The 49,609-nt window shown below is 47.3% G+C and carries 38 protein-coding genes, 1 tRNA gene, 1 pseudogene and 1 riboswitch; of the genes and pseudogenes, 17 read left to right on the forward strand and 23 right to left on the reverse strand.

Annotated elements, in window-relative coordinates:
• Positions 1–130: 130 nt before the first annotated feature.
• On the reverse strand, positions 131–667 hold the full coding sequence (locus BWI93_RS19320) for a hypothetical protein (protein ID WP_094814308.1): 537 nt from the start codon (positions 665–667) through the stop codon (positions 131–133).
• Positions 668–797: 130 nt separating this feature from the next.
• A riboswitch (TPP riboswitch) is annotated at positions 798–894 on the forward strand.
• A gap of 143 nt (positions 895–1,037) precedes the next feature.
• Here BWI93_RS19320 and BWI93_RS19325 point away from each other — a divergent pair.
• The gene (locus BWI93_RS19325; protein WP_094814310.1) at positions 1,038–3,401 is read left to right on the forward strand and encodes a TonB-dependent receptor; all 2,364 of its coding nucleotides are present in this window, start codon (positions 1,038–1,040) and stop codon (positions 3,399–3,401) included.
• Between the two features lie 93 nt (positions 3,402–3,494).
• On the opposite strand, the gene BWI93_RS19330 is transcribed toward BWI93_RS19325, so the two are convergent.
• The 8 genes from BWI93_RS19330 to BWI93_RS19365 all read right to left on the reverse strand — a co-directional run bounded on the left by BWI93_RS19330 (position 3,495) and on the right by BWI93_RS19365 (position 11,784).
• Positions 3,495–3,857 (reverse strand): YtxH domain-containing protein, encoded by a 363-nt coding sequence (locus BWI93_RS19330; RefSeq protein WP_094814312.1) that lies wholly within the window; start codon positions 3,855–3,857, stop codon positions 3,495–3,497.
• A 46-nt stretch (positions 3,858–3,903) separates the two neighbouring features.
• Positions 3,904–4,380 (reverse strand): hypothetical protein, encoded by a 477-nt coding sequence (locus BWI93_RS19335; protein ID WP_094814314.1) that lies wholly within the window; start codon positions 4,378–4,380, stop codon positions 3,904–3,906.
• A 354-nt stretch (positions 4,381–4,734) separates the two neighbouring features.
• Positions 4,735–6,033: a threonine synthase gene (gene thrC / locus BWI93_RS19340; RefSeq protein WP_094814316.1), complete on the reverse strand. Its 1,299-nt coding sequence runs from the start codon at positions 6,031–6,033 to the stop codon at positions 4,735–4,737.
• Positions 6,034–6,178: 145 nt separating this feature from the next.
• Positions 6,179–7,873 carry an AAA family ATPase gene (locus BWI93_RS27930; protein ID WP_176454281.1) on the reverse strand — a complete coding sequence of 565 codons (1,695 nt, stop codon included), beginning with the start codon at positions 7,871–7,873 and terminating at the stop codon, positions 6,179–6,181.
• 3 nt (positions 7,874–7,876) lie between these two features.
• A complete protein-coding gene (locus tag BWI93_RS19350) occupies positions 7,877–9,130 on the reverse strand; it encodes a DUF4350 domain-containing protein (protein WP_094814318.1) in 1,254 nt (417 codons plus the stop codon).
• A 100-nt stretch (positions 9,131–9,230) separates the two neighbouring features.
• Positions 9,231–9,959 (reverse strand): DUF4129 domain-containing protein, encoded by a 729-nt coding sequence (locus tag BWI93_RS19355; RefSeq protein WP_094814320.1) that lies wholly within the window; start codon positions 9,957–9,959, stop codon positions 9,231–9,233.
• Entirely contained in the window at positions 9,949–10,809 is an 861-nt protein-coding gene (locus BWI93_RS19360) for a hypothetical protein (protein WP_094814322.1), read from the reverse strand. Before BWI93_RS19360 ends, BWI93_RS19355 begins: the two co-directional genes overlap by 11 nt.
• Before the next feature lie 15 nt (positions 10,810–10,824).
• Positions 10,825–11,784 carry a stage II sporulation protein M gene (locus tag BWI93_RS19365; protein ID WP_094814324.1) on the reverse strand — a complete coding sequence of 320 codons (960 nt, stop codon included), beginning with the start codon at positions 11,782–11,784 and terminating at the stop codon, positions 10,825–10,827.
• Positions 11,785–11,917: 133 nt separating this feature from the next.
• Here BWI93_RS19365 and BWI93_RS19370 point away from each other — a divergent pair, with 133 nt between their 5' ends.
• Positions 11,918–12,691 carry an RDD family protein gene (locus tag BWI93_RS19370; protein ID WP_094814326.1) on the forward strand — a complete coding sequence of 258 codons (774 nt, stop codon included), beginning with the start codon at positions 11,918–11,920 and terminating at the stop codon, positions 12,689–12,691.
• Positions 12,692–12,706: 15 nt separating this feature from the next.
• Here BWI93_RS19370 and BWI93_RS19375 read toward each other — a convergent pair whose 3' ends face one another.
• The 5 genes from BWI93_RS19375 to BWI93_RS19400 form a co-directional block, all read right to left on the reverse strand.
• Complete coding sequence (locus BWI93_RS19375) at positions 12,707–13,012, reverse strand: hypothetical protein (protein WP_094814328.1); 306 nt, start codon at positions 13,010–13,012, stop codon at positions 12,707–12,709.
• Between the two features lie 481 nt (positions 13,013–13,493).
• Complete coding sequence (locus BWI93_RS19385) at positions 13,494–16,142, reverse strand: carboxypeptidase-like regulatory domain-containing protein (protein ID WP_094814332.1); 2,649 nt, start codon at positions 16,140–16,142, stop codon at positions 13,494–13,496.
• Positions 16,143–16,148: 6 nt separating this feature from the next.
• Positions 16,149–16,898, reverse strand: coding sequence for a GLPGLI family protein (locus tag BWI93_RS19390; RefSeq protein ID WP_094814334.1), 750 nt, complete (start codon positions 16,896–16,898; stop codon positions 16,149–16,151).
• A 332-nt stretch (positions 16,899–17,230) separates the two neighbouring features.
• Positions 17,231–19,528 (reverse strand): TonB-dependent receptor, encoded by a 2,298-nt coding sequence (locus BWI93_RS19395; RefSeq protein WP_094814336.1) that lies wholly within the window; start codon positions 19,526–19,528, stop codon positions 17,231–17,233.
• Positions 19,525–20,574 carry a carboxypeptidase regulatory-like domain-containing protein gene (locus BWI93_RS19400; protein WP_094814338.1) on the reverse strand — a complete coding sequence of 350 codons (1,050 nt, stop codon included), beginning with the start codon at positions 20,572–20,574 and terminating at the stop codon, positions 19,525–19,527. The genes BWI93_RS19395 and BWI93_RS19400 overlap by 4 nt, the downstream gene beginning before the upstream one ends.
• A gap of 354 nt (positions 20,575–20,928) precedes the next feature.
• On the opposite strand from BWI93_RS19400, the gene BWI93_RS19405 reads away from it, so the two are divergent.
• The 6 genes from BWI93_RS19405 to BWI93_RS19430 all read left to right on the forward strand — a co-directional run bounded on the left by BWI93_RS19405 (position 20,929) and on the right by BWI93_RS19430 (position 28,103).
• Positions 20,929–23,019, forward strand: a complete 2,091-nt coding sequence (locus tag BWI93_RS19405) for a HEPN domain-containing protein (protein WP_094814340.1) — start codon at positions 20,929–20,931, stop codon at positions 23,017–23,019.
• Positions 23,020–23,035: 16 nt separating this feature from the next.
• Positions 23,036–23,824 carry a uroporphyrinogen-III C-methyltransferase gene (cobA, locus tag BWI93_RS19410; RefSeq protein WP_094814342.1) on the forward strand — a complete coding sequence of 263 codons (789 nt, stop codon included), beginning with the start codon at positions 23,036–23,038 and terminating at the stop codon, positions 23,822–23,824.
• A 248-nt stretch (positions 23,825–24,072) separates the two neighbouring features.
• Positions 24,073–24,804 (forward strand): lipoyl(octanoyl) transferase LipB, encoded by a 732-nt coding sequence (gene lipB, locus BWI93_RS19415; protein ID WP_094814344.1) that lies wholly within the window; start codon positions 24,073–24,075, stop codon positions 24,802–24,804.
• A gap of 25 nt (positions 24,805–24,829) precedes the next feature.
• Positions 24,830–25,243, forward strand: coding sequence for a hypothetical protein (locus BWI93_RS19420; protein WP_094814346.1), 414 nt, complete (start codon positions 24,830–24,832; stop codon positions 25,241–25,243).
• 161 nt (positions 25,244–25,404) lie between these two features.
• Complete coding sequence (locus BWI93_RS19425; protein WP_094814392.1) at positions 25,405–26,136, forward strand: 3'-5' exonuclease; 732 nt, start codon at positions 25,405–25,407, stop codon at positions 26,134–26,136.
• Between the two features lie 947 nt (positions 26,137–27,083).
• Positions 27,084–28,103 carry a hypothetical protein gene (locus tag BWI93_RS19430; RefSeq protein ID WP_094814349.1) on the forward strand — a complete coding sequence of 340 codons (1,020 nt, stop codon included), beginning with the start codon at positions 27,084–27,086 and terminating at the stop codon, positions 28,101–28,103.
• A 27-nt stretch (positions 28,104–28,130) separates the two neighbouring features.
• Here the strand turns inward: BWI93_RS19430 and BWI93_RS19435 are convergent, their stop codons facing one another.
• Positions 28,131–28,535, reverse strand: a complete 405-nt coding sequence (locus tag BWI93_RS19435) for a hypothetical protein (protein ID WP_094814351.1) — start codon at positions 28,533–28,535, stop codon at positions 28,131–28,133.
• A gap of 667 nt (positions 28,536–29,202) precedes the next feature.
• Between BWI93_RS19435 and BWI93_RS19445 the strand changes: the two genes are divergently transcribed.
• Entirely contained in the window at positions 29,203–30,129 is a 927-nt protein-coding gene (locus BWI93_RS19445; protein ID WP_094814356.1) for an AraC family transcriptional regulator, read from the forward strand.
• A 380-nt stretch (positions 30,130–30,509) separates the two neighbouring features.
• Here the strand turns inward: BWI93_RS19445 and BWI93_RS19450 are convergent, their stop codons facing one another.
• The 4 genes from BWI93_RS19450 to BWI93_RS19465 all read right to left on the reverse strand — a co-directional run bounded on the left by BWI93_RS19450 (position 30,510) and on the right by BWI93_RS19465 (position 35,744).
• A complete protein-coding gene (locus BWI93_RS19450; protein WP_094814358.1) occupies positions 30,510–30,746 on the reverse strand; it encodes a hypothetical protein in 237 nt (78 codons plus the stop codon).
• Between the two features lie 71 nt (positions 30,747–30,817).
• The gene (locus tag BWI93_RS19455) at positions 30,818–31,837 is read right to left on the reverse strand and encodes a sugar transferase (protein ID WP_094814361.1); all 1,020 of its coding nucleotides are present in this window, start codon (positions 31,835–31,837) and stop codon (positions 30,818–30,820) included.
• 1,022 nt (positions 31,838–32,859) lie between these two features.
• Positions 32,860–32,932, reverse strand: a tRNA-Lys gene (locus BWI93_RS19460).
• A gap of 13 nt (positions 32,933–32,945) precedes the next feature.
• Positions 32,946–35,744: a putative LPS assembly protein LptD gene (locus tag BWI93_RS19465; RefSeq protein ID WP_141217535.1), complete on the reverse strand. Its 2,799-nt coding sequence runs from the start codon at positions 35,742–35,744 to the stop codon at positions 32,946–32,948.
• A gap of 260 nt (positions 35,745–36,004) precedes the next feature.
• Here BWI93_RS19465 and BWI93_RS19470 point away from each other — a divergent pair, with 260 nt between their 5' ends.
• Positions 36,005–36,832 carry an N-acetylmuramoyl-L-alanine amidase gene (locus BWI93_RS19470; RefSeq protein ID WP_094814365.1) on the forward strand — a complete coding sequence of 276 codons (828 nt, stop codon included), beginning with the start codon at positions 36,005–36,007 and terminating at the stop codon, positions 36,830–36,832.
• Between the two features lie 150 nt (positions 36,833–36,982).
• Positions 36,983–37,651, forward strand: a complete 669-nt coding sequence (locus BWI93_RS19475; RefSeq protein ID WP_094814368.1) for a phosphatase PAP2 family protein — start codon at positions 36,983–36,985, stop codon at positions 37,649–37,651.
• Positions 37,652–37,715: 64 nt separating this feature from the next.
• Here BWI93_RS19475 and BWI93_RS19480 read toward each other — a convergent pair whose 3' ends face one another.
• Both BWI93_RS19480 and BWI93_RS19485 read right to left on the reverse strand, forming a co-directional pair.
• Positions 37,716–39,107 (reverse strand): alpha-L-fucosidase, encoded by a 1,392-nt coding sequence (locus BWI93_RS19480; protein WP_094814370.1) that lies wholly within the window; start codon positions 39,105–39,107, stop codon positions 37,716–37,718.
• Between the two features lie 66 nt (positions 39,108–39,173).
• The gene (locus BWI93_RS19485; protein ID WP_094814372.1) at positions 39,174–39,524 is read right to left on the reverse strand and encodes a YraN family protein; all 351 of its coding nucleotides are present in this window, start codon (positions 39,522–39,524) and stop codon (positions 39,174–39,176) included.
• Positions 39,525–39,627: 103 nt separating this feature from the next.
• Here BWI93_RS19485 and BWI93_RS19490 point away from each other — a divergent pair, with 103 nt between their 5' ends.
• Positions 39,628–39,912: a SelT/SelW/SelH family protein gene (locus BWI93_RS19490; protein WP_094814374.1), complete on the forward strand. Its 285-nt coding sequence runs from the start codon at positions 39,628–39,630 to the stop codon at positions 39,910–39,912.
• A 181-nt stretch (positions 39,913–40,093) separates the two neighbouring features.
• On the forward strand, positions 40,094–40,861 hold the full coding sequence (locus BWI93_RS19495) for an SdiA-regulated domain-containing protein (protein WP_176454282.1): 768 nt from the start codon (positions 40,094–40,096) through the stop codon (positions 40,859–40,861).
• A gap of 75 nt (positions 40,862–40,936) precedes the next feature.
• On the opposite strand, the gene BWI93_RS19500 is transcribed toward BWI93_RS19495, so the two are convergent.
• The gene (locus BWI93_RS19500; protein ID WP_094814378.1) at positions 40,937–41,182 is read right to left on the reverse strand and encodes a type B 50S ribosomal protein L31; all 246 of its coding nucleotides are present in this window, start codon (positions 41,180–41,182) and stop codon (positions 40,937–40,939) included.
• Between the two features lie 395 nt (positions 41,183–41,577).
• Here BWI93_RS19500 and BWI93_RS19505 point away from each other — a divergent pair.
• The 3 genes and pseudogenes from BWI93_RS19505 (at position 41,578) to BWI93_RS19515 (ending at position 46,615) form a co-directional block, all read left to right on the forward strand.
• Positions 41,578–44,048: pseudogene (locus BWI93_RS19505) on the forward strand (ribonucleoside-diphosphate reductase subunit alpha).
• 104 nt (positions 44,049–44,152) lie between these two features.
• A complete protein-coding gene (locus tag BWI93_RS19510) occupies positions 44,153–44,392 on the forward strand; it encodes a hypothetical protein (protein ID WP_094814380.1) in 240 nt (79 codons plus the stop codon).
• A gap of 123 nt (positions 44,393–44,515) precedes the next feature.
• The gene (locus BWI93_RS19515; RefSeq protein ID WP_094814382.1) at positions 44,516–46,615 is read left to right on the forward strand and encodes a hypothetical protein; all 2,100 of its coding nucleotides are present in this window, start codon (positions 44,516–44,518) and stop codon (positions 46,613–46,615) included.
• A 65-nt stretch (positions 46,616–46,680) separates the two neighbouring features.
• Here BWI93_RS19515 and BWI93_RS19520 read toward each other — a convergent pair whose 3' ends face one another.
• Positions 46,681–47,901, reverse strand: coding sequence for a S9 family peptidase (locus tag BWI93_RS19520; protein WP_094814384.1), 1,221 nt, complete (start codon positions 47,899–47,901; stop codon positions 46,681–46,683).
• Positions 47,902–48,441: 540 nt separating this feature from the next.
• Between BWI93_RS19520 and BWI93_RS19530 the strand changes: the two genes are divergently transcribed.
• On the forward strand, positions 48,442–49,029 hold the full coding sequence (locus BWI93_RS19530; RefSeq protein WP_141217536.1) for a hypothetical protein: 588 nt from the start codon (positions 48,442–48,444) through the stop codon (positions 49,027–49,029).
• Positions 49,030–49,609: the final 580 nt, after the last annotated feature.

Genomic DNA, 49,609 nt, shown 5'->3' on the forward strand with positions numbered 1-49,609 from the left:
CCGTCTGGATGAGTTCTTCCAACTCCTGACTCCTCAGCAAGGCCAAGCTAAGTAAGCACTGGATTTGTCTATACTAAAAAAGCCCACTTTCAACAAGTGGGCTTTTTTTATTCCGTTACTAAATCTGATCCTAATGACTGGTCTGAATCATTTCATATTCCTCTTCAGTTAGCCCCGAGCTTTCTATCCATTCCTGTACTTCGGGCATATTCATGTCCTGAATATAGTCGTACGGATGCCGGGCGTTGATACGTTCGGCGATCGCTCTTCCTTCCGTCTGCTCGATCAGGTAGCCTACCGCACAAATAGTACCGTTCTTATCCATAAAACAGGGTTTGTATTGACTTACGTTTGGCTCGCTTTGGGGAAAGTTACCCGCCTCCCGGTACTGCTGTAACAGGTCTAACAACCGTTGGCGTTTTTGTTGGAGATGAGCGGGCAGATGGGTTACAGAGCTTTGTCGCAACTTATCTTCTACGTACGCTAAATGCGTTTCAATACGAAGCGACTGCGGCGTTCTCAAATCAGGTTTACGGCCATAGGTGGCAATAAAGCTTTCATCGCCCAGGACAGTGTTAATGGGTTGTAGTTGCTGTTGCGTGGATGCTAACGTGATGCCTAGAAAAGCGGCCATCACCATAAAGCCCAACATGGTGAGAACTTTCATGATAGATAAAGGTATGGAGGACGTTCAAAAGACCCGATTCCAGCTCAAAGGGTTGGATTGCCATCCCTTCTTTTGACAAAAATTGTTTTTTATATCAAAACCCTTCGCAAAAGCCTACCTTTGTCGAACTGATCGCATAAAGGGGTGCCCTACCTGACGGGCTGAGATCATACCCATTGAACCTGCCACGGATAATGCCGTCGAAGGGAAGCGTAGATAGTCTGAAAACCTGTATTTCTTCGGATTATCCCAGCATCAATACTTTTATCCATTTACGTACTGAACCCGGACGGGCTTCAGCCCCTTAGCCTGTCGTAGCTATACGACCATGCATACAAGCTTTACTCACGCAGCAAAACCAACTCCTTTTTTGGGTAAAGGTTTTCTACTTTTCTTCCTGTTACTCTCTTCGCTGTATACGTTTGCTCAGAAAAATGCCTCGGGTACGGTAACAGATGCGTCGGACGGTCAGCCCCTGCCCGGAGCCAGTGTCCAGGCGGTGGGTACCCGAAGAGGCGTAACCACGAAAACGGATGGGAGCTTCTCCTTAAGCAATCTGCCCGATCAGGTTACGACGCTTGAAGTCAGTTACGTAGGTTATGAAAAACAGCGTATTGACCTTAGTACTACGCAACCCCTGCGTATTGCTCTGGTACGTAGTTCGTTTACTGCGGATGAAGTGGTAGTGTCCGCGACCCGGGCCAACCAGCGTACCGGAATGGCGTACACGAACGTGGGTAGCGAGGAAATTCAGAAACAGAACCTCGGCCAGGATTTACCCGTGCTTCTTAATTTCCAACCTTCTTTGGTAACTACCAGTGAGGCCGGAGCGGGCATTGGGTATACCGGCTTTCGGATTCGTGGCTCTGATGCTACCCGGATCAACGTGACGCTGAATGGTATTCCTTATAATGATGCCGAAAGTCAGGGGCTGTTTTGGGTCAACATGCCCGATTTTGCGAGCAGTACAACCAGCATTCAGATTCAACGTGGCGTGGGTACATCGACCAATGGAGCCGGAGCTTTTGGGGCAACCGTAAACGTACAGACAAATGAATTTCGGAAAGATGCCTATGCTGAAACGAATCACAGCGTGGGTTCTTTCAATACACTCAAAAATAACGTATTGGCCGGAACAGGTCTGATTGATGGCAAGTTTACCGTAGACGCCCGTCTGTCCAGACTTACCACGGATGGGTACATTGATCGGGCCTCGTCCAACCTCAAATCGTTCTACTTGTCAGGGGCGTATTTTGGCAAGAAATCCTTCGTACGGGTGAACATTTTTTCCGGCATTGAGAAAACGTACCAGGCCTGGAATGGTGTGCCGGAATATCTGTTAAAGACCAATCGTACCTATAATGGTTTTACGTACGACAACCAGACCGATAACTACCAGCAGGATAATTACCAGTTGCTGAGTTCGCACCAGCTTTCCCGCAACTGGACCTTCAACTTTAACCTCCACTATACGAAAGGGCGTGGCTATTTTGAAGAATACAAACCTGGTGCAAATTTGAAGGATTACGGTTTGGCTCCAGTCGTCATTGGTGGAGTCACGATTGACACCACTACAATCATTCGACGGAAGTGGCTTGACAATGATTTTTATGGAACGGTATTCTCGCTTGATTATGATTCATTCAAAAAGCTAAAAGTGAATATCGGTGGGGGCTGGAATCGTTATACCGGCAAGCACTTCGGTGAAGTCATCTGGTCTCGGTTTGCCAGCAACTCCAACATTCGTACCCGGTACTACGAGGATGATGCGACCAAAACAGACTTCAACCTGTACGCCAAAGCCTATTACCAGTTGACGGAAGGCTTGAACGTTTTCGCAGACGCTCAGATTCGGCGGGTTCACTATGATTTTCTGGGAATCAATAGTCAATTGCAGAATGTTCAGCAACAGGCTAATCTGAATTTCTTTAACCCTAAACTGGGTTTGAATTACCAGATCAGCGAACAGCACTCGGCGTACGCTTCATTCAGCGTAGCTAACCGGGAACCGAACCGTGACGATTTTACGCAATCAACGGCTCAAAGCCGTCCCAGAGCCGAACAGCTTCAGGACTGGGAAGCAGGTTACCGTTTACAGGCAGGCAACCTGGCTTTCACAGTCAACGGCTATTACATGAACTACAAGGACCAGCTGGTATTAACGGGTAAACTCAATGACGTGGGTAGTCCCACCCGTACCAATGCGGGTAAGAGCTACCGAATGGGTCTGGAAGTAGAGGGTGGTTACCAGATCGCCAAGTCGCTAACCTTGAACGCCAATGCTACCTTTAGCCGGAATAAGATCAAGGAGTTTCGTTCGTACTACGACAATTATGATAATGAGACGCAACAGGAGCAAATTTCCAGTAATACCGACATCTCCTTTTCACCAAATGTAATTTTCGGCGGACAACTCCTCTGGAAACCAATCAAAAATCTGGAGTTGGGCTGGCTGGCCAAGTATGTAGGAAAGCAGTATCTGGACAATACCCAGGACGAAGGACGAAAACTCAATGCTTATTTTACGAACGACATTCGGACCATTTATACCATCAAGCCTAAATTTGTCAAGGAGATTAACGTGAGCCTATTACTGAATAACGTTTTCAATCGACTCTACGAATCCAATGGTTACACCTTCAGTTATGTTTCTGAAGGACAGTTCACTACTGAAAATTACTATTATCCCCAGGCGGGTTTTAACTTTCTGCTGGGTGTAGGGGTTAAATTCTAACTGACTATTTATAAACAAAAAACCCGGTAAGAAATCTTACCGGGTTTTTTATGAGGTGTTTATGCACCCCTATTCGGGTTGGATAAATAAGTCTTAAGAGAATGATCTCTTGGCTTCGCTCTGAACGTCTGAGTAGGTTTGTTTTACATCGTCAGCGAAATTTTCCGCTTTAGCCGCTGCTTCACCTTTCAACTCGTAAGCACTGTCTTTAAAGTCTTCTACTTTCGACTGAGCTTTACCTTTCAGTTCGTAAGCTTTTTCTTCGGCTTCATCTGCGAATTCACCCAGAGAGCTTTTACCAGCTTCGATTTCGTCGAGCATTTTGCTAGCCCAATCATTAACGAAGCGTTTGATTTTCTTAACATTTTTGTTGCCACTTTCAGGAGCAACGATGATTCCGATTAGTACGCCTACAGCTCCGGCAGCGGCGAATCCTAAAAGACTTTTACTAGCCATGGTTGAATAGATTTTGTGATTATAGAACCCAATTAGGGCCTGATAATTAGTTTTTCAAATCTTTCTTAATGTCGTCAAACGTTTTTTCAACGTCCGACTTAAAGCTTTTCCAATCGCGTTTCAGACCACCTTTAAGTTCGGTCATGTTTTCGTCGATTCTATCTTTTCGCTTTTCGAGCCGATCTTTCCGAGCCTCCCAGCGGGCTTTCTCTTCGCCTTTGGCGTTGTCCAGCTTCGCGTCGATTTGCTTCAATTCAGCATCGATGTTATCGCGTTGGGTTTGCATTTTGGCAAGAAACTCGCGTTCTTCTTCCTTCAACTCCGCGTTTACTTCCGCACGCTTTTCAGACGCATCGTTTTTCGCTTCCTGTAAATCTTCATTAATATCCGCTTTTTCTTCGCGTGCTTCCTGTTTAGCATCAGCTAACGTTTCTTCGGCACTCTTGGGCTTTTCTTCGCAGGAAGTCAGGGTAAACATTCCTAAAGCCAAAGCGGTACTGAGGGCAATCAAACTTTTCTTCATGGCAATAACGCAGGTTGGAATAATTTTAAGTGATAGGTTGATACTCGTATAAATTGATGGTAACGCAGGTTGGTTATAAATTCAATTATTCAGGTTGAAGTACTTTGTTTTTCAAGGTTGGTTGATGGTCGGTATGTATTCTTAACGTGTTGAAGGCATTTCAGATGTCTTTAAACGATAAAAACCGATACCAAACGGCTTTTCACCCAAAATTTGGGGAAATAAACTCCCAATATTACCCCGTATGCCATTCAGCTTCGTTGATTCCTATACACGTTGTTTCCGAAAACCATGAAACAAAAAAGGGCCAAACGGAATGCGTCTGGCCCTTTTTTATGAAAAAGTAATTGATCGTTAGCCCAATAGATAGGCTTTGAAATCAGCAAAGTTGCTGCTCATGGGGATGGCTACTTTAGGCTTGTCGAGCAATTCGGCCAATCGTTCAGGAACGGGTAGTGTAGTACCGAGCGTCGCCTCCATCGTAGGGAGAAACTTTGCATAATGAGCCGTAGATAAGAATACACCCGTTACATCCTCCTCCAGCTCGGCTACCGTATCTTTTAGTCCTTGATACGCAATGGCCGTATGCGGACAGAGCAGATAAGCCGTCGAATCATAGGCGTGGCGAATGGCATCCTGCGTTTGTGCGTCGTCGTACCAGATGCCCGTTATCAAATCCTTAGCGGTTTCCCATTCACCGCCGCTCAGGAGCAGTAAACGCGGGAAGTTACTGGGGTTGCCCACATCCATCGCGTTTGAAATGGTTTCCTGGGAGGGTTTCGGCTCGAATATGCCCGTTGACAAGTACTCCGGTACGACGTGATTACTGTTGGTCGCCGCAATGAACTTACGTACGGGCAGACCCATCCGATACGCAATGATTCCCGCCGACAGGTTACCAAAGTTTCCACTCGGCACACTGAATACGAGGGGCTTACCTAAGTGCTTCAGCCGGGCGTAGGCATTGAAATAGTAAAACGCCTGCGGAATCAAACGACTGATATTGATCGAGTTAGCCGAAGCTAAGTTAAATTTCGCCCGTAAATCAGCATCCAAAAATGCTTCTTTCACCAATCGCTGGCAATCGTCAAACGTACCTTCGACTTCCAACGCCGTAACGTTGGCTCCGAGGGTGGTCAATTGTTTCTCCTGAATGTCAGAAACCTTGCCACGGGGGTACAAGATCGTAACCTTAACGCCCGGAGTTTGGTAAAAGCCCTGAGCAACCGCACCACCCGTATCACCGGATGTGGCTACGAGAATATGAATTTCCTTCGCTGATTTTTCCAGGAAGTAGGACATCAACGCTGCCATGAAACGAGCCCCAAAATCCTTGAAGGCCATGGAAGGCCCGTGGAATAATTCGAGCACGTAGGTATCAGGTTCCACCGCTACCACCGGGGCATCGAACGTAATGGCCTGATCGACGATGCGTTTGAGGTCGGCTTCGGGAATGTCATCGCCAATCAAAGCTTTAGAAACTTCCAAAGCAATCTCGGGTAGCGATAGATCCTGAATCGTTTCAAAAAATGAAAGCGGAAGGGTCGGAATATATTCGGGCATGTACAACCCATTATCGGGGGGCAACCCACGAAAAACAGCCTCTTCTAAGCTAACGTCAGGACTCTGGTGCTTGGTGGAATATAGTTTCATCCGAATAAGTTTTCAATTTACCGTTCCGTCTTTCCAGCAGCCTCTTGCCTGAAAACCACCGCCTGCGTAACAGTAAATCGTTTTTAATAAAACGAGGACAAAATTCGGGGTTTCCCCCCGGCCTGCCAAATAGAATTTTGTGAAATTACGCCAGTAGCCGCTGAATTTGTTCTTCCGCCTGGTCCGGTTCATCAAACCAGTACTCTCGCAACAGCGGAGCAATTTCCAGTCGAATGATGCGTAAGAACCATTCTTTTTCGGGCATTTGCGGATGGGTGAAGTAACTATGACCAATGAGATATCCACTGCCCAGATTGCGGTCATTGTGGATAACTTTGTTGATAAACTCCAATTTATTCACCAAAATGTGGATAAACTCCGTGGATAGGCCTTCGTTTTCCAGTAATGCTTGAAACTTGGTACTGAATGTGGGAGCTAGCTCGATAAAGGCAAAACGTCTCCGCAGGGCGTAATCCACCAGAGCCAATGAGCGGTCGGCGGTATTCATGGTCCCAATCAGATAGACATTGGCGGGTACGAAAAAGCGTTCTTCCGAATACGTCAGCGTAATGGCGTGAGCGGGGCCTCGTTTATCGCTTTCCATCAATTGAAACAATTCCCCAAAAATTCGGCTTAAGTTGCCCCGGTTGATTTCGTCGATAATGAATACAAAAGGTTGGTCAGACTGCCCAGCTCGCTTACAGAATTCGTAAAATACACCGTTTCGCAAATAAAAATTACCCGCTCCATCGGGTCGTAGTCCCTGCATGAAATCTTCGTAGGCATACGACTGGTGAAACTGAATCGTTTCGATACGGCTTTCGTCCCGAGCACCCAATAATGTATAGGCAAGCCGTTTGGCTACGAAGGTTTTCCCCACGCCGGGCGGACCCTGCAAAATCAAATTTTGCTTGTACACCAACGCATCCTGAATTTCCTGAAAGCGTTCGTCCGTGAGAAACAACTCCTGCAAAGCATCCGCTGCGGTATAAGGCCGGGGCTGATACGCTGGTATGGGTTCGGCAACAACCGGAGCCGGTGTCGATACAACCGCTTTTTTTGTGGATTTCCTAGGCGTTTTTCCTTCCTGATTGAATACGTAGTAATCGCTACGCAATCGTTTCAAGAACTCTACCGCTGTTTCGTAGGATTGAACGTTCTGGACGGAGCCTTCAAAGGAAGCCTTATTAGTAAGCCCCGACCACAAACCAGCCTTTAATCCATCAGCCGTAATGGTCAGAAACAGGTGATGGCATTCCTGATGCGAGCGAAAGCGGGCCGGGTACAGAGCCAGCCAGCATACGAGCGAACCAAAATTGGTGCTCCCCCGGAAATCGACGGTATGCGTACGATATTCACTCAGGCCCAGCGTTTCGGCAATAGCAGTAGTAATTTCCTGCAGGGCTGGCTTGATAAGATTGGATTGCAGTTTTCGGTAAAAAATCGGGTACAACAACCGGAAGTACAGACTTTTGCCCTGACGGCGATATACGCTGAAGGAATCTCGCGGCTCGGAGTTTGCCAGGCCTTCGACCACTTTTAATCCGTACTTCTGAAAGTATTCGGTATCTCTCCGTTCGATGCGTTCGCGGTAAAAATCCACGTCTTCTGCACGCAGGGGCGGGCGTTCTTCCTGCAACTGATTCAGCACTTCGTACCGGAGCAGTTTAATGGGCTTGAACTGTTTTTCAACGACTTTGTACTCTTCCAGCAACTGAGCAATCACGGCTTTGTCGATGGCATTCAGTTCAGCAAACAGAGCGTCATCATCCGATTCCAGCCGTTGCAGATAGCGGGCAATCTCCTGAATACGCCGAATGGTTTCCTGAATCTGGGTCATGGGTTACTGGGTACGCTGGTAAAATTGTTCAATCTGGTTACTCAGATCAACCAGCTGGTTTTCGGGCAAATTTCCTGAAAAGTATCGTACCTGCCCGATTCTACCCAGCAATCGGTCAATTTCGGAACGTTCGAGTCCGCTTTTTGCCGTAAGTAGTTCTTTAAATTCTTCGTCCAGCTCCGTCGTTTTCAGACCAAACCGCTGGCGTACGTACGTCAGCCAATGCTGAATTTTCTTTTCGGCAATCACGCTATGATCGGCCTGATGGTAGTATAACTGGCCTACCGTTTCGACGAATTCCAGGGAGCTATTCCGTAGCGGCTCCAGTACCGGAATGACGCGTTGTCGTCGTTTACTTTCAAAGAGTACAAACAGAAATAAAGCCGCCAGGGTCAGGTAATACGCCCAAATTAGGCTTGGACTGGTAAAGAGAAAGCGAAACAGGCTTTTTTCACCCTCGCGACCCTGTTCCGTATATTCATCCCACAGAATGGGTAAATTGGGTAAGTACGAAAGGGCCCGAAAGGCATAATTGGCGTCACCCTGTTGCAGGAGGTAATAATTGGTAAAGACTTCCGGAGCCGAATGCAGGTACAACGTACCCGCTCCGAGGTTGAATTTCAGGAAATTATACTGCCCGTGCTGGTTTACGCCCAAAACCGTAGCTTTCTGTGTAGACTCAGTAGTAAGGAAATGGTTTTCAGCGGTTTCTCTTTCCAGGACAAAGCCCTTACCGGGTTGTTTGAAGGCCGGATTCGTCAGGTTCAGAGCCATGGTATCGAGCCGAAAGCGGTTGTAAAAAGCCTGCTGATCTTCGTCCGGTTGAGCCTGTTCCTGATACGCCCGGTTGAAATCAACCAGATGATTGGTACCTATTTTCAAATGCAGTGAATCCAGCAGAAGCTGTGGAAAACCGTTGGCCGAGAGAAAAACGACATTTCCGCGTTTCAGGTACGCAAACAAAGCCTTTACGTCGGCGTCTTCGAGCGTACAGTTTTCGCTGATGTATAAGTAGGTACTCCGGGGAGCGAGTTGCTGTTCTTTCCAGAGGTTATAAAAAGGCAGGCGTACCGAGCGAACGGGTTGTTTCGGAAACAGTCCCGGCAGCAGGTCATAAAGGGCTTGGGTAGCGAAAGGCATTTTCTGGTCATTCCGATACGTCCGCGTCCAGTCGATGGGTCGCGGACGGAAGTACTCCACGGCCACAAACAGGACGATGATACTGAGCAGAAAGAACAGAAATTTCGAATGCTTCACGAACGGAAAAACGTTATAAATCGGAGGGAACCTAGATTTGCCCCTCAAATTACCAATATGTGGTTCCTATGGAGTTAGTACAACTACCTAACTGAAAACACTAAACCCTAAACTCATTAAACTCCTGTTGAATTTCCCGGTACCGTTCTTCCGTTACCGGAAAGTCGCCGTACCAGACGTATTCAAACAACGAAGTCAAATGTTCGAATGTAGGCCGTAAGCCGGGCTGATTCACCTCATAGACGTACGTACGGTTGGTTTTATTGATTTGCCAGGAAATCAACTGTCGATCGGCCATCGTCTTGAGGGTTTGCAGGTACAGGAGTCGTACGGCCAGTCGGTAATTGTGCTGATGAACCGCCTGATCAATCGCTTCCCGAAAATCAATCGCGTGAATGTCTTCCTGCATCAGGGAATAAGGAAGCGTAGATCGTTGCGATTTCCGCTGGAACAGGCCCATTTTGTCCATCCCCATGAACTTATACAGCACAAATACAACCACGGCCGTAATGAACAGAATTTGTACCCATTCGCGGCTTTTTCGGGTATCGGTACTGTAGAGAAAATCGAAAAGCCAGGCTAGAAACCGTTGCCAAAGCTCATCGATCAAACCCGAGGGTGGTTCCACATCGTGACCATACTGGTATTCGCGGGCCTCTTTAGTCTCATTCCAGCGTTCGGGCAGCGGTTGCCGTAATGTTGGTCTGGCAGGTTCGGCAGGAAGAACCTTTTTACCTACGCCCGTAGCATCCTTCTGAGCGTACGCTCCCGAAAGCGGAAACCAGAGCAGGCAGGCGAGCAGCCAGTAATAGAGTCCCTTAATACGCATCGTCACGGCGATTTTGCTGGCCAATGGCTTCAATTTCCTGCATGAGGCCAATCCCTTCTTTCTTTTCTACGAGCGAAAAGTACTGAAATCCGAGAGCTACATCGACCAGGGCCGAAAGAATGGTCGTACCCGTTACGGCTATTACCGAACTAAGCATCGTTACCCACTGCAGGTCATCTCCTACTACTTTCAAGGTTTGCAGAAACATGACCAGATACATGGGAATCGACAGAATTCCTCCTAAAAAGCTGGCCGCCAACGTCACCAATATTCGTATTCCGAAGGTAGTCAGGGCGTCGCCCCAGCTCATCGTTACCAGTTCATGCGAACGTTGTAGAGCCTGCGAAGGTCGCCGCTCCTCCCGAACCAGACTGATCGTACCTAAACTAAACGTGGTATAGGGATAGGCTACGGGTAGAAAACACAGGACAAAGCCCAGTAGTAACGTGAACCCGTAAATCACGTACAGAAGTAACGTAGGAAGTAGATGCCGCAGTACGATTCGCCAGACCTCGGCGGGCTCGATAGGCTCGTCGCTGTCCATGTACCGTACCAGATAACTGCTCACGACCAGGGAAATGGTAATACTTGCCAGGAGACTGAACAAAATACTCATCAGGTACGAAGGGCCGAAGAAATTGCTGAAGCGGGAAGCACCCGCCAGGCCCAATCCCGAACTGAAAAGCTGCGATTGGTATAAGCCCGTAGCGATTCCGGAAATCAGCGAAAAAGGAGCCGCGAAATACAGCAGAATGGGCCCCAGTGTACGCAGGTTTTGAAAGGTAAACTGGAAGGTAACGTTAATGATTTCGCTAAAATTTCGCTCTTCGCGAAGTTGAATGGTACGCATAAGTACGTTTTTAGGCTAGGATTGGGGAAGTCGCAAGGTGGCTCTCCGGTTCAGCTGGATCGGATACCAGACGAAATACCAGCCAATAAAAAAGGCCGAAGCCGCGATGATGAGTATACTAACGGCCGGGTACAACGGCTGTCGGGTTACGAAGCCTTCCAGGAATCCCGCCGTAATGAAAATGGGAACCAGGCCAATTGCAATTTTCATCCCCTGACGAGCTCCCCGCTGGAAAGATTCGAGTCGGGAGTAGGTTTTAGGAAACAGAATACTATTCCCAATCGTCAACCCCGCACAACCGGCAATAATGATGGCTGAAATTTCGAGCGTGCCGTGAATCCAGACCGTCAGCAGAGCCGCCCGAATGACGCCCTGCTGGTACAGAAACGTAAAAAACGCTCCGAGCATGACGCCGTTTTGAAACAGTACATAGACCGTTCCTACGGAAAGGGCAATGCCGTATACGAAAGCCGCAAAAGCCACGCGTACGTTATTGATTGTAATGGTGAGGAAGGATACGGTCATCTGCTGGGATTTGTACACCGCCATCGGATCACCGCGTTGAATATTTTCGAGCGTCATGTTGACGTACTGATCCCCTAAAATGAGACGGACGAAACTCTCGTCGTACAGCGTCGAAATAACACCCAGCACCGTAGCGGCGAAAAAGAACAGAAAGGCATACAGCAGCGTTCGATGCGACTGGTAAAACAGAAAGGGTAACTCGTACGCCCAGAATTGGATGAAACGATTGCTTTTTTCCTTACGGTTGGCGTAGATTTTCTGGTGAAACCGCGTTGCCAGCGTATTCAGGTAGCGGGTAACGGGCGAATCGGGATAGAACGTACGGGCGTACGAAAGATCGTCGGTCAGTTCAATAAACTGCTCCGATAATTCATCGGGATTCTTGGTCCGATGGTCTTCGTAATACTTCCACTTTTCCTTATTTTTCTTAATAAATACCGCTTCTCGCATGGGCTTCTCCGCTTAAACCAGATAACTGCGACTAAACTATCGGGCTATCGGCCAAAATAGCAAAAACTTTTTCGTAATTCGCTGCGAATCCCAAAGGATTCATCGGACCGTTTCCCAAAAACGAATTTTCTGTTTGTCCATTCCCGAGAACCAGCCGTTGCCTAAATCAGCCATGTCTACGCATTTATCCATCCAAACGACCCAGAATGTTACGCTGGAATTTCTGCCCGCCAGCATTGGCGACCGAATTCTGGCTTTTCTTATTGATCTCGTGATTATGGGAGCGTGGTTGATTCTGGGTTCTTTGCTCTTCAGCAGTTATCTGACCACCATTGTAGAGAATACGAGTGTTCTATTCTCCATCTATATGCTGGTGATTGCTCTACCCGTCATGAGTTATAGTTTACTGTCGGAAATCTTTATGAACGGCCAGTCGGTAGGTAAACGGGTACTGGGACTTCGGGTCGTACGCCTCAACGGTACACCCGCCGGCGTGGGTGATTACTTTCTGCGATGGCTACTTAGAATGCTCGACATCTGGATTTTTTCGGGACTGGTGGGTTTGATTACCATGGCCATCTACCAAGGTCAACGGCTAGGTGACCGGGCTGCCAAAACAGCCGTGGTAAAATTGCGGCCACCCGTACGACTGGAAGAACTCACCCAGGAAGACCATCCTGAGTACCAGGTGATTTTTCCGCAGGCTTTACTACTTTCCGACCGTGATCTGAACACCATTCGCCGGGTACTTCGCAAAACGCAGCAACACCATACGTTCGATCTGCTGGCCATGACTGCCCAACGGGTAAAAGACGTTACAGGAATTCAAACCGACCTCGACGATTGGGTTTTTCTCACTACGCTTTTACAGGATCATACCGTATTGGCGGTACGGGAAAGTGTATAGAAAGCCGGAATCAGATTAGATCGGCTGGCGTTCCGGACCCATCAGAACTACGATCATCGTAGCCACCAGCAAAGCCAGGTACACCAGTAGCGTGACGCGTTTGGGAGCGTAGGTCCAGTATTTGAAGATCAGTAGTCCGCTTCCAGCCAGACCAATAATCAATACACTTCGATTGCGATAATCGGCGAGATTCGCATATAGCCGGGTGTAGGTCGCTTCGTCCTGATAGGATTGGTACAAGTCATAACCCGTTAACAGTCCAAACACAAAAAGCAGCGATACACTTGCCAGGAGCAGATACGAGGGCAGGGTTTTCCACATGATACGGTGACATTATTCCTGCAAAGATGTTCAAGGAACGTTTCCATTTTGATACGTAAGGATATAAATCATCCAGGCTACGAAGAGGATTATTGCCAAAATAGCATTCGTAAAGTCATCCGCTATAAAATCCATCCACGCCCGATTGCTTCGCAGACCTACACGAAAAAAAAGCCATCGCAGGGTACCTACGGGCACATTGCATAGCAATTCCCTGACTATCATTCTTAAGATACATTCTACTAGTAAAGTCAGAATCTCGGACATCGGTCAAAGCTCTTGATTTCCCGCAAGCTATTACGTCTCCTCATTCTTCTACCAACTATTTGGGACTGGCGGTGCTGAATAAAGCTTTTCTCCGCCGTTGTTGGTGTTTAGCGGAGCGTCATCAACAACTTGGCTTTCCACAGGTTTTCAAGCTTTATTTCCCATCTGATCAATCGGAAATTCGGGTAGGGACTCCAATTTGCCTAGAGTAAGACTATTTAAAATTGAAAATCAGCCCGTAGCATGACGTAGCGAGGCACCAGTGATAGGTGGACTGACTAATGAGATAATTGGTTAGCTGACTGTACGTGGCATTAGGGCTATTCAGTAAATTCTTACCGACCAGTTCAAGCGAAAATTTCCGATTAGGAGGTAGAAAACGAACGAGTCCATCCAGAAAATAGAATTGGTTCTGCACAGCATCGGTCTTCAGACGAGTCCATTCCGAAGTTAAAATAAAAAACCAGACTTTTGAAGGATTCATCTTCAACGCAACGATCGGTTTTGACAAACGATTATACCCTAGCGAAACGCCCGTTTCCCGGACGTCTGACCACAAAACTTCGTACCCAGCTTCCAGATTAATCATTCCGTCAAAGGCCGTTCGTAACACCAGTTTACCCTGCAGTGATCGCACTGCTCCCCGATTTAGAGTAGAGGCATTGATCATACTTTGGTATGAATTCCATCCGGCAATGAGTCGGGCGATAGTATTCAACTGGAGTGCCGGAAGGTATTTACTCAGGTCGGTTGCCAGTTCGTAGGAATCGTTTGGAAAGGGGGTTGGTATCAGGCTCTTAAACGTAAACCGATCATTCACGCCTACTCGCTGGATGTACGGCGATTTTTCGGAAGAATAGGTAAAATTAGTATGCATTGAAAACTGATGCAGCCAGTCCGTATTTGAAAAATTCAAAGCGAAGTAGCTGGTCTTAAGACGATTCCACCCGGCATATCCCCGTTGAAACGAACGATAGCTGCTCAGTACATAGCCATTCATTAGGTTTGTACTGCTAGGCTGGCTCTGATTACGACCATAAAAAGCCCCCAGCTTCGTGTCCTGATTGATGCGAAACGTAAGCCCTGCCATGGGGTTGAGGTATCGGAAAGTGGTCTCTTCTCCAGACGCCTGTAGCTGTACGAGGTGAACCGACGCCCCCAGAAAGAACTCCAGTTTACCCCACGGCAACGTTGTCTGGGCTTCCAGGGAGCCGTGTTTCTTACGATACGCGAGTTCATTTCGGTAGTCGGCATTTTCAACAGTTTGAGCCTGGGAAAACAGCCTGGAAGACAGCGATTCCCGTAGATCCGAAAAATTGGCGTTGAAGGCATACTTGCGTCTGTCACCCCAGGCTCCCATCCAGCGAGATTGTAAGGCCCAGATTTGCCGTTGATTGGCAATAGACTGGGTAATTTCCCCCGTATTTTCCGGAAAAAGAGCTTTGAAGCGATCGGAGCGTATGCGTAGTTCCTGGGGCCGATTTTGCTGCTGAAAGTAGGCATCTACCGTCAGGGCTCGCCTACCCGGAAACCGGTGAATATAACCAAGTTGCTGTTGCATGCCCTCCTGGCGGGAGAACATTTTCTGCTGCAATTGTTCCGTAAACGCTGGATTGGATGAGGTAATGTCAAAGGCCGAGTTGATCCGCTCGGTTTGCCAGTTGCCCTCCCACTTCCAGCGGGTTGTGGTTGAAGGCATATATTCCAGAGCCATCTGACTCACCTGCAAGCGGGGACGTGTTTCGAGTTGCTGGGTATCCTGTATAATTAGCGGGGACTGTTCCAGTACATACGTATATCGGTTGATGATTTGTTGTGGATTTCTATCACCAAGCCGATACGTAAACGCTTTCATCTTAACCTTGGGACTGATCGTCAGGGTCACATTAGCGGCTCCCAACCCCACCCGATTTTGATTAAACCGTTCAGCGGCTACCCCTGGCACGGTGAAACCGGGTTTTTGAATCAGGACTTGGCCTGGATTACTATCCTGTACGGGAGACGATTCATTTTCCTCTTTTCCTAAATCGTAGGTAACCTCTGGTATGGGGTTTCGTCCGGTATTGTTGGCCGTTCCAATCACACCCAGTTTCAGGCGATCAATCAGCGAAAATACATTGGCTCGGACTTCGTAGCGTTGGGTCAGACCAGCAGCTACATCGGCTGTACCAAAAATTACTTTGCGGCGATCTTCCCGGAGTTTAACATTGAGCACGGTTTTATCCGAACGTTCAATGCCTTTCAGCAAGGGTGTATCCGAAGCATTTTCAATCGCCTCTATTGTACCGAGTAATTGGGCAGAGAGGTTTTTCGAAAGCAGATGGTAATTCTTCGAAAAAAACTCATCGCCTTCGAGCAGTATTTTTTCAATGGGTTTGCCTTTAAATGAGATCCCTCCATTTTCATCTACCCGAATACCCGGAAGTTTTTTAAGTACGTCTTCCAGTACTCGCTCCGAGCCATCCGCGAATTTCTGCACCGTAAAAATCGTAGTATCTTCCCAAACGCGAATGGGCAGTAACTCCCCTTTCACAAGGACTGGTTTTAAATCAACGGGCTCCTTTTCCAGCACAAAATCCAGCGACTGCGATTCAGCCGAAACCCAACGGCTTTGACTAATAAAACCCAGGTTATTAATAGTGAGGAGTACGTGCGTGGTATCCGGGTCCATTTCCAGTACATACCAACCCTTTTCATCGGTAGTCGTGTACGCGAGAATGCTTGAATCTGCCTTCGATACAAGAACTACACAGCCCACCAGTGGCAGCCCAGCGGTGGAAGAAACGTTTCCATGAATACGAATTTGACCGAAAGCGTGACTAAGCAGGCACAGGAAGCCTCCCACTAGCAGCAGAATTCGCATGGTAATTCAATTGGGAAAATTCTCGACACTAAACGTATTGATTTCCGTAACTCCTCCTACTTCTTTAAAACTACTCCCCAAATCCATCTTCTTCGTTTGGCGTAAGCGTTCTTTTCGGTAGGCGATAAACTGAGCAAGGGTAACTGGTTTTTTACGGAATTTAGGTGGATTAAGCGTCGGTCCATTGGGTGTCAGTTGCAGGGATTGAAAGAGAAACTTCACGGCTCCATCAGTGGAGGTGGCTTCCAGAATAAGTCCGGGCAATCCCCATAGTTTCCAGGGCCCTGCACTCACGGGTATGGCTGGCGTGAACCAGGCGGTATACGTTCGATTTCTCACCATCCCGACGGCTTTCAGACAATCATATCCACCCATTTTTCGCTTTTCAGTACTTATCTTCCATTGGGGTTTTAACAGGGTATCTTTTACTGGAAAAAAGTGAGATAAAATTCGCTCATTAGACAGTACCTGTCGTTTTGAAAAATCCAGATAAAACTGATCTATTTCATTATTGGAAGATTTGCCATATATAGTGGAAATGTTGACTTGATCTTTAATCTCTTCGCCTTCTTTATCTGCTAATAAACTTTTTTCGGTATAGAAAGAGCTTGTCTTAGTAATTATTAGCGTTCCATTTCCCGAATAGCCGGGATCTAAAGGCTGATTTTCCAATTGACGATAGTTTATAATGCCTACCTGAGATTGAGCATACAAACCGTTGCTCAACAAACCGATAAAACATAAAATCATTTTCATACGTACGCTAGTTAGGGGTGCAGAACTAAGTATGGGGGAAATCCGGCCTTATATCAATTGAGGTAATAAAATGTAACTTAGCCTCTATAAAAATTCATATTAGTATAACGAAAAATGCCTAATTTTCTTTAAAAATTTAAATGAATAATTACTACTAGTTTACTGTATTCCGATACGATTCAGAAAGGTTTCCAGTGAAGTGTGCTTTTTTCAATACTCCATCACATTCTAGTTTAAATGGACTGACTAAAGCCGAAACATGTATTTCTACCAAAAAGAAAGGCTTTCCCCTCGCAGGGAAAGCCTTCGCTATTCATTATTCGTTCAAGCACCTACTTTTTCGCCACGGCTCCTCTGAAGTTTCGAAGGTTATACGTGAACGTTAGCATAAAGTACCGGCTTAACACCAGCGTGCGGGTATCTTCCACGTACGTTTCCGTCGTATTCCGGCTGATGCTGTTGTTTTGATTGAGCAAGTCGAAAATCGTCAGACGAATTTCACCGCGTTGATCTTTCAGGATCTTCTGCCCTACGCCCAGATTGAACAGCGTAAAACTCCGGTCGTAGCCGGCACCCAGACCCGTATACAGCGTATTGGCTACGTCCGGGTTGATGGTGAAGCCCTTAGCTGAAATCCAGTTCAAACGAAAACGGGCCGTATGCGAGAAATAGTTACTGTTCTGTTGCGGCTGAATCGTATACCGAATGATGTTATACGCCCCTGAATACGAAACGGAGAAATCCAGATTTTCGCTGATGTTACTGCTCAGGACAGCTCCACCGTTGATGGCGAAATTATTCGAGAAGCTTTCTACTTCGTTGATTAAACCGGGCGTACGGGAGTAATTCACGCCCCCGTTCAGATTGAGGTTACTCTTGATTGACTGAATGGGCAAGCCCAGGTTCATAAACGCCCGCAAATTCCGGTAGCCCTGCAAGTTCACCGGACGACTGTACTGCGACCCACGCGTCAGTAATACGCCTTCGGTAAGCGTCGTGTCCCGGTTGGCGATCACGGTAGCGTTGGTGATGTTATTAGCCGTAAAGGTGGCGAATATCCCCCCGAAGAAATTCACCGACTTGGCCACATTCGTACTATTGTAGCGTAAGGAAAGCGTATGCGAGTACTCCTGCTTCAGGTTCGGGTTACCGCTGGAAATGAAGAGCGGGTTAGTATTATCAAACACGTTCTGCAACTGCGTGATGGAAGGAGCATTCGTGGAGGTTCGGTAATTGAACCGCAGATTTTTCGTTTGCGTGAATTTGTAGTTCACGTCCATATTCGGCATCCAGTTCTGGAAAGTTTTATCCACCGAGAACGTCCGGGGAAATAATTGATTCCCCGATAAATCCGCTAACTGATAATCGACACCCGCCGAAAGAAAACCTTTTTGGCTACGTAAGCGGTATGAAAGTCCAGCCCGGTTGGTCGAGTACTGATTGTCGAAACGGTTGCTCAGAATCGAATTCAGCGATGTGTATCCCTGCGTAGCTTCGTTGTAATCGTACGTTTCCTTGTTGCTTTTGCTGTTAGTGATCGAACCGTTGTAGCTCAGTTGCAACTGACTCATCTTCGACAGCGGCTCGGTATAGTTCACGTTCGCATTCCAGGTATTACTGTTGGTTTCCGTTTCCGATTGTTGTCGGATCAAGGCCAGCGAATCCACCCCATTTCTGCGGGCATAGCGGTTCTCGGAGTTTAGTAAGCCATTCCGGTTATTGGCATTCAACGTCGTTCCCAGCCCCACGGAAATGGTTCGTCCGGGCTTGGCAAATTGATGGCGGAACAACAGGTTCTGGCCAAAGTTGTAACCGTTACTCTGGGCCGTATTGCGGGTACTGGTTTGGCTGATCTGGGCTCCGGTTTCGCTCTCGCGGGTCGCCCCTTCGACCGTACTGCTGCTGTTATTGTTTTGAACGCTAATCCGCGGCGTCCAGATCAACGAACTTCGTTTGCTGATCTGATACTCCAGTCGCAGGTTGGCCCGGTGGTTATTGTTATTGTTGCTAGACTGGCTGTTCTGATCATAAATCTGACCGTTGCCACCTGTAGCAAACGAAGTACGACTTAGTGTCGTTTCGGACCGGTTCCGGGCATTGTTGAAAAAGTAACTACCCGTTACTTTCACCTTACTGCTCCAGTTATCGGTGTAGTTTAAGCCGATGGCATTTGTAGAGGTAATACCGCCCTGCTGACCTACCAGAAAGTTTCCGGCGGAGTTTCCGCCAAATCCGCCACCGCCGCCGCCACCACGATTTCCACCGCCACCACCGCCGCCGCGGTTGCCACCAAAGTTACCACCACCCCGGTTGCCACCGCCGCCTGAGCCCAGGGCTCCGATCAAATCCTGCATGGCGAAGTTTTGCTGGTTCACGTTGTTACTCAGGCCAATGAGTGAAATCCGGCGGGCTCCGTTGAAGAAGTTGATATTTCCTCCAGCCGAGTACCGATTATCAGTACCGTAACCGGCGTATACTTTTCCGAACTGACCATTATTCTTCCCACTACGCGTCGTAATGTTGATGGTACGTTCGGCGTTACCGTCGTCGAAACCCGTAAACTGGGCCTGATCGCTCAGACGGTCAAATACCTGAATTTTATCTACCACTTCCGAAGGCAGGTTTTTCAAAGCGAGCGAAGCATCATCCCCAAAAATTCCCGACCGTCTACCAATACGCGTTTCACATCCTGTCCCTGGGCTTTAATGGTTCCATTTTCCATCGTGATCCCCGGCATTTTCGTAACCAGATCTTCTACATTGGCATCTTTCGTTACCTTATACGCATCGGCGTTGTAAATCAGTGTATCGGCTTTCTGCTCCACGCGTTCCTGCATGCCTTTCACCGTCACTTCTTTCAGGTTTCTGGAATTGGAAGACAACGGTAAGGTACCCAAATCAAGTACGTTGTTGAAGGGCCGTACCTGAATCTGTTCGGTATTGTATCCAATATTTGAAAGACGTAAGCGATAACTACCCCGACTCAGATTCGGGAAGGCAAAACGTCCTTCGGCATCCGTAGTAGTTCCACTGCGTTTGGTACTATCACTAGCATTGATCAATAGAACTGTCACGCCGAAAAGTACAGAGCCGTCATTTTTATCCGTAACTCGTCCCCGTAGTTCAGTTCCATTCACGCCGGGTTCTGTCGTTGCCTGCGTGGGTGGAGTCGTAGGCACGGGTTGTGTGGCAGGACGTGCCGTGGGAGGTAAGGTATCCCGAACAGCGGGCGTTGCTGTCCCTGCTTGGCGACTCGTATCAGCGGGCAGTACGGGTGTGTTGGATGGTAACGTAGCGTTGGCCGGACGAACCGTGTCAGGGCGGACGGCGGGGGCCGTCGCAGCTGAGGCAACAGGTGACAGCGTTACGGTACCCACATCAGCCTGAGCCCGTAACGGAGCTACTTCCACTTCACGAGCCTGAAAATTCGCTTTCGCTACGCGTATACGGTACGCGGGGCCCTGTTCCAGTCCACGAAACAGAAATCGACCTGCGGTGTCAGTTTGGCTGGTGAGTCGTTTCGTACTATCGGCGGGCTGGAGTAAAACTACTTTAGCTTCAGAAACTGGCTTTTGGGTGGGTTGCGTCACGCGGCCGCTGATGGCACCTTCCTGGGCCCAGGCCTGGGAAAATGATAGCGTAGCGATCAGTAAAGAGAGGTAATGGTTCGTTTTCATTGTCTATCGCACGCGGCGGTGCTGGCTAGAAGGCTCGTAAAGAATTGTCTCATAGATTGCCTGGAGTGGTGGAAGTTTAGTGGTGAACGGGGGCGGTAGGACTCTTTTCATAAATTCATCGATGAACGGGGGTATTAAGTAGATATGCCAAGCGTTTATTGCTAGTTTATCTTTAAGGACTACTTACGCCCCAAGCACCGCTGAACGGGCGGCGGATAAGCGATTGTTTTTCAGAATAAATCGGGTGTAAAAGGCACTAAAATTTTCGTACGCGGGTTTGGCCGTTACGCGTAAGAGTCCTACGTTTGTAAGCTAATTCTAGTTATTCGATAGAATAAAAGACTTCTCAGAGCCATGCAAAGTTTCCGTACCGAACTGGAGAATCCCCTCGTAGAAAAAGATATCGTCGATTTAGAGCGAAAAATCCGCCTTTTCCGGGAGGGAAAAATTCACGAGGAAAAGTTTAGAAGCCTGCGTCTGGCCCGGGGAGTATATGGTCAGCGGCAACAGGGCGTTCAGATGGTTCGCATCAAATTGCCCTACGGCAAGATGACGTTTAACCAGTGGAAACGCATTGCGGATATTTCGGACGAATATTCCACGGGGAATCTGCACCTAACGACCCGTCAGGATATTCAGATTCACTTCGTTAGCCTGGATCGTACGCCCGAACTCTGGGCCAAACTCGAACAGGATGATATTACCCTTCGCGAAGCTTGCGGAAATACCGTACGGAACGTAACGGCCTCACCGACCGCGGGTATCGATCCGGAAGAACCCTTCGACGTTACACCTTACGCGGATGCCACCTTCCGTTATTTCCTGCGAAATCCGATTTGTCAGGAGATGGGCCGGAAATTCAAGATTTCCTTCTCCAGCTCCGACGCCGATACGGCCCTGTCGTATATGCACGATTTAGGCTTCGTTCCTAAAATCAAGGATGGGCAACGGGGTTTTAAAGTACTGGTGGGCGGCGGCCTGGGTGCCCAGCCGGCATTGGCTCACTTGTACCACGAATTTTTACCCGTCGATCAGCTTATTCCGACGGTGGAAGCGGTTTTACGCATTTTCGACCGTCACGGCGAACGCAACAGCCGTCATAAGGCTCGTTTGAAATTCCTGATTGCTAAAATCGGTTTCGATGAATTCAAGCGACTGGTTACGGAAGAATGGACCGCCCTGAAATCCAAAACTTATACGATTGAAGCTCCGGCAGAAGCAGTCCTGGAAACGCCTACCACATCACTGGCGTATGGAACGGACGAGGTCTACAACCAATGGCTGAAATCCAACGTATTCCCGCAAAAACAGAGTGGCTACTACGGCGTATTCGTACGCGTACCGCTGGGCAATATTCGTTCCGAAACCAGCCGTAACCTGATCGGACAGATCGAGCCTTACGTTGCCAACGATGTTCGGGTATCAATCAACCAGGGACTGTTGTTCCGCTTTGTAAAAGCCGAAGATTTACCCCGCGTTTACGAGATTCTGGCGGCTCACGAGTTGGCTCAGCCCGGTGCGAACAGTACGGCCAACATTACGGCCTGCCCCGGTACGGATACCTGTAACCTGGCGATCTCCGATTCGACGTCCATTTCACTGGAACTGGAAAAAGTCATCGGTCAGGAGTTTCCCGACCTGATTTTCAACAATGATATTTTGATTAAAATCTCGGGTTGTATGAACGCCTGCGGTCAGCACAGTATGGCCCAGATTGGTTTGCACGGCAGCTCGATGAAAGCTCCGGATAAACGCGTACTGCCCGCTTTACAGGTTCTGCTAGGTGGAGGAACGCTGGGCGATGGCTCGGGTCGGGTAGCCGATAAAGTCATTAAGATTCCGTCCAAACGCGGTCCGCAAGCCCTGCGTTGGATTCTGAATGATTACGAACAAAACGCTACTGACGGCGAGTATTTCAATGATTACTACGATCGTCAGGGTGAAAAATACTTTTACGGAATTCTGAAACCGCTGACGGATCTCTCGACGGTGGTGGACAGCGATTTTGTAGACTGGGGTCAAACCGAATCTTTTGCTACGGAGATTGGCGTGGGCGAATGTGCCAGCGTGATTATTGATCTGGTCGCTACGCTGCTTTTCGAAACCGAAGAGAAATTCGACTGGGCCGAGCAAGCCTTAAAAGAAGGTCGCTACGCCGATTCGATCTACTATAGCTACAGCGTTTTTGTATCGGGAGCGAAAGCCCTGTTACTGGACAAGAGCGTCAGCGTGAGTACGCAACATGCGGTCATTAAAGAATTTGACAAGCAATTTGTGGAAAGCGGTGAATTCTCGTTTGGAGGTCAAACCTTCACCGAACGAGTACTACAGATTAATCAACAGGAACCCTCGCCGGAGTTCGCCGAGCGTTTTCTGGGAGAGGCCCTGGATTTTCTTCAACGGGCGAAGGCGTTCCGCGAAGAAGCGGTTGCGGCTAAAGCCTGAGACGCGATTACTACGCATGAGCAGAAAAACGAACCCTAAACTGACCGTTGTCGGAGCAGGACCGGGTGCCCCCGATTTAATTACGCTGAAAGCAGTCAAGGCTCTACGGAATGCCAACGTGGTTTTGTATGACGCCCTGATTGATCCCGTCTTACTGGAACACTGCCCGGCTGAAACGGAGAAAATTTACGTCGGCAAACGCCCCGGCGAGAGCCATTCGCAGGACTGGATCAATGAACTGATTGTAGAAAAAGCGTTTGCGGCGGGACATGTAGTCCGCCTGAAAGGGGGCGATCCGTACGTGTTTGGTCGGGGTCAGGAAGAGCTGGCCTATGCCCGCCCGTTTGGTATCGAAACGGATTACGTACCCGGATTGTCTTCGGCTCTGGCCGTGCCCGGCAACGCGGGTATTCCCATGACGGCTCGTGGCGTGAGTGAAAGCTTCTGGGTCATTACGGGGACGAAGACGGATGGATCGCTTTCCCGCGACCTCTGTCTGGCCCTGTGCTCAACGGCTACGATTGTCGTCCTGATGGGCATGAACAAACTTCAGGAAATTGCGGACCTTTGCGTTCAGATGGGCCGGGCGGATGTACCCGCAGCCATTCTGCAAAGTGGTACAACAGCCGAACAACGAACCGCCATTGGTACCGCTCAGGAATTGCCCCGGTTAGCTTTGGAGCAGAAATTGACCAATCCAGCGGTGATTGTACTGGGCGAAGTCGTTCGGTACGGCTCGGGAACACCGTCTACCGACTGGCAGGAATTCCTGCAAAACGGTCAATTTTTTGATACGCGGGGTTAAAACCGCCTACGTAAGGAGTAAGACCCCTGTACGGGTTTTCGTTCATAGCGTTGAAAGGTTTAGCCTTTTAACGTTCAAACCTCAAACCCGATCAAACTTTAGATTTGTTACTTCACTATACGTGCGATGCATTCAAAGCTTCTTTGGGTGCATCGCATTACTTTTTTAACGACAAGGGGCTTAGACTCAAGCAGGGAATTATATGTACGGGCTTCTTGTTATCTTTAGAATGAATTTTAAGTGTATTCATGAATAAGCAAGTGATTTTTCAGGACTGGGGCCTTCGGGACTATCAGTCGGCCTGGGACGCCCAGGAAGAGCTGCTAGCCGCTACCGTAGCCCGTAAGGTTCAGAATCGGCAGGCCGCAGTAGCGGAGCAATTGCCCACGAATAATTACCTTCTTTTTGTGCAGCATCCGCCTGTATTTACGCTCGGTAAAAGTGGCAAACCCGAACATCTGCTGGAGGATGAACAGAAGCTGGAACAGCTCGGCATTCAGTACTACAAAATCAACCGGGGCGGGGATATTACGTATCACGGTCCGGGTCAATTAGTAGGTTACCCCATTCTGGATCTGGATAATTTCAAGCCCGATATTCACTGGTACATGCGAATGCTGGAAGAAGCCATCATTCGTACCTGTGCGGATTATGGACTGGAGGCGGGTCGCATTCCGGGAATGACGGGCGTGTGGCTGGATTACGTCGAACAGAAGAATCCCCGGAAAATCTGTGCAATGGGCGTAAAAGCCAGCCGCTGGGTGACCATGCACGGTTTTGCCCTGAATGTAAATAATGACCTTGCTTTTTTCGAGTATATTGTTCCCTGTGGTCTGGAGGGAAAAGAAGTAACCTCCCTGGCGAAAGAGCTGGGCCATTCCCTCGATTTCCAGGAAGTTTCGCAGCGATTAAAAGCTCATCTGGCCGATTTGTTCGAAATGGTTTTTGTCGAAGAATCGCTCACCATGCCGACCGTTTGAGTAACCCATAAAACCATTCATTCCCATGAAAAAAGACATTCCATTTTTGCCCGTAGAAGGGGTAAAAGTAGCCATAGCCCGTGAAGTGAACGAATTCAATGAAGCTGCCTGGCGGGTCTACTTACTCAACCGTAATGACAAAGCCATTCAAAACGTTTTTGTAACTTCCCGTGGCTATAGTAAACCCCAACATCAGGGTGAAGAAGCTCAGGAAACATCAACGTTACGCCATTTTTTTCAGGAAGTCCCTGCCCATAGTCATCAGCCGATTGAACCCATTGATTCCTCAGTATTTCATTTAACGAATGAATACTGGGTGAGTTATTTCATCGATAATCAGATTTATGACAAGCGGTTTATTTTCGTACCGGGTAGCCTGGACGAAGCCAATCTGATTCAAATTAATCAGTTAGCTCAGGAAGGTATTCTGCACGAATAAGCTTTCCCTTTTTTTCTTATAAACGTGGATTTTACGGTGGTAAAGTCCGCGTTTTTTTTGTGCGTATACCTGTAGTTAATTCATCGGTTACCGTTTGCTCAATGCAGCACGGAGGAGATTGTTTTCTTCGTTACTTTCGACGTGTACCTTCGTATTTCCTCATGAATGCAGCTGAATTTCAATCTACGGCCAGACATCTTTTATTCATTGATATTGAGACTGTTTCGGGCGAATCTTCGCTGGAATTAGTATCCGAACGGCTGCAAAAAGAATGGTTACGAAAAGCGGATCGACTTCGCAGTACCGAGGGGCCCAGCGATGCAGAACTTTACTTTGATCGAGCCGCCGTTTACGCCGAATTCGGTAAAATTATCGTCATCGGATTAGGCTTCTTCCATTGGGAGGCAGATGAGGCTACCTTTCGGGTTCGTACCATTCACGGGCATGATGAGGCCAGCGTACTTCGTCAGTTTTGCACACTGGTAGAAAAGCGGTACGCTCGTAAACTGATTCTCTGTGCTCATAATGGACGGGAGTTTGACTATCCGTATCTCTGTCGGCGGATGATGATTCACGGTATACCGATCCCCCGCTCTCTATGGAATACCCACTGGAGACGCTACGACTCCCCGCATTTGGATACGATGGATTACTGGAAATTCGGCGATTTTAAAAATTATACGAGCCTGGAGTTACTGGCCGCTTTATTTGATATTCCCTCCAGTAAGGACACGCTTTCCGGAAGTGAAGTAAATACAACGTATTATCATAAAAATAATTTGATTTCCATTGCTCAGTATTGTCGGGAAGATGTTGTAGTGCTAGCCCAACTATATTTGCGTTATCATCAAATGGAATTACTACAGGAAAAACAAATTATTCGTCTGGAGTAAATTGTTTTTTTTACATGTTTGTCGTTATTTTTACCCGCCCATTTTACCGGTTTGTCCTTTATGAAACATTTGTACAGATTAGCTAGTCTGCTTTTTTTCCTCTTTACGTATTACCAGAGTTTCGCCCAGTTAAGCATTACTTTTCCCACCACGCGAGCCGTTTTTCAGCGTGATTTATCGAATCAGGCTTCTGTACACGTAGCAGGTGTTTATACGGAAAAAGTAGACCGGATTGAGGTACGCTTGGTTCCCATTCCGGCAGGTGGTTCGATTGGTCCTAATAATGCCGTCGATACCCAGTGGCAACCCCTGTGGACCTATCCCGGCAATACCACCAGTAGTCCTTCCAACGGTTATTTTCAGGGTTCGGTTACAGCCAAAGGAGGCTGGTATGATCTCAAGGTGCGGGCCTATCAGAACGGTTCTTTGCTTGGGCAGGAAACTACGTTGACAAAAGTTGGCGTTGGTGAAGTCTTCGTAATTGCCGGCCAGTCGAATGCAACCGGAATTGCGGACCCTAACAATACGGGGCCATCGGCAACCTACGATCAGGTGAGTGCCGTGGGCATCGGTTATAAAATTGCAGAGAATCCGGATCTGAACGATCCAAGCCAATGGGGTCCCTGGAGCTATTCGAATGTGAAGGACAAGGTAGCTACCCCCGAGTTTGTTCACCTGGATGCGACAACGAAACTGGCTCCTTTCGGCCTCTCAGCCTGGTGCTGGGGAGCCTTGGGCGATCTGCTGGTGGAACGGTGGAAAGTTCCGGTGGCGTTTTTCCAGGGAGGCTGGTCCGGTACGGGCAGTGTCAACTGGCTCACGAGTATTGATCCTTCGCAAGACCCGGCGTTGAACCCTGTTTTTAGCTATCCCTATCCGAAAGGTCAACCCTACGGAAACCTGCGGATTAGTTTGAATAATTATGCTTCTCAGTATGGCGTACGAGCGTGCTACTCCACCAGGGCGAAACGGATAACTTTGCCAATACATCGCAGGAAACATACATCGCAAACTGGAACGCTGTCATTGCAGCCAGTCGCTCGCATTCCGGCAAAGCCAATCTTCCCTGGGTTATCTCCCGGGCCAGTCGCTACTTTGACCGTACGAACACCTCCGGTCCCAGTATCAATAATCCAACGATTATTAGTGCTCAGAACGCTCTGGTCAATCCTGCTAAACAAATCTTCGCCGGGCCAGCCACGGACGATATTCACGGTCCCGATAACCGCGATGAAGTAGATGTTCACTTCAAAGGTCCGGGACTGGTACTGCTAGCCAAGGCCTGGGCTGACGCTCTGGATGCCGCTACTATTCAAACTTTAGCTACGCCCTATGCGGCTCTGGCTCCGGCTCGCCTGTATCCTTCCTGCCTGAGCAGCACACAAATGCGGATAAAAGGCGAAGACGGGTGGGCTTCATATACGTGGGTAAATCCGCTAAACAATAACGGCGTGAACTCCGTAGCATCGGGTAACTCAGCTGATTTTACGGCCGGTACGTATCAGTTGAAAGCAAGCGATGGCAATGGCAATGTGATTATGTCGCCGCGTATCGTGGTTCCTGCTTCGCTGGGTACCGTTGCTGCAACCATTACAGGCAATGCACCACTTTCAGCGGGCCACACCCTCGGACTGACGGCTGGCGATGCTCCGTATTATAGCTGGAGTGGTCCTAACGGCTACACATCTACCCAGAAAACCATTCAGCTGGCTGATGTTTCAGCGGCTCAAACAGGAACTTATAACCTGACGGCTACGAACATTTACGGTTGTACGGCTACGACGAGCAAACCCGTACAAGTAATTACCTCTTACACATCAGCTCAATCAGGTAACTGGGATGATCCTGCTACCTGGACGGCCAACTGCCCTGGCTGCATTCCTACGTCGAAAACGAACGTAGACCTGCGTCCTAACCATCGGGTCGTTATTAAAGCTACGCAAAATACAACAGCTCCCAACCCTTAATTGAAAGGGTGGGGAGCTTTCCCTTCTTTAGCGTACCAGATAAGGTCTGAGTCGAGGCTCGGGCACTGTCAGGTGTTGCTGCAAAGCGGCCTGTAAATCCGTAAGATTTGAAATTTTGCGGGATAAAATCCCCTGTTGCTTGGCCGGGAGTTTGCAAAAAGCGATAATGGTTTGGGCTTCGTCTTCTGTCAAACGACGACTTTCCACCAGTACATACGATTTGTAAATCATTCGGATGGTCAGGTAATTCAGAATCAGCAGTGCCGTGCCCGTACCATGGCGAAAGGCCCGTTGAAAATAAGCTGGGTGGTAGGATTCACCCTTTAGCTCCAGCCGAACATGACTATGGGGAAAATACTGTTCGGTTACTTCTCGAAATCCATTCTCTACCAATAATTGTACTAAACATTCAGAAGGGGTGTATTGAGTCATACTATGTGAAGGTTTCAATCCAATATACTATTCCATAAACGTCCTCGCCGAATGGATGTTCATTGAATTAAAGCCTGCACTTCCGAGTGAAATTGTACTTTTTCTTCACAAAATCTTCATCAATAGCTAAAGATTGATTCATTATTACTTTCTAAAGTATCGTAAGCTAAAGCGTTGCTTTATAGCTACTTCTATCAAAAAATTGGTATGCCAGCATACCAATTTTTTATTTTTATTTCTCTTTCACTCAAATGATCTATTTTCACAGGCTCGGCAGGAAACTGTTGACCAAACGAAGCCATCAAGGTTCGTGGGAAACGCTTCTGGGTCGTATTTCCACTAGTTAAAAGTCCTTTTTGTCAACGTATATTGATGGGGTTGCCTTAGCTCCTAAACTAATTTTTCGTCTCTGAGAATTCCTGGTTAGTCTACTTCCCGAAACCCATAAAAAGAGCTTTTAACCTGCTAAATACAAAAAATAGGTAGTCCCCCCTCCCCCCCGTGTTAAATTTCTGTTTCTGCAAACGGGCATTCTTTTTAAAGAAACGCGGTTTTCGAATCAAATTTATTTTTTTTGTCCAATTTGCTTTTAAAAATACAATTATTAGTTTTGTCCTAATTTTAGAAAGGCCAGACTTTCGAAAAACACCGGCCTTACCCCATCGCAATGGAAGATTACAACAAAATCATTGAGTCGCTGGGCGTCCGATTTATCAAGGCCCGGCATATTCGGATGCAACAAGCCATCCGAATCAAGAATTTTTATGACATCGAAAACTCACTGTTGATTTTATACGACGGTGAAGTGTCATTTGGCGAAGAAGGAACCCTAGCCGAACCCGGTGATATGTTATTTATCCCCGGCGGCAAGTCGTTGAATATTACCTACGGTAGCAGTGAAAATCCAAAGGCTATCTCAAACGAAGAGTTTCTCACCTTCCGCGAACGGTATTTCGATTCGCGTCGGGATCCGGCCGAGATTGGGAAATTACCCCACTCTTTTGGTTTGGTAGCGTTTGAAGCCAAGGTTTTCGATTCCGTTAACTTCTTTACTTCTCTGGACGTACCGCCCTTCCTTATTAAAGGGGAGGAATCGCTGGCTCACGCTCTGAAAGAGATTCTAGCGGAAGATTTTCGGGACGAAGCAGGTCGGGGTCGTATTATCAAAATCAAGACGGAAGAGATCGTCATCAATATCATTCGGTATATCCTGAAACACCGTCTGTTTGTGGAGCAATTAGCTACCAACAGTACGTATTTCAAAGATCCCCGTCTGATCGACATTTTTACGTATATCAAGGATAACATTGGCGGCGATCTGTCCAACAAGGTACTCGCCAACGTAGCCAACGTTTCTGAAGATTACGTCGGCCAATATTTCAAGATGCTGACGGGTATCAATCCGCAGGACTATATCGAATACCAGCGGATGGAAGCGGCAGTAAATTTACTGCGTACGTCGAAGAAGAGTATTCGTGCCATTGGTGCCGAAGTAGGCTACAAGGACACGGCCTATTTCTGCCGTCGCTTTAAAATGATGTTTGGGATTCCCGCGGGCAAGATGCGTCGTCGCGAATCGCTGATGAACTTGTAAGTATTGCTTCTTTTAAGAAAGCACTTGTCTCCCAAGATAAGTGCTTTCTTTATGCCCTTACGGGACATGTACAAACTAAAAACTCTTCCGCGAATCGCGAAAGAGTTTCAACCATAACCTCTAAACCTATGGTACAAAAGTACCGTTAAGGTATGTTTTTAGGAGGTTTATTCTATGGACAGTAAGGTTTATGGGCTAGATAGCCGAAATGACGGGCTAAACGCATTTTTAGCCTCATTCTCAATTCAGGATTAAAGCTGCAACGTCCATCCCATCCGGCCTGATCCCGTCTTTCGCCAATCTTTGATCACTGGCCGGAGGGTTTATCGTGAATACCCTGCATACGCCGTTATGCGACACTTCTCTGTCTTCGATATACTTTATTTCAATACGGCAGATGCTTCGTTTAAACACGATATTGGCACTTGTTGGTTTTGCAATTGCCTCGGCATCTTCTGCGTACGTCTGGCATGGGATTTACGGCGGTTCAGTAAGGTATATCGGGCAGCAGACGGATTTACGGACAGGTATTTCTGACGGCTTTTTCGTTTTTCTAACCCCGTAATCACAAAAGCTACCAGTAAAATCAGAACAATTCTCAAGGTTTCTTCGGTCATAACAATAAAAGGGTTTTCAAATTCTGGAGGAAGAAGTCAAAACAGGTTTCATGCATCGGGTTGTTAGCGAACTAACATCCTTGCTTGGTTACTACGGTAATGAAGGTTCGCCATAAAATATACATTTCCAGACTGAGCGTCCATTGTTCAATGTAATACAGATCATACATCAACTTATGGCGGGCGTCTCTAGCTCCGGCTCCGTACGGGTAGCAGATTTGAGCGTAGCCTGTAATTCCAGGCCTAACCACGTGTCGGTTGGCGTAATGCGGGATTTGCTCCTCAAACTTCCGGGTGAATACCCGTCGCTCTGGTCGAGGTCCAACCAAAGACATTTCTCCTCTCAGTACGTTCAGAAACTGGGGCAGTTCGTCCAAACGTATCTTTCGCATAAAAGCACCAAAGGGAAAAGTTCGGGTATCCCTGCGGCTTGAAAAAAGAGCCCCGGAGGCTTCCGCATCCAGTCGCATGGAGCGGAATTTAATGCATTGAAACTCCTCATCCGCCACCCCAACGCGACTTTGCCGATACAGAACGGGTCCAGGCGATTCTTGCCTTATTTTCCAGGCACTCCATAGCCACAGGGGAGACGTAAGGGTTAGAAAACCCAATGAAGTAACCACATCCAGAGCTTTTTTAAACGTTCGTACTTCCGGCCGGAATGGGGGCAACTGATCGGGCCAGGTTAATTCCTCCGCATTTTCAGCGATGTATACTTTTTGCAAATGGTTCTTACAAAAATCGGCTACTGTGCTGACCTTACTGACCTTACTTTCCCGAATAATTAGCTGATGAATAACCTGATGTTGGTGGTCGTGGTTAGGATTAGCTACTAAGTAAAACTCCTGATAGGAATTCAGCAGGGAGTGTAATACGTCATTAGTCAGGTACTCAGCGTCGGTATGGCGGGGCACTAAAACGATTTCCTCGTATTGAGGCATTAGTCGTTTGATATCCCGTTTGGTCAGAAAATAATCGTAACCAGTGATAACTAATATTTGTCTACCAATACTTTTAGAGCTACGCAAACGATGCACGACCCGGCGATGAGCAGTAAAAACGGTGGGTAGAACAGAGGATAGGTTATTCATAGATTCCGGTTTTGGGGCGGATATTTGGCAATGAAAGCAGCCGTATGGTCACCATGTCAATCGTTAAAGCCTCTGTTTTACAGCATTCCGTTCTGAGATTAGCACATAGCCTCAACGTAGCCTGCCTGTAGAAGGATAAAGGCACTGCTATTCGCTAAAAAATACAGCTACTTTAAATGATGTGGGCACAGAATACGCTTACGATGAAGACGTACGGCTTCTTCACATAAGTACTATGGGTTATTTCAGTTGAGCTAAAAAGGTTTTACTCGGCAGAATATACTTAGGGCGGGCTAACCATACTCTAGATTAACAATCATTTCTGCTGGCTAGTGTATACTGTAAGTAATGAAGAAGGCAGGTCATTACTATGTGCACAAAAGTATAAGTTTTTTTGATTCAACCCTAGTAAGCATACATTAAATTATAGTAACTTTTATACTGACTAGATAGGAGAAAAAGCTGCTTATTGTTTCAGTCCGCTTAACAGGAACAGGAGAAACATAGAAACTTAATATTCTGATAATAAGAGGTAAAGGTTCAGATTACGCCTATTTTCCAATACAAAACGTGTCCAAGCTTAAACGTATATACAAATTACACCCACTAACTAGCACTATCTACTAATACTTTATACTCAAAAAGTATTTATTAATTAAATTAAATATTTTTTATATACGTCATAAACGTAAGTTAAGTACTAACGCCTATATTAATTATTTTTTTGACTAGGTATAGCGATTGTTAGTATGAAGCTTTATATCTGATTGATTAAATAAGTAAGTTGCTAAATAATTAACATTTTATAATATATTCAAGACGTGTTTTAATCTATAAAGAGCTAACATCCTGTATCTAAACAAGTTAGGCCATGATCTTAATCGCCGTTATAGCTTGACAGTACTTTTTCATGCACGGTGAATGGTATCACTCAAATGTACTGTAGACAACGCGATTTTATGGTACTCCGGTAAACAATAAAGCCCTTACGGCATCTAACCGTAAGGGCTTTATTGTTAACGTGTCCCCGGCAGGGTTCGAACCTGCGACCCATTGATTAAGAGTCAATTGCTCTACCAACTGAGCTACGGAGACTATTTCTGTTGACTTAGAACCCACCCCCCTGATCGTAGAAGCTACGACGGCGGGAGAGCTTGAGATCCTTCAACATAGCAGACCGAACGCGTAATTCAAAATTGTAGTTCCCACCCCGGAGATTTTGAGCAATCGGCGTCCAGTTAAACGAGGCCTCCCAGCAGTGAAGGTTACGCGTCAGGCCAATATTCGTCAGCGAAGGAGCATTCAGTACAAAATCCCAGCCCGTGGTAAAGGTCATGGCCCATTTCTCGGTTAGTTTGATATCACCATTCATACTTAACGTCTGGAACGTTTGGGCCCGGCCCAGGCCGTACTTCGTATAGCTGAAGTTATAGCTCAGGTTCACATTCCAGGGAACATCCCAGTCGATATACAGCTGCGGATTCGATTGAATAAACCGCATTTCTGCATCACTCACGCCTTCGGGTTTTTCCTTGGGCTGTTGCTGCTGCTGGCCCTTTTTATTTTTCTGCCCGCCTTTAAAGCCCGTACTAAACCCAATGGTCATACTTTGCAGACTGGCCAAGCCTTTGCCGGAAGCCACTTTTAGACGATTTACCCTTCGGCCACTGAGCAGGTAATCATCCTGCACGACGTCGTACGGATCAAAGGTGGAGGCAAAGTTGATGTTATACTTTTTCAAAATGACCGTATTGGCCACTAGCGACAGATTGGAGAGATTAAACGAGTCGGCCAGGAAGTTGTAACTACCCGATAGCCCGAAGTTATCAAGGATATTAATCTTCTGAAAGGCCTCCTTCGCCGTATCGGATTTGGCCCTGACTTTCATTTCCAGCTGGTTGGTTAAACTGAAACTGGCTGCCGCCGCCGCCCCGATGCTTCCACTATAACCCGAAAACTTAGAAAGCAAACGTTGATCCCCCCGCTCGTTAATCTGTACTCGCTGGTAAAACTTACTCGACAGATCGGGTGTATAACTCAAACTGATCGAAGGGGCAAACGTATGCCGGATCGCTTCCAGGCGACCCAGTTTTTTGAAGTAATACGTTCCATATACCCGCGTGTTGATCCCTAAGGAAGTAGAGTAGGTGTAAGCCGGCGATAAACGGCTGATGGTATCCACGACAACCCCACCACTATCCGACACAAAGCCAGCCCGTACGGATTCGAGGGGCGTTCCAGGGCTTATGTAACGATAAGAATATTGTTTTGTATAGAGGTTTCCCTGTAAACTTACGCCCGGCGTAACGTTGATGTTACGGGCAATTTTGAAGTTAGGTAAGGAAATGGGAATCGAAAAGGTGGTGGTAACCTGACTGTTCTTTAAAATGGTCGGTAAGTTCTCAAGATTAAAGGGAATATTTCCGGACAAAACCCGCGTCTGAGCATTTTCAGGTGTTGAAGTCGTACGGGTATTCAGGGTATCAGGGATATAGTTGGCAATCCGGAATTCACCGGCGAAACCACTGTTACTAATTACCTGAGGCTGAATATTGTTGGAAATATCTACCGTACTCGACAGGTTAGCTCCCAGACGGAAGGATTCGTACCAGGCGGGCGTTACGGCTTTTCTCCGTCGCAGCGGCTGAAACTGGGTTACCGCTGCCGTTACGCCCCCTCCAATGGTCAACGCCCGGGTCGTTACGTTCTGGTTGATCCGTACGTTGGCACTGGTCTGGAGATACTGCCCAAAGTTGTGCGAATATTGTACCGAAGATCCAAACACGTTCTGTTGGTATCGGCCTAGTCCACCCGTCTGACTCGTCAGGTTTTGCTCGTTGTTGTTGAGGTAATTACTACTGGCGACGTTTACCGAAGCCGAGAAACTATACGGCCGACCCAGCGTCTGGGGCGTATGTGACCACTGCACACTGAAGTCATTTGAAATGGTACGGTTTGGGCCAATTTCGTCCCCGGCTCTATTGTGGTTGTAAATCAGACTAAAACTGCCACTGTATCGATATTTCTTAATGTAATTTCCCTGCGAACCAGCACCCCAGCCGCCTTTTGAGTAGAGCTGCCCCGTAAATCGCAGACCCAGGTAATCGTTCACGGCCCAGTAATACCCAAAATCCCGCAGGTAAAAACCCCGGTTTTGCGGTTCCTCTCCGTAGTTACCCAGAATGAAGCCAGATTTTCGCTTCTCTGAAAAAGGAAAGAATCCGAACGGAAGGCCCAGCGGCAACTGCACGCCGGCAATGACCAGGTTAAAAGGTCCGGAAATGACCTGCCTGTTATCACCTTTGCCCTGTACAAGTTTGATTTTTGGAGCCTGAATGCCATAGTGCGGATGCAGTAAGTCGCAGGTCGTATAGAAAGCTCCGCGTAAAAAGAAGTTGTTCGAACTGTCTTTCTTAACGATTTTTCCCCGTACGTTGCCCTCGCCCTGCTTGGTAACGATAGTTTTAATAGCGGCCCGCCGTGTCTTGAAGTTATAGCGAATTTCGCTGGTATTGTATGCATCGGCCCCCTGCTCGAAAATGGGCTCCCCGATTACCTTGCCCGTTGAATCTTTCCGACCAATGGCGTATACCTCGTTGGTTTCCCAATTCAGCTTGATGTAGTCGGCTTTCAGGTGAATGTCTTCGTAATCGACCTTGGCATCTCCGTACAACTCTACTACTTTCTCGTCGGTCGTCATAATCGTTGAATCCCTGGCGAAATACTCCACCTGAGATTTCAAATCACTCTCATCTTGCAGGGAATCGGCTTTGGAAAGACGGATGGAATCGGCCGGAGCGAGCGGCTTTAGTGAATCGGGTTGTACGGGGCGTTGGACCCGGCCAAAGGGAAGAGCCATGCGTTTTGATCCCGGACGCTGTCCCCAGGCCTGCACAACACCAAGCATCACAAAAAAGATCAAAAGAAAACAGTTCTTCAACGGTCCTGGAATTTAATGTTCAATGTTTCTGGCCTTTCAGTAGACTATCGGGGAAACTTTTGGCGTTGGTATGAGTTGATTGCTAACGAACAAACTAAAAATTCCCGGTTCCGAATTTAAGAAGCGAAGATACGGCGACTGAATCATGCTTCATCGGTAAGTGACTCGCATTTTCCTTTAAATTTGTCGGGCAAAAATACATAGTAACTGTACCAACCTTCAGAAGCATGCGTGAAAAAAGCCCGTTAAAGTGTGTTAATGTATGGCCCGTACTAGGGCTGGTTTTGATTTTATTCAGTTTTCAGGAGAATACGGTGTCCGAAAGGCCTCCCGTTGCAAACCCCAAAGTAGACGCGATTCGTACCGTTGTCATTGACGCCGGTCACGGTGGAAAAGACCCCGGAGCGATTGGCAAAAATGGTACGCGGGAAAAAAACGTAGTCCTGCCGATTGCTTTGGCCGTCGGAGAAAAAATCAAAGAACATTACCCCAACGTCAAGGTCGTTTTTACCCGTAAAACGGACGTATTTGTCGAATTGCACGAACGTGGAGCCGTTTCCAATCGAAACAAAGCGGACCTGTTCATGTCGATTCACGCCAACGCTCTGCCCGCGACTCGCCGGGATTTCTACGGTACGGAAACGTACGTGATGGGGTTACACAAATCGGAGGCAAACCTGGCCGTAGCGAAACGCGAAAACGCCGTAATTTTCCAGGAAAAGAACTACGAAAAGAAGTACGAAGGATTCGATCCCAATTCTCCCCTGGGCCAAATCATGCTGGAAAATTACCAGAATGCGTATCTGGCCAACAGCGTGAATTTTGCTTCGAAAGTAGAACGAGCCTTTAAGCGAGCGGACCGCATTAGTCGTGGCGTAAAACAAGCCGGACTGCTGGTACTCTGGACTACCGCCACGCCTTCGGTACTGATTGAAACGGGTTACCTGTCTAATCCGACCGAAGAGGCTTTCCTGGCCAGTGACGCCGGACAGGATAAACTCGCCGAAGCCATTTTCCGGGCCTTCGAGCAGTATAAAAATGAAATGGATAATTAGGTTTAAGTTGTTCGTTAGTAGTTGAGGGTTATTAGTTGAAAGGTTCGGTTACTTTGCCATGTATCATCCATCAGGTATGCCGACCTTTCCAAGGCACTACTAACCAACAACGATCAACTACTAACCAACAACTCTTCACGACCCCTTCGCATGCTTTTTCGATTGATCCGACAGAATTATTCGTTCTTCCTGCCGTATGTTTTATTACTCATTGTCGTCGGCAGTATGCTTTCTCAGCTGGATCGGACGGTACTGATGCGGTGGATTAATGGCGTCAATCATCCGTTCTGGGATGTATTCTTTTATTACCTGACCGATCTCGCGGACGGAGCCGTGGGTTTTGGCATTGTCATTGGACTAGTATTTGTTCGGTACCGCTGGGCTCTGGCTGGTGTACTATCCTTACTCATTGCTGGCCTGTTTACGCAATTGTTGAAACACAGTTTTTTCGAGGGAGAATTACGACCCAGTGCCTTTTACAAAAACTCAGGCTGGGTTTTTCATACCGTCGACGGACTCAGTTTACACAGCATCAATAGCTTCCCATCGGGGCATTCAACGTCCGTTTTTGCCTTGTTTTGTCTGCTTACGTTACTGGTAAGCAACAAACATTGGGGCTGGCTATTTCTATTTCTGGCCGTTCTGGGGGCTTATTCCCGCGTGTACCTATTCCAGCATTTCGTCGCGGATATTTACGTAGGTTCGATTATTGGTACGGTTTCCACCTTACTGGTATTCACAGGACTAGAAACCTACTGGCAACATCATCCCAAAAAGTGGCTGGATAAACGTCTGGAATTGAGACGAAGGGTCGCTTAACTATTCACGAAAAAAGGCTGGACGAAGATCTTCCCGTCCAGCCTTTTTTTCTGAAACCCGCAAGTTATCGGGCCGCTCCTTCGAGCTTGTATACCCAGGCGTGCTGGCAGGGTATCGTAGCAGGCGTGACGCTCGGGGCCGCAATCGTCAGTTGATTCCCCTTCATACTCGTTTTCACCGCTCCTTTAAAGCCCAGTAAGGAAACGCTTTGTGGTTTAGTGATGCCATCGACCGAAAGGTTATCCATCCATTCCGTCGTCAATACGTACAGGTCTTTTCCTTTCTGCGTGAAAAACAGTTTGGTACCTTTCTTGAACGCGGGAGCTTTGTCCCAGGCCCGCGTACCGTAGATGGCATCTTTGTTGACTTTGAGCCAATCGCCCATGTCTTTCAGCCGTTGCTGCATGATGACGGGAAGACGGCCATCCGCGGTGGGTCCGACGTTCAGTAACAGATTGCCGCCGCGAGCCACTTTTTCGATCAGAATGTGTACCAACGCCGCAGACGTCGCATAATCTTCCAGAATCTCGGCCCGATTGTAACCAAACGAACCGCCGATTCCCCGGCATTCTTCCCAAGGGTGCGTAAACTTCGTATTATCGGCATTACCCGAATGTACCAGGTCGTATTCGGTCGTATAAATACCCCCGTGTTTTGAACGCGTTTCTTTACCCCAGCGATCATTGACCACCACGGTTTCTTTCACCGGTGACTCGTTATACAGCCAGGCCAGAAACTCTGTACTTTTCCATACTTCCGACGAATGGTCCCATTCGCCATCCGTCCACACCACATCAGGTTTGTAGCGGGTTATCAGATCTTTCAACTGGGGTATCATGTGCTCGTCTACATAGCGGTTCACACTTTGTTTGTACAAGGGGTTGTACCATTCGTACAGGGAATAATAGTAGCCCATGTGCAAGCCTTTATCCTTGACGGCAGTTGTCAGATCACCCAGTAAATCGCGGTGCGGACCTACGTCTACGGCGTTCCAGTTCCAGGCCTGAGCACTCGGCCAGAGCGTAAAGCCTTCGTGGTGTTTCGACGTCAGTACAACATATTTCGCACCAGCCTGCTCAAAAACCTTTGCCCATTCGTCCGGCTTGAAAAATTCGGCTTTAAAGTCTTTGACGAAGTCCTGATACTTGGTGTCTGCTCCATACACGCGGTTATGGAATTTCTGAAACAGCGGTGAAGTTTTGCTCTTGGCGTCCTGCCACTTCTGCCAGTACCATTCCGAATACTGATCGTAGACGCCCATGCCATCACGGGCGGTTGGAGCGTAGGAAGGTACAGAAAATAGTCCCCAGTGAATAAAAATGCCAAACTTGGCGTCTTCAAACCAATTCGGAACGGGCCGTGAATCAATGGAGGCCCAGTTGGCTTCGTAGGTTTTCTGAGCCATAGCCATACAGGAACAAACGCTCAATAAAGCGGAAAGCAGTACTTTTTTCATAGAGTAAGAACAGAGGTTTTTTTACAAAAGAAGAAAAGAAACCTTTGCTACCCTTTTTCTGGATGATTACCAGACGTCTTCAAAATGTACCAGCTCTTCTGATTTCCGCGTCATTACCACGGCGATTACGTCAAAGCGGAGGTGTCCCCGCCAGTTGGTTTCATAGACGTACTGATCGGCGGCCTGTCGTAGCAGCGTTTCTTTTCGGGCAGATACAAAGGCTTCCGGAAAACCAAACTTCAGATTGGTACGGGTTTTCACTTCGACGAAAACCAGCCACTGCTCCCGACGTACAATGAGATCAACCTCCGCCCGTCCGGCCCGGTAGTTACGAGCGACAATTTCATACCCTTTTTGTTCCAGGAAGCGAGCGGCCAGCACTTCCCCTCGTTGTCCGGTCTGTACATGCGTTGGCACAAAAATTCTGCAGATTGATGGAATGTACGGGAAAGATGCTAAGATTTGCCAAAGTACGGATGCCGTTCCGTAGTTCGTTTATCCACTAATTAAGCTTGAATCCATGAAACCCATTCTTACGATTGAATACTGCCCTCGCTGTGGCTGGTTGCTGCGGTCGGCCTGGCTAGCTCAGGAATTATTGACGACGTTTTGGGAAGAGCTGGGAGAAGTTGGTCTGCGTCCGGCTGAAGTTTCCGGTACTTTCAAAATCTACCTGAACGGGCAGGAAATTTTTGACCGCAAGCAAGCCGGTGGTTTCCCCGAAATCAAAACCCTAAAACAACAGGTACGGGATTTGATTGCTCCGGAAAAATCCCTCGGCCATTCCGACCACAAAACGGAGTAGTAGCTTTGCTTAACCCAAACTAGTTTACCTCTGATGCATTCAACCCTTATGAAAACGGCACCTCTGCTGGGTTGCCTTCTGGCTTTTAGCTTATTGTCCGCCTGCCAGTCACCCAAAAAGAAAAAAGACGAAGGAAACCGTCGCGGTACAGGCCCATACGCTCAAGCCGCTGGACTACGACTTGCAACATCCCGTCAAAGTTTCGAGTCTTCCCCCGGTTTTAAAGGAAATTTCGGGTATTACGTACGTAAAACCGGGTCAGCTGGCGGCCATTAACGACGAACAGGGCGATCTCTTTTTGATTAATTACCAAACCGGAAAAATGACCGAACAGCGGATTTGGGGCAATGCTGGCGACTACGAGGATATTGTTTACCACGAAGGCAAATTCTACGTCTTGCGAAGCGACGGGCAACTTTTCATTTTCACGCTCAATCAGACGTACTTACCCGGTGGCGTCATTAGTGGTGAATCCAAAAGCATGCGAACCTTTAATCTTCAGTTACCCGGTCAGAACGAAGTGGAAGGCCTAACGTTTGATAGCAAAACCGGCTGGTTTTTTGTAGCAGCCAAGGAAACCAAAAAAGCCAAAGACGAACGGTACGTGTATTTCTACAATCCGCAGAAAAATGTTTCCTGGAAAGGTATTGTCTTACGGAAGAAAAGTTTTGAAGAAGTCGGTCTGACGGGAAAAGATACGGAGTTCAAACCTTCGGCCATTGCGACGCACCCTCAAACCAAGGAAGTGTACATTCTCGCTTCGGTCGGACACAAATTACTGGTACTTGACCGGAAAGGCGGCAATTTTGTAGCCATCGAAAAACTGGACCCGAAGGTATTCGAACAGCCCGAAGGCATTTGTTTTGCCCCGGACGGTACCCTCTTCCTTTCGAGTGAAGGCAAAAAAGGGCCTGGAAAAATCTGGGAGTTTAAGCCCAGAACGAAATAAGACAGGTATATAAAGCAAAAGAGAATCCGGCTCAGGGTCGGATTCTCTTTTTGAACGGTTGGTACGGAACAAAGACTATTTCTTGCCGTAACGTTTGTTGAATTTATCAACGCGACCAGCCGTATCGAGCAGTACGTTTTTACCGGTGTAGAAAGGGTGAGATTGTGAAGAAACCTCGACTTTCACTACAGGATACGTTTTGCCTTCGAATTCAACCGTATCTTTCGTCGTAGACGTAGAGCGGGTCAGGAATTTGTAATCGCTGGAAAGATCCCAAAATACCACCTCGCGGTACTCAGGATGAATATCTGCTTTAGCCATTATATTGATTGTTAGTCAGTTACGATCTTTGCACAAATAGGCCGCAAAAATAATCATCTTTTGGGAATGTAACAAAGGTTGTCCCGATGTTTTCTTTTTTATTCTATAAAAATGTTCTTCGTATACGCATTCTCATACGGAAATCCAAATACGAACGATCATTCGAAAGGAGTAATCTGAGGTAACATTTTGGCATTGAATGGTCTTTTTTTTAAATATTTTTTTTTACTCGTTTATTACTGACTTAACATTAATTTCACATTCAGAAATTGCCTAGTTACCAACTACTGGTATCCTACATTGAGGCTAATGGTCCGAGTTTTTAGGATATTTTATCCTTGGATTAAGCTTCAGATTGACATATCCATCCAATATCTTCTTAATTCGCTGACAACATGCACGTTATCAAAAGAGATGGCCGACGCGAATCGGTGAAGTTTGACAAAATTACTGCCCGGATCGAACGCCTGTGCTACGGCTTAGATCCCGCCTTTGTTCAACCCATCGAGGTAGCCATGAAGGTCGTGTCCGGTATTTACGATGGCGTAAATACGGTAGAGCTTGACAACCTGGCCGCTGAGACAGCCGCCTCCCTCACTACGCGTCACCCCGACTACGCGACGCTGGCGGCTCGCATCGCTATTTCTAACCTGCATAAGAACACGCAGAAGTCGTTTTCGGCGACGATGAAGCAGTTGTATCATTACATCGATCCTAAAACGAGCGAAAATGCTGCGTTGATTTCCAAGGAAACGTACGATGTAGTGAAGAAGCACGCGGCATTGCTTGATTCCACCATCATCTACGATCGTGATTTCGGTTATGATTACTTCGGTTTCAAGACGCTTGAAAAGTCGTACTTACTGAAAGTCAACGGTAAAATTGCCGAGCGTCCGCAGCACATGCTGATGCGGGTGGCTATCGGTATTCACGGTAATGACATTGAATCGGCGATTGAAACGTATAACCTGCTGTCTGAACGCTGGTTTACGCACGCGACGCCAACGCTTTTCAACGCCGGTACGCCGAAACCTCAGTTATCTTCCTGCTTCCTGCTCACCATGCAGGATGACAGTATCAACGGAATCTACGATACGCTGAAACAGTGTGCTCTAATTTCGCAGTCAGCTGGTGGTATTGGTTTGAGCATTCATAACATCCGGGCAACGGGTAGCTACATCAAGGGTACGAACGGTACTTCGAACGGTATCGTGCCGATGCTTCGGGTATTCAATGATACGGCTCGTTATGTCGATCAGGGAGGTGGAAAACGGAAGGGTTCTTTCGCCATGTACATTGAACCCTGGCACGCCGATGTTTTTGACTTCCTGCAACTGAAGAAAAACCACGGTAAAGAAGAACTCCGGGCCCGCGATTTATTCTTCGCTCTCTGGGTACCCGATTTATTCATGAAGCGGGTGAAAGACAATGACGTTTGGTCATTGATGTGCCCCCACGAGTGCCCCGGTTTGTCAGATGTATACGGTGACGAATTTGAAGCTCTTTACGAAAAATACGAACGCGAAGGCAAAGCCCGCCGTACGGTAAAAGCTCAGGATCTTTGGTTTGAGATCATGGAATCTCAGATTGAGACGGGTACGCCCTACATGCTCTTCAAAGATCACGCGAACCGCAAGTCGAACCAGAAAAACCTGGGTACGATCAAGTCTTCAAACCTCTGTACGGAAATCATCGAGTACACGGCAGCAGATGAAGTAGCGGTATGTAACCTGGCTTCGCTGGCCCTGCCCAAATTTGTGGAAAAAGGTGAGGATGGATTCCTGCGTTTCAACCACGAAAAACTGTATGAGATTACGAAAGTTGCTACGCGTAACCTCAACAAAATCATCGATATCAACTATTATCCCGTACCCGAAGCCGAGCGTTCGAACAAACGTCACCGTCCGATTGGTTTAGGCGTACAGGGTCTGGCGGATACCTTCGTACAACTGCGTATGCCGTTTGAAAGCGAAGAAGCCCGTCAGCTTAATAAAGACATTTTCGAAACCATCTACTTTGGAGCCATGGAGGCTTCGATGGAAGAGGCTCAGAAATACGGTGCGTACGAAACCTGGGCGGGTAGCCCCATTTCACAAGGTATCTTCCAGTTCGATATGTGGGGCGTGAAGCCTTCATCTAATCGTTGGGACTGGGAATCGCTGCGTGAAAAAGTAAAAACGCACGGTGTTCGTAACTCCCTGCTGGTCGCTCCGATGCCTACGGCTTCGACAAGTCAGATTCTGGGTAACAACGAATGTTTCGAGCCATTTACGTCGAACATCTACGTACGTCGCGTACTTTCCGGCGAATTCGTAGTCGTGAACAAGTACCTCTTGCGTGACCTCGTGAAAATGGGCTTGTGGAACGAAACGATGAAAAACAAACTCATCGCGGCGAACGGTTCCGTACAGAATATCCCTGAAATCCCGGCGAACCTGAAAGAACTCTACAAGACGGTTTGGGAAATCAAGCAGAAAACCATCATTGATATGTCAGCGATCGGGGAGCATTCATTTGCCAGAGCCAGTCGCTGAACATTCACATGACGGATGCCAACTTCGGTAAGATCACGTCCATGCACTTCCACGCCTGGGAGCGGGGACTGAAAACGGGTATGTACTACCTGCGTACTAAAGCTGCTGCTGACGCCATCAAGTTTACGGTGGAAACGCAGGCTCAGGTCGCGATTCAGCCCAGCACGGCAACCGTTCACGAAAAAGCCATGAACTACCTGGCCACGCCAGAAGCTCAGGCCGCTCTGGCTACGAAAGAAGTAGAGCCCGTGAAATGGTCCGAAGAAGACGCGAAGGCAGCGATTGCCTGCTCGCTGGATGATCCGGACGGATGTGAGATGTGTGGATCTTAAATAATTAATGATTTCTTATTTTGAATAACATGCTCTGAAAAGAATTTCAAAGCATGTTATTCTATTGTCAAAAATTTTTAATCATTAATTATTAGATCAAATATATGGCTGCTGAAGCTAATCAATATTTTTGTCAAAAAGGTAGAAAATCTCTTAAGGCTGTCAATAGAGAAGGAAACGAAGTTAAAGTAGAGGCCAAATACGACCAGGAAAAAAACATAGTCATTTGGCAAGAAACTATTGTTCTCCCTTCTCAGCAAGGTACTTTTACAGATTTTGATAACTATAAAAGTTCTTTAAGAGGAGTAGAGCAAGAGTACGATGACGATTGCTCTTGTGAATAATAAAATAAAGGGTAAGCAGCTTTGCTTACCCTTTATTTTATCACTTTCACTTATCTTGAATATCATTTCTACAGGGCAATCCGACTCCTTCATCGTCTCTTCGTCAAGCCAATCGCTGGACTGATGAAAAAATACCTCTGGACGTTCGTACTCTTACCTTGTTCTTTATTTGCCCAACGTATTGACCGTAAAGCTCTTGTGGAGCGGCATTCGGTCATTACTACAAAGATGGATACGCTGGCTTCCGTTTCGGTGGGAAATGGTAGTTTCGCCTTTACTGTCGATGTCACCGGATTACAAACCTTTCCTTCGTATTACGCTCAGGGTGTACCACTGGGTACGCAGTCGGAGTGGGGCTGGCACAGCTTTCCCAATACTGAAAACTATACGCTTCAGGAGTCGCTGAAACCGTATCCACATCAGGGCCGTCAGGTGATGTATGCCGTTCAAAGAGGTACAAGCACCCGTGAGAAACAGGCGGTCGATTTCGTCCGGCAAAATCCGCATCGGTTGCAACTGGGAAATCTGGGACTGGTACTACTGAAGAAGGACGGTTCAGAAGCTCAACCCGGTGATCTAACAACTATTCGTCAGGAACTGAATATGTGGACGGGGGCCGTGAAAAGTCATTTTGAACTGGAAGGAACACCCGTGGACGTACTGACCTACGGCCACCAGACGCAGGATGCCGTCGCCACTCAGATTCAGTCGCCTTTACTGGCTCAAAATCGATTGAAAGTTCGCCTGCGGTTTCCGTATCCAACCAATCAATTTGTGGATGCTGGAGCGAACTATACGCACGCCAATCAGCATACCTCGCGTATCGTCAAACAAGCGGCCACTACGGCTCAGATCGAACATCAGCTGGATCAGGATCGTTATTCTGTATTCCTAAACTGGGCGGGAAAAGCTACGTTACAGGCCGCTCAACCCCACGAATTTCTGTTGAGTAGTACGGAACCGAGCCTTAGCCTTAGCTGTCTTTTTACGACTCAGACGGGTACGGCTCCGAGTTTTGTTCAAACGCAAACCAGCAGTAGCAACGACTGGAAAAAATTCTGGACTTCCGGAGCAGCGATCGATTTTTCAGGCACTGCCGACCCCCGGGCGAAGGAACTCGAACGACGCATTATTCTTTCCCAGTACCTGACCAAAATTAACTGTACGCAGGCCATGCCGCCTCAGGAAACGGGCCTTACGTACAATAGCTGGTACGGGAAGCCGCACCTGGAAATGCACTGGTGGCACGGCGTTCATTTTGCCTTATGGGGTCGAACTGATCTTATGGAGAAAAGCCTGGACTGGTATCAGAAAACGGTCGAAAAAGCCCGGGCAATTGCCCAGCGACAGGGGTACCAGGGCGTACGCTGGCAAAAAATGACCGATCCGGAAGGCAACGAAACGCCTTCGTCGGTAGGAGCCTTTCTGATCTGGCAACAGCCGCATTTCATTTATCTGGCTGAATTATGTTACCGAAACCAGAAGAATCCGGCAGTATTAAAAAAGTACGCGGAACTGGTTGATCAAACGGCGGAATTTATGGCCTCGTATGCCACAAAAGAAGGTGACCGCTACGTACTGGGCAAAGGGCTGATTCCGGCTCAGGAATGTTTTAAACCCGAAGAGACGTATAACCCCACGTTTGAGCTGGCGTACTGGCGTTGGGCCTTGGAAACCGCCCAGCAGTGGCGGGAACGACAAAAGCTTTCCCGTAACAAAGAATGGGATGACGTGCTGCAAAAACTTTCGCCTTTACCCCAAAAAGACGACGTGTATCTGGCGACGGAAAGTGCTCCCGATTCGTATACCAATCCCGACCGCATGATCGATCACCCGGCGGTACTGGGGGCCTTAGGTATGATGCCTTTACAGGTGGGTACGGATTCGTCAACCATGCACCGTACGCTTGACGTCATCTGGGAAAAATGGAACTGGGATCATACGTGGGGCTGGGATTTTCCCTTAACGGCCCTGACGGCCATTCGTCTGTACCAGCCCGAACGAGCCATTGAAGCCTTGCTGATGCCCGTTCAGAAGAATACCTATTTGCCCAACGGTCATAATTTTCAGGACGGCCGCTTACGGATTTACCTGCCCGGAAATGGCGGACTACTTACTGCCGCTGCTGCACTGTGTGCCGGTTTTGATGGGAATACACAAACCAACCCGGGATTACCCAAAGGCTGGAAAGTTCGCTGGGAGGGTCTACAAAAGATGCCTTAACCCTAAGCCACAAAAAAGCCGCTTTCATGAGTTGAAAGCGGCTTTTTTTATGAAAGCGTTTTAGCTTAGGGATAGGTACTGAGCATGCTCACCGTGCCCGCTGCGTAAATCGATACCCCCCCTTCGTGATTCGCGTTGGGAATTGGGAACAACCGTACAGTTGTCGCACCACGGCCCGCCATTGCTTCGGCCGCACTTTGGGAATTAAAGAAAGGTACAAGATCATCCGCCGTTCCGTGATACAACCAGAGCGGTGTTTTGGGCTTCCAGTCGTAAACGTCGTTGTCTTTTACCGCGTTCAGGAAACCGGTTTCTGTACCGTCGTTAACCGCCTTTTTAAATGAGTCCGTGAACGTATTTGTAATATTGGTACTAATCGTTAACTGACCCAGATCACTTACGTGTTTAACGGTCGCCGGAATTTGTGAAGCGTACGGTTCTTTAAAGTAATAACTGGCGGGACGATTCAAACCATAAATACGATTATAGGTCAATAAAACCCAGGCGTATAAACGGTTGTAACCAACGGTTTTAGTCGTAGTAGTTTCATTGATAATCGACTTCATGAAGGCCGTTTTATTGTACGCTCCCGAACCGGCTGAAACCGCCCGTATGTTAAACTCACTACCCGCTTCTTCCTCGATCTTTTTCAGTAAAGACATCGTTGCATAGCCTCCTTCAGAATAACCCGTTAGGTACAGACGCTTGTCCCAGATGCCTGTGTTATTTTTGGCAAAATATTCCTTTACCGCACGCAGGAAATCGAGACTAGCCTGCGAAAGGCCCTGCCGATGTTCGTAGGTATGGGCCAGCTCTTTCGAAACCCCGTAGCCAATATAATCAGGGGCCACCGCTACGTAACCCAACGAAGCCATCAGGGTCGTTAACTGGGAATCCGTACCCGAACCAAAGTTGGAAGGAGCCTGCGATTCGCTCGATAAAGTACCGTGCTGGTAACTAATCATGGGTATGCCACTGGCACCCTGTCCCAGGGTTGGAATAACCAGAGCTCCCGAGGCCTGAATTTCCTTGCCATCCGTATCTTTTGTTTTGTAGGTAATTCGATACGCAGTAACGCCGTAGCGGACCATAGCCTGATACACGGGATTTGAACCTACCGCTTTAGCCACTTCTTCTTTGGTCAGCGTTTTTACGGTTTCCGCCTGTACCAGATGCTGGTCAGGTTCGGTGGGTTTTGGGTCATTTCCATCCCCGCAAGCCATTAGGTAACACGCCATCACCAGCATCGGAAGCCAGGTATGGAAAAATAAACGTTGTTTGTTCATGGTAGCTATAAAATAAAAGAAGGTAAGCCTGATTTAATCGATGCAAACTCGTTACTTATTCAAAAACACGCTGCCAGCTCGTATGATTCGCACCCTGGGAATTGATTTTTTTGTCAACCTCAGCAAGTTCCGCCATTTTGAGCAAACTTCCTTGATTTTGATTACATTATCTCCACAATTCCCTGGGTACCTTATTTTCGTCCAGTTCATTCAAACGGGAAAAATCCGCCTCCTATTGCCTTCGTTTCAAAAGCCCAAAGCTGGTTACCGGACCGGAATAGCGTAATATCAGAGTTATGGAGATAGATATCTGGCAGAGGAAGATGGGGGAAATAAAAAATATTTACGCTACAAAACTCCCCTTAGACCAATCAATTCTAGCCCAAAAAATCATTAACTGCTCTCTTAAAAATTACCCGTATCTACGTAAAGTTTACGCTTACTAAAGCGGACGTTAGAAAATTAAAGTACTATTAAAAAACAAATAAGCCTTGGATTGAGTTCTATAACCTTGAAGATAAAATCGATTTTACCCGATTATTGCTTTTTTTAGTAAGGTTTGAAGAAGTTCGTCGAAATAATTTGATTTATCTCCAAGAGGAATTTGATTTTCTGATCATAAAACAGATATTTGTTTCGTTACAATACACAAGCAGCACAATTAATTATTTTATCCTTCATGAAAAAAAATCAATTCTTTTCTTTTCTCCTACTGATAACGTAGAAGAAAAGAAGAAGTCAACCAAATCAAAAGAAGCGGTTACTACTTCCATTTCTAAAAAAGGAAAATTGCTTTTATCACCCGCAGTACTTGAATTACTGGAAGCTGATCCTAGCTCAACAAAATTCAAAGTAGGTACGGAAGAACGCAAGAGAGGCGTAGGGTCTTTCTTCCTCGTGAAAGCCGATGACGCGGATACGGATGCTTTTGTCATTGCCAAAAGTGGCCGTGGTCACGGTATTGCATTGGGAGCTATTTTTGACAGAGTAGGACTTGATTATACAACGTATGACTATACGTTTGAAATCAAACCGTTCTCTTATGAAGAAGAAGGTATTAGCGGCTATGAGCTTTCATTGAAAGATAAAGCTCCTCGTACGGCAGCTACTTCTGGTGAAGAAGAGTAAACCATACAGGTACGTATTAAAAGGCACGGCTGACTATTCAGTCGTGCCTTTTAAATTTCAAACCAGTCGTTAATGGAGTACTCTAATTTTTTATAGAAAAATAAACCATCCCAATCCTTACTAAAAGTTAATCTACTGGCTTTACCACTTTAAAACAAATAATCGCTGAATACATCAATGCTTTATTAGTTTTTGAGAAGAAGGTTTACTTTTTAGAGAAGATTGATATTATAAAGTAGCTCTCGGACTTGTTGAAAAAAAATACAACTTAGTTTCACTACCGCTCCAGCATGATTCGTTTATCCTATTAAATATGCCTCTGTATGCTTAGAGGATGAGGGAGGCTGGAGCCCGCTCCGCAGCTTCTGCGTCATAGCTAGATTCTGAGCGTCGACGGCGAAAATGGACTTTTACAAACGAAAAAGAACCATATCCCTGCAAAATCCCGTATATCTGATAATAGCATACTAAAAGTCAGTCTGATATATTTGCAGCAAAATTGAAATTGCTTTTAACACATCCCCTTTAAATCAGTAGTTGTAGAACCATGAGAAAAGTATGGGTAATGATGGCCCTGTCG

This window comes from Siphonobacter sp. BAB-5385 (assembly GCF_002261125.1).
GTDB lineage: Bacteria > Bacteroidota > Bacteroidia > Cytophagales > Spirosomataceae > Siphonobacter.

Excerpts from the sequence above, each read along its gene's own strand:
- BWI93_RS19320 (WP_094814308.1), bottom strand. The coding sequence starts at position 667 with ATGAAAGTTCTCACCATGTTGGGCTTTATGGTGATGGCCGCTTTTCTA.
- BWI93_RS19330 (WP_094814312.1), bottom strand. The coding sequence starts at position 3,857 with ATGGCTAGTAAAAGTCTTTTAGGATTCGCCGCTGCCGGAGCTGTAGGC.
- BWI93_RS19335 (WP_094814314.1), bottom strand. The coding sequence starts at position 4,380 with ATGAAGAAAAGTTTGATTGCCCTCAGTACCGCTTTGGCTTTAGGAATG.
- thrC (WP_094814316.1), bottom strand. The coding sequence starts at position 6,033 with ATGAAACTATATTCCACCAAGCACCAGAGTCCTGACGTTAGCTTAGAA.
- BWI93_RS27930 (WP_176454281.1), bottom strand. The coding sequence starts at position 7,873 with ATGACCCAGATTCAGGAAACCATTCGGCGTATTCAGGAGATTGCCCGC.
- BWI93_RS19355 (WP_094814320.1), bottom strand. The coding sequence starts at position 9,959 with ATGCGTATTAAGGGACTCTATTACTGGCTGCTCGCCTGCCTGCTCTGG.
- BWI93_RS19360 (WP_094814322.1), bottom strand. The coding sequence starts at position 10,809 with ATGCGTACCATTCAACTTCGCGAAGAGCGAAATTTTAGCGAAATCATT.
- BWI93_RS19365 (WP_094814324.1), bottom strand. The coding sequence starts at position 11,784 with ATGCGAGAAGCGGTATTTATTAAGAAAAATAAGGAAAAGTGGAAGTAT.
- BWI93_RS19375 (WP_094814328.1), bottom strand. The coding sequence starts at position 13,012 with ATGTGGAAAACCCTGCCCTCGTATCTGCTCCTGGCAAGTGTATCGCTG.
- BWI93_RS19385 (WP_094814332.1), bottom strand. The coding sequence starts at position 16,142 with ATGCGAATTCTGCTGCTAGTGGGAGGCTTCCTGTGCCTGCTTAGTCAC.
- BWI93_RS19390 (WP_094814334.1), bottom strand. The coding sequence starts at position 16,898 with ATGAAAATGATTTTATGTTTTATCGGTTTGTTGAGCAACGGTTTGTAT.
- BWI93_RS19400 (WP_094814338.1), bottom strand. The coding sequence starts at position 20,574 with ATGAAAACGAACCATTACCTCTCTTTACTGATCGCTACGCTATCATTT.
- BWI93_RS19405 (WP_094814340.1), top strand. The coding sequence starts at position 20,929 with ATGCAAAGTTTCCGTACCGAACTGGAGAATCCCCTCGTAGAAAAAGAT.
- cobA (WP_094814342.1), top strand. The coding sequence starts at position 23,036 with ATGAGCAGAAAAACGAACCCTAAACTGACCGTTGTCGGAGCAGGACCG.
- lipB (WP_094814344.1), top strand. The coding sequence starts at position 24,073 with ATGAATAAGCAAGTGATTTTTCAGGACTGGGGCCTTCGGGACTATCAG.
- BWI93_RS19420 (WP_094814346.1), top strand. The coding sequence starts at position 24,830 with ATGAAAAAAGACATTCCATTTTTGCCCGTAGAAGGGGTAAAAGTAGCC.
- BWI93_RS19425 (WP_094814392.1), top strand. The coding sequence starts at position 25,405 with ATGAATGCAGCTGAATTTCAATCTACGGCCAGACATCTTTTATTCATT.
- BWI93_RS19435 (WP_094814351.1), bottom strand. The coding sequence starts at position 28,535 with ATGACTCAATACACCCCTTCTGAATGTTTAGTACAATTATTGGTAGAG.
- BWI93_RS19445 (WP_094814356.1), top strand. The coding sequence starts at position 29,203 with ATGGAAGATTACAACAAAATCATTGAGTCGCTGGGCGTCCGATTTATC.
- BWI93_RS19450 (WP_094814358.1), bottom strand. The coding sequence starts at position 30,746 with ATGACCGAAGAAACCTTGAGAATTGTTCTGATTTTACTGGTAGCTTTT.
- BWI93_RS19455 (WP_094814361.1), bottom strand. The coding sequence starts at position 31,837 with ATGAATAACCTATCCTCTGTTCTACCCACCGTTTTTACTGCTCATCGC.
- BWI93_RS19465 (WP_141217535.1), bottom strand. The coding sequence starts at position 35,744 with ATGCTTGGTGTTGTGCAGGCCTGGGGACAGCGTCCGGGATCAAAACGC.
- BWI93_RS19470 (WP_094814365.1), top strand. The coding sequence starts at position 36,005 with ATGCGTGAAAAAAGCCCGTTAAAGTGTGTTAATGTATGGCCCGTACTA.
- BWI93_RS19475 (WP_094814368.1), top strand. The coding sequence starts at position 36,983 with ATGCTTTTTCGATTGATCCGACAGAATTATTCGTTCTTCCTGCCGTAT.
- BWI93_RS19480 (WP_094814370.1), bottom strand. The coding sequence starts at position 39,107 with ATGAAAAAAGTACTGCTTTCCGCTTTATTGAGCGTTTGTTCCTGTATG.
- BWI93_RS19490 (WP_094814374.1), top strand. The coding sequence starts at position 39,628 with ATGAAACCCATTCTTACGATTGAATACTGCCCTCGCTGTGGCTGGTTG.
- BWI93_RS19500 (WP_094814378.1), bottom strand. The coding sequence starts at position 41,182 with ATGGCTAAAGCAGATATTCATCCTGAGTACCGCGAGGTGGTATTTTGG.
- BWI93_RS19510 (WP_094814380.1), top strand. The coding sequence starts at position 44,153 with ATGGCTGCTGAAGCTAATCAATATTTTTGTCAAAAAGGTAGAAAATCT.
- BWI93_RS19515 (WP_094814382.1), top strand. The coding sequence starts at position 44,516 with ATGAAAAAATACCTCTGGACGTTCGTACTCTTACCTTGTTCTTTATTT.
- BWI93_RS19520 (WP_094814384.1), bottom strand. The coding sequence starts at position 47,901 with ATGAACAAACAACGTTTATTTTTCCATACCTGGCTTCCGATGCTGGTG.